At 74.5% G+C, this 56,753-nt stretch carries 51 protein-coding genes and 1 pseudogene (1 of these 52 running past the window's edge); 27 read left to right on the top strand and 25 right to left on the bottom strand.

The genetic code is table 11. From position 1 onward, the window contains the following. On the top strand, positions 1-687 hold the 3' portion of the coding sequence (locus GA0115242_RS24430) for an NAD(P)/FAD-dependent oxidoreductase (protein ID WP_093831965.1). 555 nt of this gene lie to the left of the window's left edge; the window shows 687 of its 1,242 coding nt (coding positions 556-1,242); the start codon falls outside the window, past its left edge; its stop codon occupies positions 685-687. 15 nt (positions 688-702) lie between these two features. On the opposite strand, the gene GA0115242_RS24425 is transcribed toward GA0115242_RS24430, so the two are convergent. Further along, on the bottom strand, positions 703-2,076 hold the full coding sequence (locus GA0115242_RS24425; protein ID WP_093831964.1) for a cryptochrome/photolyase family protein: 1,374 nt from the start codon (positions 2,074-2,076) through the stop codon (positions 703-705). Positions 2,077-2,197: 121 nt separating this feature from the next. After that, positions 2,198-3,727, bottom strand: a complete 1,530-nt coding sequence (locus GA0115242_RS24420; protein WP_093831962.1) for an SDR family oxidoreductase — start codon at positions 3,725-3,727, stop codon at positions 2,198-2,200. Between the two features lie 93 nt (positions 3,728-3,820). Here GA0115242_RS24420 and GA0115242_RS24415 point away from each other — a divergent pair, with 93 nt between their 5' ends. From GA0115242_RS24415 to GA0115242_RS40875, 4 genes are all read left to right on the top strand, one after another. Beyond that, a complete protein-coding gene (locus GA0115242_RS24415) occupies positions 3,821-4,351 on the top strand; it encodes a MarR family winged helix-turn-helix transcriptional regulator (RefSeq protein WP_093831960.1) in 531 nt (176 codons plus the stop codon). A gap of 131 nt (positions 4,352-4,482) precedes the next feature. After that, positions 4,483-6,645: an MMPL family transporter gene (locus GA0115242_RS24410; protein WP_093831958.1), complete on the top strand. Its 2,163-nt coding sequence runs from the start codon at positions 4,483-4,485 to the stop codon at positions 6,643-6,645. Between the two features lie 3 nt (positions 6,646-6,648). Further along, the gene (locus GA0115242_RS24405; RefSeq protein WP_093831956.1) at positions 6,649-7,437 is read left to right on the top strand and encodes a SigB/SigF/SigG family RNA polymerase sigma factor; all 789 of its coding nucleotides are present in this window, start codon (positions 6,649-6,651) and stop codon (positions 7,435-7,437) included. A 101-nt stretch (positions 7,438-7,538) separates the two neighbouring features. Beyond that, entirely contained in the window at positions 7,539-7,700 is a 162-nt protein-coding gene (locus GA0115242_RS40875) for a hypothetical protein (protein WP_176729904.1), read from the top strand. 53 nt (positions 7,701-7,753) lie between these two features. Here GA0115242_RS40875 and GA0115242_RS24400 read toward each other — a convergent pair whose 3' ends face one another. After that, positions 7,754-9,721, bottom strand: coding sequence for a hypothetical protein (locus tag GA0115242_RS24400; RefSeq protein WP_093831954.1), 1,968 nt, complete (start codon positions 9,719-9,721; stop codon positions 7,754-7,756). A gap of 75 nt (positions 9,722-9,796) precedes the next feature. Further along, entirely contained in the window at positions 9,797-10,744 is a 948-nt protein-coding gene (locus GA0115242_RS24395; protein ID WP_176729903.1) for a LysR family transcriptional regulator, read from the bottom strand. A 137-nt stretch (positions 10,745-10,881) separates the two neighbouring features. On the opposite strand from GA0115242_RS24395, the gene GA0115242_RS42540 reads away from it, so the two are divergent. From GA0115242_RS42540 to GA0115242_RS24375, 4 genes are all read left to right on the top strand, one after another. Then, positions 10,882-10,965 carry a putative leader peptide gene (locus GA0115242_RS42540; RefSeq protein ID WP_350284076.1) on the top strand — a complete coding sequence of 28 codons (84 nt, stop codon included), beginning with the start codon at positions 10,882-10,884 and terminating at the stop codon, positions 10,963-10,965. 431 nt (positions 10,966-11,396) lie between these two features. Then, the gene (gene ssuE / locus GA0115242_RS24385; protein WP_093831950.1) at positions 11,397-11,951 is read left to right on the top strand and encodes an NADPH-dependent FMN reductase; all 555 of its coding nucleotides are present in this window, start codon (positions 11,397-11,399) and stop codon (positions 11,949-11,951) included. A gap of 5 nt (positions 11,952-11,956) precedes the next feature. Next, complete coding sequence (locus GA0115242_RS24380; RefSeq protein ID WP_093831948.1) at positions 11,957-13,141, top strand: SfnB family sulfur acquisition oxidoreductase; 1,185 nt, start codon at positions 11,957-11,959, stop codon at positions 13,139-13,141. 22 nt (positions 13,142-13,163) lie between these two features. Further along, positions 13,164-14,306 carry an LLM class flavin-dependent oxidoreductase gene (locus GA0115242_RS24375; RefSeq protein ID WP_093831946.1) on the top strand — a complete coding sequence of 381 codons (1,143 nt, stop codon included), beginning with the start codon at positions 13,164-13,166 and terminating at the stop codon, positions 14,304-14,306. A gap of 165 nt (positions 14,307-14,471) precedes the next feature. Here the strand turns inward: GA0115242_RS24375 and GA0115242_RS24370 are convergent, their stop codons facing one another. Continuing rightward, positions 14,472-15,539 (bottom strand): acyl-CoA dehydrogenase family protein, encoded by a 1,068-nt coding sequence (locus GA0115242_RS24370; RefSeq protein ID WP_093831944.1) that lies wholly within the window; start codon positions 15,537-15,539, stop codon positions 14,472-14,474. Between the two features lie 99 nt (positions 15,540-15,638). Between GA0115242_RS24370 and GA0115242_RS24365 the strand changes: the two genes are divergently transcribed. Both GA0115242_RS24365 and GA0115242_RS24360 read left to right on the top strand, forming a co-directional pair. Then, entirely contained in the window at positions 15,639-15,989 is a 351-nt protein-coding gene (locus GA0115242_RS24365; protein WP_093831942.1) for a YciI family protein, read from the top strand. Between the two features lie 124 nt (positions 15,990-16,113). Continuing rightward, positions 16,114-17,580 carry an aldehyde dehydrogenase family protein gene (locus GA0115242_RS24360; protein WP_311638663.1) on the top strand — a complete coding sequence of 489 codons (1,467 nt, stop codon included), beginning with the start codon at positions 16,114-16,116 and terminating at the stop codon, positions 17,578-17,580. Between the two features lie 138 nt (positions 17,581-17,718). Here GA0115242_RS24360 and GA0115242_RS24355 read toward each other — a convergent pair whose 3' ends face one another. After that, positions 17,719-18,783, bottom strand: coding sequence for an SGNH/GDSL hydrolase family protein (locus tag GA0115242_RS24355; RefSeq protein WP_093831938.1), 1,065 nt, complete (start codon positions 18,781-18,783; stop codon positions 17,719-17,721). Positions 18,784-19,563: 780 nt separating this feature from the next. On the opposite strand from GA0115242_RS24355, the gene GA0115242_RS24350 reads away from it, so the two are divergent. The 4 genes from GA0115242_RS24350 (at position 19,564) to GA0115242_RS24335 (ending at position 23,534) form a co-directional block, all read left to right on the top strand. After that, positions 19,564-20,928, top strand: a complete 1,365-nt coding sequence (locus tag GA0115242_RS24350; protein WP_093831936.1) for an RICIN domain-containing protein — start codon at positions 19,564-19,566, stop codon at positions 20,926-20,928. 56 nt (positions 20,929-20,984) lie between these two features. Continuing rightward, entirely contained in the window at positions 20,985-21,908 is a 924-nt protein-coding gene (locus GA0115242_RS24345) for an aldo/keto reductase (protein WP_161353262.1), read from the top strand. A gap of 124 nt (positions 21,909-22,032) precedes the next feature. After that, positions 22,033-22,428, top strand: a complete 396-nt coding sequence (locus tag GA0115242_RS24340; RefSeq protein WP_093831932.1) for a VOC family protein — start codon at positions 22,033-22,035, stop codon at positions 22,426-22,428. Between the two features lie 38 nt (positions 22,429-22,466). Continuing rightward, the gene (locus GA0115242_RS24335) at positions 22,467-23,534 is read left to right on the top strand and encodes an adenosine deaminase (protein ID WP_093831930.1); all 1,068 of its coding nucleotides are present in this window, start codon (positions 22,467-22,469) and stop codon (positions 23,532-23,534) included. Here the strand turns inward: GA0115242_RS24335 and GA0115242_RS24330 are convergent. Both GA0115242_RS24330 and GA0115242_RS24325 read right to left on the bottom strand, forming a co-directional pair. Then, complete coding sequence (locus GA0115242_RS24330) at positions 23,516-24,031, bottom strand: mycothiol transferase (protein WP_093831975.1); 516 nt, start codon at positions 24,029-24,031, stop codon at positions 23,516-23,518. The genes GA0115242_RS24335 and GA0115242_RS24330 overlap by 19 nt on opposite strands. Positions 24,032-24,117: 86 nt before the next feature. Beyond that, a complete protein-coding gene (locus GA0115242_RS24325) occupies positions 24,118-25,023 on the bottom strand; it encodes a LysR substrate-binding domain-containing protein (RefSeq protein WP_093831928.1) in 906 nt (301 codons plus the stop codon). Positions 25,024-25,172: 149 nt separating this feature from the next. Between GA0115242_RS24325 and mgrA the strand changes: the two genes are divergently transcribed. Both mgrA and GA0115242_RS24315 read left to right on the top strand, forming a co-directional pair. Further along, positions 25,173-26,165, top strand: coding sequence for an L-glyceraldehyde 3-phosphate reductase (gene mgrA / locus GA0115242_RS24320; protein ID WP_093831926.1), 993 nt, complete (start codon positions 25,173-25,175; stop codon positions 26,163-26,165). Positions 26,166-26,434: 269 nt separating this feature from the next. Beyond that, positions 26,435-26,845 (top strand): hypothetical protein, encoded by a 411-nt coding sequence (locus tag GA0115242_RS24315; RefSeq protein ID WP_093831924.1) that lies wholly within the window; start codon positions 26,435-26,437, stop codon positions 26,843-26,845. A gap of 12 nt (positions 26,846-26,857) precedes the next feature. On the opposite strand, the gene GA0115242_RS24310 is transcribed toward GA0115242_RS24315, so the two are convergent. Next, entirely contained in the window at positions 26,858-28,120 is a 1,263-nt protein-coding gene (locus GA0115242_RS24310; RefSeq protein ID WP_093831922.1) for a streptophobe family protein, read from the bottom strand. A 297-nt stretch (positions 28,121-28,417) separates the two neighbouring features. Here GA0115242_RS24310 and GA0115242_RS24305 point away from each other — a divergent pair, with 297 nt between their 5' ends. Further along, positions 28,418-28,873, top strand: a complete 456-nt coding sequence (locus tag GA0115242_RS24305; RefSeq protein WP_093831920.1) for an ATP-binding protein — start codon at positions 28,418-28,420, stop codon at positions 28,871-28,873. A gap of 306 nt (positions 28,874-29,179) precedes the next feature. Here GA0115242_RS24305 and GA0115242_RS24300 read toward each other — a convergent pair whose 3' ends face one another. Next, on the bottom strand, positions 29,180-30,067 hold the full coding sequence (locus tag GA0115242_RS24300) for an RNA polymerase sigma factor SigF (protein WP_093831918.1): 888 nt from the start codon (positions 30,065-30,067) through the stop codon (positions 29,180-29,182). Between the two features lie 291 nt (positions 30,068-30,358). Here GA0115242_RS24300 and GA0115242_RS24295 point away from each other — a divergent pair, with 291 nt between their 5' ends. Then, positions 30,359-30,832, top strand: a complete 474-nt coding sequence (locus GA0115242_RS24295) for a helix-turn-helix domain-containing protein (RefSeq protein ID WP_093831916.1) — start codon at positions 30,359-30,361, stop codon at positions 30,830-30,832. A 21-nt stretch (positions 30,833-30,853) separates the two neighbouring features. Here GA0115242_RS24295 and GA0115242_RS24290 read toward each other — a convergent pair whose 3' ends face one another. The 3 genes from GA0115242_RS24290 to GA0115242_RS24280 all read right to left on the bottom strand — a co-directional run bounded on the left by GA0115242_RS24290 (position 30,854) and on the right by GA0115242_RS24280 (position 33,446). After that, on the bottom strand, positions 30,854-31,456 hold the full coding sequence (locus GA0115242_RS24290; RefSeq protein ID WP_093831915.1) for a ClpP family protease: 603 nt from the start codon (positions 31,454-31,456) through the stop codon (positions 30,854-30,856). A gap of 2 nt (positions 31,457-31,458) precedes the next feature. Next, positions 31,459-32,112 (bottom strand): ATP-dependent Clp protease proteolytic subunit, encoded by a 654-nt coding sequence (locus tag GA0115242_RS24285; protein ID WP_093831913.1) that lies wholly within the window; start codon positions 32,110-32,112, stop codon positions 31,459-31,461. A gap of 128 nt (positions 32,113-32,240) precedes the next feature. Beyond that, positions 32,241-33,446 (bottom strand): epoxide hydrolase family protein, encoded by a 1,206-nt coding sequence (locus GA0115242_RS24280; RefSeq protein WP_093831911.1) that lies wholly within the window; start codon positions 33,444-33,446, stop codon positions 32,241-32,243. Between the two features lie 445 nt (positions 33,447-33,891). On the opposite strand from GA0115242_RS24280, the gene GA0115242_RS24275 reads away from it, so the two are divergent. After that, a complete protein-coding gene (locus GA0115242_RS24275; RefSeq protein ID WP_093831909.1) occupies positions 33,892-34,374 on the top strand; it encodes a VOC family protein in 483 nt (160 codons plus the stop codon). Between the two features lie 64 nt (positions 34,375-34,438). Here the strand turns inward: GA0115242_RS24275 and GA0115242_RS24270 are convergent, their stop codons facing one another. From GA0115242_RS24270 to GA0115242_RS24255, 4 genes are all read right to left on the bottom strand, one after another. Next, the gene (locus GA0115242_RS24270; RefSeq protein WP_237549279.1) at positions 34,439-35,314 is read right to left on the bottom strand and encodes a geranyl diphosphate 2-C-methyltransferase; all 876 of its coding nucleotides are present in this window, start codon (positions 35,312-35,314) and stop codon (positions 34,439-34,441) included. 44 nt (positions 35,315-35,358) lie between these two features. Beyond that, a complete protein-coding gene (locus GA0115242_RS24265) occupies positions 35,359-36,438 on the bottom strand; it encodes a family 2 encapsulin nanocompartment cargo protein terpene cyclase (protein WP_093831973.1) in 1,080 nt (359 codons plus the stop codon). A 293-nt stretch (positions 36,439-36,731) separates the two neighbouring features. Beyond that, positions 36,732-38,171 carry a family 2B encapsulin nanocompartment shell protein gene (locus GA0115242_RS24260; RefSeq protein WP_093831905.1) on the bottom strand — a complete coding sequence of 480 codons (1,440 nt, stop codon included), beginning with the start codon at positions 38,169-38,171 and terminating at the stop codon, positions 36,732-36,734. Between the two features lie 386 nt (positions 38,172-38,557). Then, positions 38,558-39,565, bottom strand: coding sequence for a zinc-binding alcohol dehydrogenase family protein (locus tag GA0115242_RS24255; RefSeq protein ID WP_093831971.1), 1,008 nt, complete (start codon positions 39,563-39,565; stop codon positions 38,558-38,560). A gap of 153 nt (positions 39,566-39,718) precedes the next feature. On the opposite strand from GA0115242_RS24255, the gene GA0115242_RS24250 reads away from it, so the two are divergent. From GA0115242_RS24250 to GA0115242_RS24225, 6 genes are all read left to right on the top strand, one after another. Beyond that, positions 39,719-40,489, top strand: coding sequence for a VOC family protein (locus tag GA0115242_RS24250; RefSeq protein WP_311638862.1), 771 nt, complete (start codon positions 39,719-39,721; stop codon positions 40,487-40,489). A gap of 19 nt (positions 40,490-40,508) precedes the next feature. Then, entirely contained in the window at positions 40,509-41,231 is a 723-nt protein-coding gene (locus GA0115242_RS24245; protein ID WP_093831903.1) for a ribonuclease H family protein, read from the top strand. A 152-nt stretch (positions 41,232-41,383) separates the two neighbouring features. Continuing rightward, positions 41,384-42,595, top strand: a complete 1,212-nt coding sequence (locus GA0115242_RS24240) for an FAD-dependent monooxygenase (protein ID WP_176729902.1) — start codon at positions 41,384-41,386, stop codon at positions 42,593-42,595. Between the two features lie 99 nt (positions 42,596-42,694). Next, the gene (locus GA0115242_RS24235; RefSeq protein ID WP_093831899.1) at positions 42,695-44,188 is read left to right on the top strand and encodes an MFS transporter; all 1,494 of its coding nucleotides are present in this window, start codon (positions 42,695-42,697) and stop codon (positions 44,186-44,188) included. Continuing rightward, positions 44,185-44,778, top strand: coding sequence for a TetR/AcrR family transcriptional regulator (locus GA0115242_RS24230; RefSeq protein WP_093831897.1), 594 nt, complete (start codon positions 44,185-44,187; stop codon positions 44,776-44,778). Before GA0115242_RS24235 ends, GA0115242_RS24230 begins: the two co-directional genes overlap by 4 nt. 102 nt (positions 44,779-44,880) lie before the next feature. Further along, positions 44,881-45,864 (top strand): aldo/keto reductase, encoded by a 984-nt coding sequence (locus GA0115242_RS24225; protein WP_093831895.1) that lies wholly within the window; start codon positions 44,881-44,883, stop codon positions 45,862-45,864. Positions 45,865-45,930: 66 nt separating this feature from the next. Here the strand turns inward: GA0115242_RS24225 and GA0115242_RS24220 are convergent, their stop codons facing one another. Together GA0115242_RS24220 and GA0115242_RS24215 are read right to left on the bottom strand one after the other, a co-directional pair. Then, positions 45,931-46,584, bottom strand: a complete 654-nt coding sequence (locus GA0115242_RS24220) for a DUF2238 domain-containing protein (protein ID WP_093831893.1) — start codon at positions 46,582-46,584, stop codon at positions 45,931-45,933. 90 nt (positions 46,585-46,674) lie between these two features. Continuing rightward, positions 46,675-47,703 (bottom strand): hypothetical protein, encoded by a 1,029-nt coding sequence (locus GA0115242_RS24215; RefSeq protein WP_176729901.1) that lies wholly within the window; start codon positions 47,701-47,703, stop codon positions 46,675-46,677. Positions 47,704-47,823: 120 nt separating this feature from the next. On the opposite strand from GA0115242_RS24215, the gene GA0115242_RS24210 reads away from it, so the two are divergent. Further along, complete coding sequence (locus tag GA0115242_RS24210; RefSeq protein ID WP_093831891.1) at positions 47,824-49,275, top strand: serine hydrolase domain-containing protein; 1,452 nt, start codon at positions 47,824-47,826, stop codon at positions 49,273-49,275. On the opposite strand, the gene GA0115242_RS24205 is transcribed toward GA0115242_RS24210, so the two are convergent. The 6 genes and pseudogenes from GA0115242_RS24205 to GA0115242_RS24180 all read right to left on the bottom strand — a co-directional run. Further along, positions 49,267-50,922, bottom strand: coding sequence for a serine/threonine protein kinase (locus GA0115242_RS24205; protein WP_093831889.1), 1,656 nt, complete (start codon positions 50,920-50,922; stop codon positions 49,267-49,269). The two genes, GA0115242_RS24210 and GA0115242_RS24205, sit on opposite strands and share 9 nt — an antisense overlap. A gap of 90 nt (positions 50,923-51,012) precedes the next feature. Further along, positions 51,013-51,963, bottom strand: coding sequence for a threonine/serine dehydratase (locus GA0115242_RS24200; RefSeq protein ID WP_202555705.1), 951 nt, complete (start codon positions 51,961-51,963; stop codon positions 51,013-51,015). 200 nt (positions 51,964-52,163) lie between these two features. Then, positions 52,164-53,234, bottom strand: coding sequence for a tetratricopeptide repeat protein (locus GA0115242_RS24195; protein ID WP_093831885.1), 1,071 nt, complete (start codon positions 53,232-53,234; stop codon positions 52,164-52,166). 192 nt (positions 53,235-53,426) lie between these two features. After that, positions 53,427-54,104 (bottom strand): AIM24 family protein, encoded by a 678-nt coding sequence (locus GA0115242_RS24190; RefSeq protein ID WP_093831882.1) that lies wholly within the window; start codon positions 54,102-54,104, stop codon positions 53,427-53,429. Between the two features lie 90 nt (positions 54,105-54,194). Next, positions 54,195-55,554: pseudogene (locus GA0115242_RS24185) on the bottom strand (CAP domain-containing protein). 46 nt (positions 55,555-55,600) lie between these two features. Beyond that, the coding region (locus GA0115242_RS24180) for a serine hydrolase domain-containing protein (protein ID WP_107461471.1) at positions 55,601-56,753 on the bottom strand (1,153 nt) is incomplete at its 5' end.

Genomic DNA, 56,753 nt, shown 5'->3' with positions numbered 1-56,753 from the left:
CGCTTCTTCCACCTCGTCTGGCGCAGCATGCTGCGCGGCACCCTCTGCCTGCCCGCCGAGGGGATCGGCGCCGTCCCGCTGGCCCTCGCCGACGCGCTGCCCCCGGGCACCGTCCGGCTGGAGACACCGGTGGCCGCGCTGACGGAGGACGGCGCGGTCACCGAGGACGGCCGCGAGGTGGCCGCGCCGACCGTGGTGGTGGCGACCGGCTGGGGCCCGGCCGCCCGGCTGCTGCCCGGCCTGCCGGTGCCCGACGGGCGCACCGTGACGACCTACTACCACGTGGCACCGCGGCCGCCGCTGCGCGAACCGACCCTGCTCGTCGACGAGCGCCGCCGCTTCCTCAACACCTGTGTGCTCAGCGAGGTCGTCGCCGGGTTCGCGCCGCGGGGGTCGGCGCTGGTCGCCACCTCCGTCCTCGGGACGGACACCGAAGGGCGGCAGCGGACGGTCCTCGACGCCCTCGCCGAGGCGTACCACGCCGACACCGGCGGCTGGGACCTGCTGACGGTGCGCACGGTCCCGGACGCGCTGCCCGCGATGGCCCCGCCGCAACCGCTCAGCCGCACCAGCCGGTTCGGCCCCGGCCGCCATGTCTGCGGTGACCACCGGGCGACCGGCTCGGTGCAGGGCGCGCTGGCCTCCGGTGCCCGTGCCGCCCGCGAGATCCTGCGCGACCGGCGCTGAGCGCGGCCCCGCGCGTCAGTCCTTGCCGCGGGCCCGCTTGAAGCGGGCGAGCCCCTCGGAGAGGTCGACGATCGGGTCCGGGTAGCCGTCGACCGCCGCCCGGTCCAGGCCGCGCAGCTTCCACGGCTCGTGCACCGACGGCCCCTCCACGGCAGCGAGTTCGGGGATCCAGCGCCGGACGTAGGCGCCGTCCGGGTCGTAACGCTTCGCCTGGGTCACGGGGTTGAGGACCCGGTTGGGGCGGCTGTCCGTCCCGGTCCCGGCCATCCACTGCCAGTTGAGCTGGTTGTTGGCGACGTCCCCGTCGACCAGCAGGTCGAGGAAGTACCGCGCGCCGACCCGCCAGTCGACGTACAGCGTCTTGGTGAGGAAGCTCGCCGTGAGCAGCCGTCCCCTGTTGTGCATCCAGCCCTCGTGCCGGAGCTGCCGCATGGCCGCGTCGACCACCGGATAGCCGGTGCGGCCCTCCTTCCACGCCTCGATCTCCTCGCCCGCCGTCCGCTCCGAGCGCCAGCGGTCGTGCTTGGTGCGGTAGTCGGCGGTGGCCGCGTCCTGCCGGGCCGCGAGGACCTGGCGGTGGAAGTCGCGCCAGGCGAGCTGCCGCACGAACGCCTCGGCGCCCGGACCGCCCGCGCGCCGGGCCCGGTGGACGAGTTCGACCGGGGACAGGGTGCCGAAGTGCAGATGCGGCGAGAACCGCGAGGTGGCGTCGCCCGGCAGGTCGTCGTGCCGGTCCTCGTACGCCTGGACGCCCGAGCGCAGCCACGCCGTGACCCGCTTGCGCGCCACCGTCTCGCCGCCCTCGGCCAGCCCCTCCGACAGGCCCGACAGGCCGTCCCGGGACGGCAGTTCCTCGGAACCGATCCCCTCCGGGACGCGCACCGAGCGGGGTGCGCCGAACGCCTCCCGCAGCGGCTGCGCCGACCACTGCCGGAAGTACGGCGTGAAGACGGCGAAGTGGTCGGACCCGGCCGGGGTCACCCCGCCCGGCGCGACGGCGGTGGTCACCGTGTCGTGGATGTGCAGCCGCCGCCCCTCGGCCTCCAGGGCCCGCCGCAGCCGCTGTTCGCGCCGGTGCGCGTAGGCGCTGACGTCGGCCGCCATGTGGACCTCGTCGGCGTCGGCCTCGGCGACCACCTTGCACACCTCCTCGACGAGGTCGCCGGAGCGCAGCACCAGCCGCCCGCCGCGCTCGCGCAGGCCCGCGTCGAGGTCGCGCAGGCAGTCGGCGAGGAAGGCCAGCCGGTTGGGCGCGGCGAACCCGGCCGCGTCCACCCCGGTGTCCCGGACGAACAGCGGCACCACCTCGCGGGCGTCGTTCGCGGCCCGCAGCGGCGGATGGTCGTGCAGGCGCAGGTCGGAGGTGAACAGGACGACCGAGACGTTCATGGTGCGGACTCCGGTGACGAGGGGGAGCGGCCGATGGCGGGGTGGGGCACGCCGGCCGGACGGGAGTGCCGGCCGGCGTACCCCGGTGCTTCCGGCCGAGGGGCGGGGTCGGATGCGGTGGTCATCCCACGGACGCGTGTTCGTCCGCGGTCCTGGCGGGCTCCCGGGCCGCGGCGCGCGCGATGTTGCGGGCCATGCCCCCGAAGACCACGGAGTGGAAGGGCGACACGCTCCACCAGTAGGCGTGCCCGAGGAGCCCCTGCGGATGGAACAGGGCCCGCTGGCGGTAGCGCGTCCTGCCGTCGTCGTCGGTGTCCGCGCGCAGCTCGAGCCAGGCGAGGCCGGGCAGCCGCATCTCGGCGCGCAGCCGCAGCAGCCGTCCCGGCTCGATCTCCTCGACCCGCCAGAAGTCCAGCGAGTCGCCGACCCGCAGCCGTGCCGCGTCCCGCCGTCCCCGGCGCAGTCCGACCCCGCCGGCCAGCCGGTCGAGCCAGCCGCGCACCGCCCACGCCAGCGGGAAGGAGTACCAGCCGTTGTCGCCGCCGATCCCCTCGATCACCCGCCACAGCGCCTCCCGCGAGGCGGGCACGGTCAGTTCGCGGTGGTCGGTGTAGAGGCTGCCGCCCGCCCAGTCGGGGTCGGTGGGCAGCGGGTCGCTGGGCGCGCCGGGCAGCGAGGCCGATGACCAGCGGGTGGCGACGTCGGCCTGCCGGATGCGGCGCAGGGCGAGCCGTACCGCCTCGTCGAAGCCGATCGGGGAGCCGGGCGGCGCGGGCACGTACCGCTCGATGTCGTTCTCGTGGCAGACGACCTCGTGGCGCAGCGACTCGGTGAGCGGGCGGGCGAGGCCCGCGGGCACCGGGGTGACCAGGCCGACCCAGTGGCTGGACAGCCGCGGGGTGAGCATCGGCACCGACACCACGTACCGCCGGGGCAGGTCGGCGACCCGCGCGTACCGCGTCATCATCTCGCGGTAGGTGAGCACGTCGGGGCCGCCGATGTCGAAGGCGCGGTTGACGTCGGCGGGCATGTCCGCGCTGCCGACCAGCACCCGCAGCACGTCCCGCACCGCCACCGGCTGGATCCGGGTGTGCACCCAGCTCGGGGTGACCATGACCGGCAGCCGTTCGGTGAGGTAGCGCAGCATCTCGAAGGAGACCGAGCCCGAGCCGAGGACGACCGCCGCGCGCAGCACCGTGGTGGGGACCCCGGAGTCGAGCAGGATCCTGCCGACCTCGGACCGGGAGCGCAGATGCGGGGAGAGCGCGCTCTCGGGCACGTCCGAGGGGGTCAGACCGCCGAGGTAGACGATCCGGCGGACGCCGGCGGCGCGCGCGGCCTCGCCGAAGATCCGCGCCGCCTCCCGGTCCGTCGCCTCGAAGTCCTCGCCCGAGCCCAGCGCGTGCACCAGGTAGTAGGCGACGTCGACCCCGCGCATGGCGTCGGCGACCGAGGCCGCGTCCGTGACGTCGCCGCGCGCGGTCTCGACCCGGCCCGCCCACGGGTGGTCGCGCAGCTTGCCGGGGGAGCGGGCCAGACAGCGGACCCGGTGCCCGGCGTCCAGCAGCTCCGGGACCAGCCTGCCGCCGATGTATCCCGTCGCGCCGGTCACCAGGCAGAGCGTCGCGGGCCGGTCGTCGTCAGCGTTCATGGGCTCTCGGTCCTCCGTCTCGGCGTGCCCCCCTCGTGATCCCTTCCCCGGGCGCGGCCGAACCGGATGCGGACGCTTCTATAGGGTGACCGCGTGGCCACAGCAGACGACGGGGACCAGCGCGCAGTCGCGCCGCGGACGCCCCCGGCACCCGCGGGCGCGGTGCCCCCGGCGCCCACGGGCACCGACCTCTTCTCCCTCGCCGTCCAACTGCGCCGGATGAACGGCGGGATCAACCGGCTGGTGCACGGTTTCGCCGGTGAGCAGGGCCTGCACGCCACCGACGTCCAGGCGCTGGCCGCGATCCTGGACGCCGACGGGCCGATGACCCCGGGCCGGCTGCGCGAGCACCTGGGGCTCACCTCGGGCGCGGTGACCGCCTGCGTGGACCGGCTGGAGCGGGCGGGGCACATCCGCAGGGTCCGGGAGAGCGCCGACCGCCGGGTGGTCCATCTGCACTACGCGCCCGACGCCAAGGCGGTGGCCCGCTCCTACTTCCGGCCGCTCGCGCGGGCCGCCCAGGGCGCGCACGCCCGCTTCACCGAGGACGAACTCGCCGTGGTGCTGCGCTTCCTCCAGGCGATGAACGAGGAGATGGCGGCCCTGCGCCCGTCCGACGGCTGAACCCCGGGCGGGGAGTCGCGCACGACCCGTCGCGCGGGGTGGCCTACGATCGGGGCCAGTTATCTTGATGATCGAGATTGTTTGTCGTCGAGATTGTTTCCGGGTCCGCCGTCCCGATCCACTGGAGAGCCATGTCCCTCACCCCGCGCCGGGGCCGCGTCGTCGTCCCGCTGCTCCTGCTCGTCGTCTGGCTCGGCATCGGCGGGGCGCTCGGGCCGTTCGCCGGACGGCTCGGCGAGGTCGCGACCAACGACCAGGCCGCGTTCCTGCCGCGCAGCGCCGAGTCCACCGAGGTCATCACCGCCCAGAAGGCCTTCCGGCAGGACGAGACCCTGCCCGCCGTCGTCGTCTGGACCGACGACGGCGACGGCGGCGGCGCGATGAAGGACCGTCAGGCCGCCGCGACCCGCGCGCTCGCCCCGCTCACCGGCACCTCCGGCGTCGCGGGCACCGTGTCGCCCGCGCTGCTCTCCGAGGACGGCGCCGCCCTCGAAGCCGTCGTCCCGCTCCGGCCCGACCTCGGCGACCGGCTCGCCCCCACCCTGGACCGGATCAGGGCGGCCGCCGAACGCGTCCCCGGCGCCACCGTCCAGCTCGCCGGACCCGCCGCCACCCGGGCCGACCTCTCCGACGCGTTCGCCGGCATCGACGGACTGCTGCTCGCCGTCGCCCTGGTGACCGTCCTGGTGATCCTGCTGCTCGTCTACCGCAGCGTCCTGCTGCCGCTGGTGATCATCCTCGGCGCCGTCTTCGCCCTCGGCCTGGCCTGCGCCGTCGTGTACGCGCTCGCCGACCACGACCTGGTCCGCGTCGACGGACAGGTGCAGGGCATCCTCTCCATCCTCGTCATCGGCGCCGCCACCGACTACGCCCTGCTGATCACCGCCCGCTTCCGGGAGGAACTCGCCGCCAGGACCGACCGGTTCGCCGCCGCGCGGGCCGCCCTGCGCCAGTCCTGGGGCGCCGTCGTGGCCAGCGCCGCGACCGTCGCGCTCGGCCTGCTCGCGCTGCTGCTCAGCGACCTCACCAACAACCGGGCGCTCGGCCCCGTCGGCGCCGTCGGCATCGTCTGCGCCGTCCTCAGCTCGCTCACCTTCCTGCCCGCCGTCCTCGTCCTGCTGGGCCGCGCCGCGTACTGGCCCGCCACCCCGCGCCCCGCCACCGAGCAGGCCGCGGGCGGCTGGCGGCGGGTGGCCGCGCTGGTGGACCGCGCCCCGCGCACGGTCTGGGCCGTCTGCCTCGCCGGGCTCCTCGCCTGCGCCGCGTTCGCCCCCACCCTGGTCTCCCGCGGCGTCCCGCTCGACGAGACCTTCGTCGACGACGCCCCCTCCGTCGCCGCCCAGGCCACCCTCGCCCGGCACTTCCCCGGCGGCTCGGGCAACCCCACCGTCGTCATCGCCGACGCCGACCGGCTCGACCGCGTCCTGGCCACCGCCCGCGCCACCGACGGCGTCGCCTCCGCGGCCGGGGTCACCGCCTCCGGACGGCCGGGCGGCGACCCGCTGGTCGTCGACGGGCGGGTCCGCGTCGACGTCACCCTCGCCGACGCCACCGACAGCGACGCGGCCGCGGACGCCGTCGCCCGGCTGCGCACCGCCCTGCACGAGGTGCCCGGCGCGCACGCCCTGGTCGGCGGCTACACCGCGCAGCGCTACGACACCCTGCGCACCGCCGAGCGCGACCGCACCCTCATCGTCCCGGTGGTCCTCGCCATCATCCTGGCGATCCTCATGGTGCTGCTGCGCTCCCTGCTGCTGCCGGTGCTCCTGGTGGCGACCGTCGGCCTCAACCTGCTGGCCACCCTGGGCGTCTCGGCTCTTGTATTCCGACATGTGTTCGGCTTCACCGGTACCGACCCGTCCGTTCCGCTGTACGGGTTCGTGTTCCTGGTCGCCCTGGGCGTCGACTACAACATCTTCCTGATGTCCCGGGTCCGCGAGGAGTCGCTGCGCCACGGCGTCCGGGAGGGCATGCTGCGGGGCCTGGTCGGCACCGGAGGGGTCATCACCTCGGCGGGTGTCGTCCTGGCGGCCACCTTCGCCGCCCTCGGCGTGATCCCGCTCGCCTTCCTCGCGCAGATCGCGTTCATCGTCGCGTTCGGCGTCCTGCTCGACACGCTGGTCGTCAGGTCCCTGCTCGTTCCCGCCCTGGTGCGGGATCTTGGTGGGGTGACCTGGTGGCCGGGACGGCTGTGGCGCGGCGCGTCCGCGCCCGACGGCAGCGCGTCCCGGAGCGCCGGTCACCCGGAAACCGAGGTGAAGCCCCGCCCCGCCGGGGTCCCCAACGAGGAGTGAACCGTGCCCCTGCAGAACGCCGTCGTCGGCCCCGCCGACGCCCATGCCCTTTCCGAGCCGCTCTTCGCGCGGCTGCACGAGCTGGCGGAAGGCACGGCCGAGTACTCGTACGTCCGCAACACGCTCGTCGAGCTGAACATGTGGATGGTGCGGCAGGCGGCCCGCCGCTTCCAGCCCAGCCCGGAGATCCACGACGACGTCCTGCAGGTCGGCACCATCGGGCTCATCAAGGCCATCAACCGGTTCGACCCGACCCGGGGCTTCGAGTTCGAGGCGTTCGCGGCACCCACGATCGCCGGGGAGATCAAACGGTTCTTCCGTGACACCACCTGGGCGGTGCGGGTGCCGAGGCGGCTCAAGGACTGCCGTGCGCTGCTGCGCGAGGAGGCGGTCGCGTTCGAGCAGCGGGAGGGCCGCGCCCCCACCGTCTGCGAACTCGTCCGGCTGACCGGGCTGACCGAGGACGAGGTGGTCGACGGGCTGCGGGCGGCCGAGGGGTACGGCACCGTCTCCCTGGACGCGCCGACCGAACCGGGACCCGACGGCCTCAGCCTCGCCGACCGGCTCGGCGGCGACGACCCCGCGCTGGGCAGGACCGACGACCTGGTGACCGTCGCGCCCCTGGTCGCCGCCCTGCCCGAGCGGGAACGCGCGCTGCTCGCCATGCGCTTCCTGCAGGACATGACGCAGAGTCAGATCGGCGCGGAGCTGGGCATCTCCCAGATGCACGTCTCCCGGCTGCTCACCCGCACCCTCGCCACGCTCCGCGCCGGACTCGCGGAACGCACCTGACGCCCCGCCCCGTCCGGGATGACATGTCCCCGTACAACCGGGGCAGACGCAGGACACGACCCCGACGGGGCGACCGGACAGCCGAAGCAGGAGGTGCCGCCATGGGCGCGAAGGTGTTGGAGCGGTTCCCCGCGGGATCTCCTCGCGGATCGTGGCCCGCCGAGGAGTACGCCGCCCAGCGGCGCGCCGCCGGTGAACAGGCCACCGTGGTCATGGACCTGAAGTCGGACGCCTTCCTCGTCGTCCTGCGCGACGAGGACTGAGCCGGTCCGCCCCCCCCTGCCGGGGCCGGACGACGGACCGGCCGGGAGAAGGCTCAGCCGCCGCCCACCCCTTCGAGGTCCTGGCCGGTCGCCAGGCGGGCCCGCACGGAGACCCGCGGGTGCCCGGCGGCGGGGACCGCGAGGGTGCTGCCCGACCGTGACGCCCGTACGTCACCGCTGACCGCGATCCGGGTCACCGCCCGGCTCCCCGCGGCCAGCAGATAGCCCCGGCCGTCCGGCGCCCGCCACTGCGTCGCCGCCACCACGTGCCGCCCGAACCGGCTGCACAGCGCGGTCGACGGCACCCGGGCGACCACCCGGCCCGGCGCGTCCACCCGGTCCCGGCTGGTGCGCAGCGTCACCGTCACCGAACCGGGACCCCGCCAGGTGTCCGCGCGGGCGCAGCTCCACACCGCGTCACCGCCCGCCCCGGGCAGCCGCTGCCGCGCGAAGTCCCACGCGTTGACCGCCCGCACCCCCGAACCGCCCAACCGCCCCAGCGCGCACCCCTGATGAGCCCAGGCCAGCAGCGCCTCGGACCCCGTCGCCTCCCGGGGCTGCCGGGCCGGGGCCCCGCGTCCGGGCAGCGGGGTGTACGTCAGATGGACGGGGGACAGGGCGCCCACCCCGGCCAGCAGGAACGCGTGGTGCTCGGCGATCCGCTCGGAGGACCGCAGTTGCAGCACCGGCGCGCTCCCGCAGTCCCCGCCGGACGGCACCGGGGGCACCGCGGCGGTGACGCCGTCCTTCGCCACCGCGAGCGGCCGGGCCAGGGCGTCCGGCCTCAGCAGATCCCGGGTCCCCGCCTCGGCGACCCACGGCGCCAGCAGATAGCGCACCCCGCCGCCGCCCCGCCCGTCGTCCACGGCGACCGCGGCGGCCGTCGTGACGTCCGAGTCGTCGGCCCGCGCGATCGTCAGCTCGCCCGGCGCGGACCCCGACAGCGGCTCGCTGTAGCGGGCCAGCCGCTCACCGTCGTGCAGCAGCACCACCGCCCGCGCCCCCACCCCGCCCGCGAACAGCAGCCGGGGCGGTGTCACGGGGACGGCCCGCGAGGTGGCGGCGGCGGTGGTGACCCGGGTGCCGGACGACGGGTGCGCCCACGCGCCGAGCGCCCGGCCGAGCAGCGCCTCGTCCGCGGCCCGGTCGCCGCGCACCGGCCACGCCGTGAAGTCCACCCGCGCGGTGTTGTCCCACACCCCGGCCGGGGTCCGCAGCAGCGCGGCCGGACGCAGCGCCGGTCCGGCCGCCGGCGCCGGGGTGTACGCGGGGCCCGGGGAGCCGCCGGAAGTGGTCGTCACCAGCGTCACCGCCGAGATCGCCGCGACCCCGCAGACCGCGAGCCCCACCCGCACCCGCCGCCTGCGCCGCAGCAGATCGGTCGGGCTCGCCTGCAGCGCGCACGCGTCGAACTCCTGCGACGCCAGCAGCGCCGCCGCCGTCCCCTGCTCGTCCTCGCCCGCGCGCAGCGCCGCCGCCGCCCGCACCGCCTCGTCCGGGTCGGCGGCGCCCGCCGCCGTCAGCAGCGCGCGCACGTCGTCCTGCGACAGCCCGTGCACCACGCCCAGCAGGAACGCGGCCCGCGCCGCCGCCGACACCCCCGAGAGCCGCTGCGCCAGGGCCAGTTCGGCGTCCCCGCCGGAGCGCGGGAACAGCCGCAGCCCGAACACCAGCGGCAGCCGCGGCAGATGGCGCGCCACCCACGGACGGGCACCCCGGCCGTACGCGAGCGCGCCGCGCAGCACCTCCGCGGTGAGCGCCCACACCGCGGAGAACCGCGCCGGGCCCGGCGCGCGCTGCGCGGGCACGGACGGCACCGGGTGGGCCGAGCGGATCCGCGGCAGGGTCCGCTGGACCAGGGAGTGCGCCACCAGCACCCGCCGGTGCCGGCCGAGCGTCGCGGGGAGCACGAGGTGGGCCAGCCTGACCAGGTCGCCGTACTGCTCGACGAGGACGGTCTCTGCCTCCAGGACCGGCGTCCTGACACTCCCGCCGGGACGTCGGAGCGAGCGTAGGTGCATGGGAGCGTGATGCCTTCCGGACGAGTGACGCGCTGGGCGTCTTACACTCCGTCAAACGAGTGAATCATGGACAGGTCACCCCTCGGCGGGGCGCGCGTGGGAGCCCGTCGCGCCCTGGACGACTCCGCCCAGCTCACACCCCCGGCGCACGAACGCCTCGTGCAACTCCTGCGCCGCCCGCGGCACCGCGTCCGCCCGGCGCCGCCGCAGCGTCAGCCGCACCCCGGTCGCGTCCCCCGCCAGCGGCCGGTGCGTGATCGTCCCCTGCCGCTCCAGCGGATCGCCGACGACGCTGAAGTCCGGCAGCACCGTCACCCCGAGCCCTTCCGCGACCATCAGCTTCCCCATCTCCGCGCCGTCCGTGGAGTACGAGAACGACGGCAGCCGCCCGGCCAGGAGCCGGTGCACGAACCGGTGCATGACATAGCCGGTGCGCATCGCGATCAGCGGCTCGGTCAGCAGCTCGTCCACCGTGACGGCGTCCAGCGCGGCCAGCGGGGAGTCGGGCCGCAGACACACCACGGGGCGCCCGCGCAGCAGCTCCACGGAGTCGAGGCCCGCGGGCAGGTCGTCGCCGTCCAGCTCGTTGACCAGGCCCAGATCGAACGCGCCCTCCGCCAGCCCCCGGTGGATCTCCGCCTGCCGCGCCGCCACCACCTCGACCTGGGTGACCGGGTGCGCGGCCCGGAACTCCCGGACCACCGGGATCAGCAGCGGCACCGTCGCCGCGGAGACCGTGCCGACCCGCACCATCCGGCTGACCCGGTGCTGCTCGCCCGCCGCCGCCCGCAGCCGGTCCACCGCCTCCAGCACCTGCGCGATGTGCGGCAGCAGTTCCCGGCCCTCCGCGCTCATCGTCGCCCCGGAGCGCTTGCGCTCCAGCAGGTCCACCCCCAGCTCCCGTTCCAGGTTCCGCACCGTCTCGCTCAACGCGGGCTGGGAGAGCCGCAGTTCCTCGGCCGCCCGGCGCAGCGAGCCCAGCCGGGTCACGGCCGCGATGTATTCCAGCTGTTCGGTGCGCACCCCCGCAGAATGCGGCCCGTCCACACCCGCGTTCAAGGGTTTCCCTGTCACGCCTTCGTGAAATTCAATGGTCCGGGATGCGAGACCGGTCGGGTTTTCCTTGACGGTTCTCACCGGCGGCTGCCACGATCGACGGCATGAAGATGCGACTGGACCTCACGCGGCGACGCCATGTCGACCTCGCGCGCGTCTCCAGCGCCTCCTGTCGCGCCGCGGCCTGATCCCCGTCCCGATCCGCCGCACCACGCGCCGTCCCCGCGACTTCACCGGTCATCCGCGTTCCCGTATTCCACACGCGCATCGGTCACCCCTGTCCGCACGTCGCCCCAATTCCCCGCCCATGCGCGGAAAAGCGAATGCGGCGCGCCCGGAGACATTCCGCACCAGGAGTTCCGCATGTCCGCTCCCTTTTCTCCTCTCCGCAGGCGGCACGGCGTCGATCTGATTCTCCCCGGTTTCCCGGATCACCGCGAAGAGGCCGCGTCCCGCGGCGGGCGGACGCCGCCACCGGCGCGCCGGCCACAGGCACGACTCCGCGCGGACGACGCCGGGTCCACCGCCCCGCCCGCCTGAACCCGCCGTCCGCACCCACCCCGTCCCGGTTCCCGGCCGCCCCCGCCAGGGCGCCGCCCGCCTCCCCGAAAGAGGGCCCATGGCCACCGTCCTGTCCGTCTCCGGCAGTCCCTCCGCCTCCTCCCGCACCCACCGGCTGCTGCGCCACCTCGACCGGCGCCTGACCGCCCAGGGCCACGAGGTGACACCGCTCGACGTCCGCACCGTCCCCGCCGAGGCCCTGCTCGGCGCCGACTTCGCCCACCCCGCGATCGTCGAGGCCGCCGAACTCTTCGCCCGCGCCGACGGCGTGGTGATTGCCACCCCCGTCTACAAGGCCGCCTACTCCGGGGTCCTCAAGGCGCTCCTCGACCTGCTCCCGCAGTACGCCCTCACCGGCAAGACCGTGCTGCCCCTCGCCACCGGCGGCACCACCGCGCACGTCCTCGCCATCGACTACGCGCTGCGCCCGGTGCTCAACTCCATGGGCGCCGCCCACATCGTGCAGGGCTGGTTCACCCTCGACAAGGACATCACCGTCCACGAGGACGGCACCCTGTCGGTCGCGTCCCTCACCGACGAGGCCCTCACCCAGGTCGTCGACCAGTTCTCCACCGCCCTCGGCCGCACCCCGCTGCTGGCCGCGGCGAGCTGACCGCCGTGCCCGCCCACGTCATCGCCGACGACCAGGAGGCCCTCGCGGTGGCCCGCGCCCTGGCCGAGGAGTTCCGGGCCGGGGCGAGCGAACGCGACCGCGAACGGCGGCTGCCGCGAGCGGAGTTGGAGCGGCTCTCGGCGTCCGGGCTGCTCGCCGTCACCGTCCCGGCCGCGCACGGGGGAGCGGACGTCGGCGCGGGCACCCTCGCGGAGATCTTCCGGTTGCTGGCCTCGGCCGACCCGAGCCTCGCCCAGATCCCGCAGAGCCACTTCGTCTACGTGAACGTGATCCGCCGTCAGGGCACGCCCGAGCAGCGGAGGTTCTTCTTCGGCGAACTGCTCGCCGGGCGCCGACTGGGCAACGCCCAGTCCGAGGCGGGCACCCGGCACGTCCAGGACATCGGCACCCGGCTCACCCCCCGACCGGACGGCTCCCTCCTCCTGACCGGGGAGAAGCACTACTCGACCGGCGCTCTCTTCGCCGACTGGATCCCGGTGCTCGCCCGCGCCGCCGACGACGCGCTGCACGTCGCCTACGTGCCCCGGGACGCGCCAGGGCTCACCGTGGTCGACGACTGGGACGGCATGGGGCAGCGCACCACCGCGAGCGGCACCGTCCGGCTGACCGGCGTGGTGGTCCCCGCCGACCGGGTCCTGCCCCACCACCTCACCTTCCGCGGCCCGCAACTGCACGGCGCGACAGCACAGTTGCTGCACGCCGCCATCGACGTCGGGATCGCCGACGGCGCGCTCGCCGAGGCCGTCTCCTTCGTCCGCACGCGCAGCAGACCCTGGTTCGAGAGCGGCGCCGACACCGCCGCCGAGGACCCGCTGGTCATCCAGCGCTTCGGTGAACTCGGCGTCACGACACGGGCGTCCAGGGCGCTGCTGCGGGAGGCGGCGCGGGCCGTCGAGGAGGCGCGGGCCGACCTCACCGACGACACGGCGGCCGAGGCGTCCGTCGCGGTCGCCGCCGCCAAGGCGCACGCCGCCCGCACGGCCGTCGAGGTGGCCGACGCCCTCTTCGACCTGGCCGGGACCCGCTCCGCCCTCGACTCCCTGAACCTGCACCGGCACTGGCGCGACGCCCGCACCCACACCCTGCACGACCCGGCCCGCTGGAAGATCCAGCACATCGGCCGCCACCTGCTCAACGGCACCCGCCCGCCCCGCCACGGCCTGCTCTGACCCCACCCGATCGGAGACCCGCGTGTCCCTCACCTTCCACTGGTTCCTCCCCACCAACGGCGACAGCAGGCACGTCGTCGGCGGCGGCCACGGCACCCCGGCCACCGCCTCCGGACGGGACCGGCCGCCGACGGTCGGCTACCTGAGCCAGATCGCCCGCGCCGCCGAGGACCTCGGCTTCCTGGGGGCGCTCACCCCGACCGGCGCCTGGTGCGAGGACGCGTGGCTCACCACGGCCATGGTCAGCCAGCACACCGAACGCCTGAAGTTCCTGGTCGCGTTCCGCCCCGGCTTCGTCTCCCCGACGCTCGCCGCGCAGATGGCGTCCACCTTCCAGCGGCAGAGCGGCGGACGGCTGCTCCTCAACGTCGTCACCGGGGGCGAGAGCCACGAGCAGCGGGCGTACGGCGACTTCCTCGACAAGGACGAGCGCTACCGGCGTACCGGCGAATTCCTCCAGGTGGTAAGGGAGTTGTGGCAGGGCGGGACGGTCGACCTGCACGGTCGGCACCTGCGGGTGGAGGACGCGCGGCTGGCCCGGGTCCCCGACCCGGTGCCCGAGGTGTACTTCGGCGGGTCCTCCCCGATCGCCGGGGAGATCGCCGCCCGGCACGCCGACGTCTACCTCACCTGGGGCGAACCGCCCGCCCAGGTCGCCGAGAAGATCGCCCGCATCCGAACGCTGGCCGCCGCGCGGGGACGCGCCCCGCGCTTCGGCATCCGCCTGCACGTCATCACCCGGGACACCGCGGAGCAGGCGTGGGCCGAGGCCGCGCGGCTGTTGGACGGCTTCGACCCGCAGACCGTGCGGTCCGTGCAGGCCGGGCTCGCCCTCAGCGAGTCCGAGGGGCAGCGCCGGATGCTCGCCCTGCACGGCGGCGGCCGGGACGGGCTGGAGATCCACCCCAACCTCTGGGCCGGGATCGGCCTGGTGCGCGGCGGCGCGGGCACCGCCCTGGTCGGCAGCCACGACGAGGTCGTCGAACGGATCAGGGAGTACCACGCCCTGGGCATCGACGAGTTCGTGCTCTCCGGCTACCCGCACCTGGAGGAGGCGTACTGGTTCGGCGAGGGCGTCCTGCCCCGGCTCGCCGCACAGGGCCTGTGGCACCACCCGGCGGGTGCGCCGGACACGGCACCGGCCCAGGTCCCGTTCGCCGGCTGACCCGCCCGGCCGCTCGCGCCGCACCGGGCCCGGACACGGGTACGCCCCCCGTGCGCGGCTCGGGGCCGACTCCGCCGGGAGCAACCGTCCGGCGCTGCGACGGTCGGACGGGCACTGGTGCCGTGCCGGGCAGCGCGAGCCGGTGAACCTTTGCGGTCAGGACAACTAGCGGTGCCCCTCGTCCGTCCCCGGGCCGCCGAGGGCGTCCAGGTGGGCGCGGCGGGCGTCGGCCGTCTGGCCCTGGATCAGCAGGAACATCCCCTCACGGGCCAGCCGCTGGGCCGGGTCGCGCAGATCCATCGCCCGGCCGCCGCGGGCCACGACCGCCGCCGTGGTGGCCGCCCGCAGCACGTCGAACGCCCGCGTCCGGCACGCCAGCCGCTCCGGCACCCGCGCCAGCGGGTCGGGATGCCCGGCGAGCGCGTACGCCTCCGCCCGCACGGCGTCCAGCCGCGCGCCCAGCGCGCTCGCCACGTCCGGTTCCCCGTACTCCGCCACCAGTGCGACGGCGGCCCGTGCCACCCCGAACACGGCGGGCGAGGCGTTGGCGGCCCGTGCCCGGTCCGTCGCCGCGAACACCGCGTGCGGGGCGCGCAGCACCACCGACGCCTCCGGCAGCCGCAGCCCGTCCAGGCCGAGGGACACCGTCCGCGCCGCGCCGAGGGCCGCCAGCCGCATCGGGGGCGAAGGCCGCAGCGCAGGACCCTCGCGCGCGTCGGCGAACGCGAACACCACCTCGTCCTCGTCGGTCACCCCCGCCAGCAGCATCAGGTCGTTCAGACCCCAGCCGGTGAACCAGGGCACGGTGCCGTCGAACCGCCACCCCTCGCCGTCCCGTGTCGCCCGCACCGGACGCCGGGGAAAGGCCCTGACGTGCGCGTACGCGATCCCCGCGAGCAGCTCTCCGCGCGCCAGCGGCCCCAGCAGCCGCTCCCGCGCCGGGCCGGTCGAACGGGCCAGCATCCGCACCGGGGTGTGGTGCTGGGTCTGCACGAACCACGTCGAGCAGCACGCCCCCGCGAGGATCTCCGCCACCTCCCTGGCCACCGCGTCGGGCGCCCCGGCGCCGCCGTACTCCACCGGCGCGCTCACCCCGAGCAGCCCCGCGTCCCGGATCGCCGCGAGATGCCCGGCGGGCACCCCCTCCGCGTCGACCCGGGCGGCCCCCGGGGCGAGGAGAGAGGCGGCCAGGGAACGGGCGGCGCCGACGAGGGGGTGGTCTTCGATGCTCATGGGGAAGATTCTCCCGGTCGCACCGCGCGAGATGCCGGTCCGGGCCCGCGGCGTTCGTATAGGAGGGGAGGGAACACTCCGAGGCCCGAGGAGGCCGTCATGACGTACTACCTGCTGAGCGTGGTCCAGCCGACCGGTGGCGAGCCGCCCTCGCCACAGGCGCTCGCGGAGATCATGCGCGACGTCCGGGCCTTCGAGGAGGAGCTGCGCGCGGCGGGCGCCTGGGTGTTCGGCGGCGGACTCCAGGGCCCGGAGACCGCCACCGTGCTGCGCCCCTCCGACGGCGACGTCCTGGTCAGCGGCGGCCCCTGTGCCGAGGGCCGGGAGTACCTCGGCGGGCTCACCCTGATCAGGGCCGACGACGCGGACGCGGCCCTGGAGTGGGGCAGGAAGGCGGCCCTGGCCACCACCCTGCCGATCGAGGTCAGGGCGTTCGTGGACCAGGGCTGACCGGGCCGGACCGCGCGTCGACGTCCGGACCGAGCGTCGGGATCCGGGCCGCGCGTCGACGTCCGCACCTGGCGTCGGCGTCCGGGCCGCGCCTCGACGTCCGGGCCGCGCGTCCGGCAGGGCGGTGGCGGAATTTATTTTGGTGTATGAAAGGTTGCTATATGCATCTGATGGTGGGCGGTGCCGGGTGGCACCCCCGGGGCCGCCCACCGCCGGGACCGTCCATGTACCGCAAGGCCGCGAGGCCGTACAGCAGCAGCGAGGCACCGTGAACCCCACCACCCCCGAGCAGCCCGCCGACGTCGTGGCCCGGCTGCGCGCCACCTTCCGCACCGGCCGCACCAAGCCCGTCGCGTGGCGCACGGAGCAGCTCCGCGGGCTGCGCGCGATGCTCACCGAGAAGGGCTCCGAGCTGGCCGAGGCCCTCCACGCCGACCTCGGCAAGAGCGCCACCGAGGCCCGGCGCACCGAGATCGACTTCACCGTCCGCGAGATCGACCACACCCTCGACCACCTCGCCGACTGGCTGCGCCCCGAGCCCGCGCCCGTCCCGGCCCACCTCGGCTCCGACGCCACCGCCTGGACGCAGTACGACCCGCTGGGCGTCGTCCTCGTCATCGCGCCCTGGAACTACCCGGCGCAACTGCTGCTGGCCCCGCTGGTCGGCGCGCTCGCCGCCGGGAACGCGGTCGTCGTCAAGCCGAGCGAGCTGGCCCCCGCCACCTCGGCGGCGCTGGCCCGGCTGCTGCCCGGCTGCCTCGACACCGACGCGTTCGCCGTCGTCGAGGGCGGGATCCCGGAGACGACCGCGCTGCTGGCCGAGCGGTTCGACCACATCTTCTACACCGGCAACGGCGCCGTCGGCCGGATCGTGCTGCGGGCCGCCGCCGAACACCTCACCCCCGTCACCCTCGAACTCGGCGGCAAGTCACCGGCGTTCGTCGACTCCGACGCCGATGTCCAGGTCGTCGCCGACCGGTTGGCGCGCGGCAAGTTCCTGAACGCCGGGCAGACCTGCGTGGCCCCGGACTACGTGCTGACCGACCCGGAGACCGCGGCGGCCCTCGAACCGGCCCTCGCCCGCGCGGTGGAGGGCCTGTTCGGCACGGAGCCGAAGGAGTCGGGGGAGTACGGCCGGATCGTCAACGAGCGCCATTTCGACCGGCTCTCGGGGCTGCTCGGCTCCGGCCGGGTGGCCGTCGGCGGTGACACGGACCGGGCGGCGAAGTACATCGCGCCGACCGTGCTCGCCGACGTCGACCCGTCCTCGCCCGTCATGGGGGAGGAGATCTTCGGCCCGATCCTGCCCATCGTGACCGTGCCGGGGCTGGACGACGCCATCGGCTTCATCAACGACCGGGACAAGCCGCTCGCCCTGTACGTGTTCTCGGAGTCCGAGGGGACGCGGGACCGGATCGCCGCCGAGACGTCCTCGGGCGGGCTCGGACACGGGCTGCCGCTGGCCCATCTCACCGTCTCCGACCTGCCGTTCGGCGGAGTGGGGGAGAGCGGCATGGGCAACTACCACGGCCGGTACTCCCTCGAGACGTTCAGCCACCGCAAGGCGGTGCTGCGCAAGCCGCTGGGCTGAACCGCGGGGATGCTCCGGGGCGCCGGTCCGCACCCTTGACTGGTACAGACCAAAGGAGTCAGATGGACCCCGCACCCCCCACCGCGGCCGCACCCCAGCGGGGTGCGGCCGTGCTCCGTGGGGGAGTCGGGGCACCGGTCAGGAGCGGCGCACTGCCGTCGCCGTCGCCGCGCGCGGCAGCTCGAACGCGGCCCGCACCTGCCGGGCCTGGTTGTCCGCACCGGACGCGTTGGGGTGGACGAAGGTGCACGCCTCGCCGTTGCCGGGGATCGCGGCGCAGAGCGGCGACGGCGGGTCCGTCTGGTCGCCGTCCCCGGTGAGGTCGTCGCGCACCCCGTACATCCACCTCTCGCCCGCGGGCGCGCACAGCCCGTGGGCCGCGCTGGGTCCGTAGGTGTCGACGTAGGCCGCCCCGTGGCCGGTGGCCTGCCGGGCGATCAGGCCGTTCAGCCGCCGCTCCAGGCCGTCGAGCCAGGGCATGTCCCCCTTGGCGACGGTCCCCAGCTGGCGCCAGACGCCCCACGTGCAGCCGGAGGCGCTCGGCACGATCGCGGGGTAGCCGACCACCGCGACCCGTGCGTGCGGGGCGCGTTCGCGGATCGCGGCCATCATCCGCCCGAACTCCTCGTCGAGCCGCGCGAACCGCTCCTCCAGCCAGTCGCGCCCCTCGCCCGCGGTGAAGTGGTCGGTGCAGGGAGTGCCGAACCCGAGGGTGGCCAGGCCCCGTTCGAGGCACTGGGTGACGATCTCGCCGAAGCCGAGGGTGTTGCCGCCGATGCCGACGCTCACGTAGTCCGTGTCGGCGCCCAACCGCTGGATCTGCGCGGGCCGTTCGGGCCAGCCGCCCTCGGGCGGCACCGACGGCGGACCGAGGATCTTCGACGGCGGCTGCGGCCCCAGCACCCCGTCCTCGACCTCGGCCGCGCCGCAGGTGACGTCCACGAGCCGCAGCCCCGCCGCCTCGGCGACCTGGTGCGGGTAGTCCCGGTAGGAACGCCCGCACCCGTCGTCGGGGTCCCACGGGCGGACGAAGACGTCGGCGCTGTACGAGTCGCCCAGGGCGACGTACCGCGGCGGTTCCTCGGCGGGGGACGGCGCCGCCGAGGCCGGGACGAGCACCGACAGCACGGCCGTGAGCGCGGCGGCGGTGGCGAGAGCCGCGCGGGCGGCGGCGGGAACGGTGGGCACGAGGGATCTGGACATGCGATCGCCCTTCGGTTCCGTGCCGGGGAACATCCCACCGGCACGGTCACCAACGGTATTCACGCGGTGACGACGCGTGGAAGACGCCTGGTGCCGATCACCCCCCAACGGGTGCGCGCCACGCCGGAAGCGGTGAACGGGCGTACGGGCGGAGGGATTTCGTGCGGAGCGGGGTGGGGTGGGGTGGGGTGGGGGCGGGGTGGCGGTTCGGCCGGTCCTGGACGCGCCGGGCGATGGGCCCCGCTGCGGACGGGCCGAGCGGCGGTGCCGGTTCGGGACGGACGCGTCGGCGCCGGTGCCGCCCCGGAACGGGCCGGGCGCCGGACTGCCTCGCTTCGGGCGTGTCGAGCGGCGGTGCCGGTTCGGGACGCGCGGGTCGCCGGGCCGCCTTGCTCCTGACGTGTCGACCGGCGGTGCCGGTCCGCGGCGCGACGGGCGCCGGACTGCCTCGCCCCGGACGGGTCGACCAGCTGTGACGGTCAGGACGCGCGGGCTGCCTCGCCCCGGACCCGTCGACCACCCGTGCCGGTTCCGTACGCGCCGGCCCCGCCCCCGCGCGTTGGCGCCCCCGCCCCTCCCGGACGCGGCGAGCAGCGTCCCCGTCCCCGCGCACTCCCGTGCCGCCACGCCCCCAAGACGTCATCCCCGGTGAGTGATCCACCGGAGTTTCCCCCGTGCCGGTCCGAACCGCTGACGGCCGGGGGAGTGCCGTGGTGTCATGCCCCTGACTTTTCACGCGCGGGTGCCGTGACGGTGCCCGTCCGGAAGGAAGGCAGACCCATGCGCACCCCCCACGCCCTGCTCGCCACGGCCGCCGCGCTGGCGGCCACCGTCACGGCGCCCGCCGCGCAGGCCGCCGCCGCGGCACCCGCGCCCGGCGCCTACTACGTCCAGAGCGCGACCACGGGCCTCAACGCCGCCGACCGCTCGGGAGCGGTCGAGCAGCGCAGACCGAAGGGCAACGAGGACCGCCAGCAGTGGACCCTGCGGGCGAGCGGTTCCTCGTACGTCCTGGAGAGCACGGACACGGCGGGCAGTTGCCTCGGCCGCTCCGGGACGCAGGCCAGGACCGTCGGCTGCGCGAGCGCGGACGCCCTCTGGGAGATCACACCCACCGACGCCGACCGGTACACCCTCAAGGCCCCCGGGACCGACCGCTACTTGACCGTCGCGGCCAAGCCGTCCGGCGCCAACTACCCCGACCAGCTCGCCGTGGGCTCCTCCGGCGACCTCGCCGCCTGGTACCTCACCCCGGTCGGAGCGGTCACCCGCCCGATGCCGCCCGCCGACCGGCGCACCCTCGACCAGGTCACCTTCCTCACCGCCCACAACGCCTACGCCAACGGCGTCGACGGCGGCTTCGCGCCCCCCTTCGTGAACCTGTTCCCCAACCAGGCGCGCGGCATCGAGCGGCAACTCGCGGACGGGGTGCGCGGGTTCATGCTCGACATCCACCAGACCCCGGACGGCGCCATCCTCTGCCACAACAGCTGCACGCTGGTCAGCAAGCCCGTCGCCCTCTGGGTCGACCTCCAGCGCATGGTCGACTTCCTGAAGGCGCACCCCGACCAGATCGCCACCGTCTTCCTGGAGGACTACGTCGACCCCGGTGTGCTGCGCGCCGAACTCGCCCGCGTGAACGGCCTGTCCGACGTCCTGTACCGCCCCGACCGCACCGGGGTCAGGCAGAACGGCTGGCCCCGCACCGCCGACATGATCGCCGCCGGACAGCGGCTGCTGATCTTCACCGACCACAGCCGGGCGGCCGACGAGTCCGCCGGACTCACCCGCGACAGCTTCGGCGTGATGTACCAGCGGGAGTGGACGGTCGAGAACTACTGGTCGATGGGCTCGGGCGCCTCCGCCTCCGACTGGTCCTGCTACAGCCGCTGGTACGACGCGGGCACCAACATCCCGCTGACCCGCACCGAGGGCGCCTTCCGCCCGCTCTTCGTGATGAACCACTTCCGCGACACGACCGTCACCGCCACGGCCACCACGGACAACACCAAACTCGCCGACCGGGCCCGGCGGTTCTGCCAGCCCGCGGCCCGCGCGAAGCCCACCTTCCTGGCCGTCGACCGCTACGACCTCGGCGACACCGCGTCCGCCGTCAGCGACCTCAACTCCTACGTCTACCCCTGACCCGCCCCTGACCCGGCCGCCCCGACCCGCGCCCCGCCGTGTGCGAGACTCCGCCGATGACCTCGCAGACGATCACCGCGGACGCCGCGGGCCGCTGGAAACTGGCCGACCTGACCGTGAGCCGCGTCGGCCTCGGCGCGATGCGGCTCACCGGCAGCGCCGCCTTCCACCTCGGCACCCCCAGCGACCGGGACCGGTCGATCGCCGTGCTGCGCGAGGCGGTGGACCGGGGCGTCGACCACATCGACACGGCCGCCTTCTACTTCTCCCGGCTCCGCTCGGCCAACGAACTCGTCAACCGCGCCCTCGCCCCCTACCGGGACGACCTCCTCATCGCCACCAAGGTCGGCCCCTACCGCGACCAGCAGGGCGGCTGGGGCGAGGCGGCCCGCCCCGACGAACTGCGCGGGCACGTCGAGGAGAACCTGCGCCAGCTCGGCCGGGACCATCTCGACCTGGTCTATCTGCGCCGGATGCGCCAGGAGTCGATCGCCGAGCACTTCGGCGCCCTCGCCGACCTGCGCGCGGCGGGGCTCGTCCGGCACCTCGGCGTCTCCCAGATCGAGCCCCGCCACCTCGCCGAGGCCCAGGCCATCGCACCCGTGGTCGCGGTGCAGAACCGCTACGGCCTCGACCCGGCGGGCTCCGACCGGGCGGCGTCCGACGCGGACACGCTGCTGCGGCTCTGCGGCGAACAGGGCATCGCCTTCGTCCCGTACTACGCGGTCGCCGGACGGCACGGCGAGAACGCCGTCACCGCACCCGACCACGACGAGGTGCGGGCCGTCGCCCGCGCCCACGGCGCCACCCCCGCGCAGGTCCGGATCGCCTGGGTCCTGAGCCGGGGACCGCACGTCCTGGCCATCCCCGGCACCGGCGACCCCGCCCACCTGGTGGAGAACATCGCGGCGGGCGCGCTCCGCCTGACCGGTGATGACCTGCGACGCCTGGACGCGCTGCGGGCCGCTCCCGCGCACTGACGGACGCCACCGCCGGGCACCGTCGCCGGACGCCACCGCCGGAGTGAACTGGCGTGCACCGCGTTTTACGTATAACCTCACCCGTCAACCCGCACCCGCCACCCGCTCCGACCGAGAGGCCGAGATGAGCCGCATCGCCCTGGTCACCCTCGTCGTCGACGACTACGACGAGGCGATCCGCTTCTACGTCGGCGCCCTCGGCTTCCGCCTCGTCGAGGACGCGCCGCGCCCGGACGGCTCCCGCTGGGTCGTCGTCGCCCCCGGCCAGGACGCCACCGGCACCGGACTGCTCCTCGCCCGCGCCAAGGACGAGCGGCAGCGCGCCCGGATCGGTGACCAGACCGGCGGGCGGGTCGGTCTCTTCCTGCACACCGAGGACTTCGCGGGCGACCACGCCCGGATGCTCGCCGCGGGCGTGACCTTCCTGGAGGAGCCCCGGCACGAGCCCTACGGCTCGGTCGCCGTCTTCCAGGACCTGTACGGGAACCGCTGGGACCTCCTCCAGCCCGCCCGAGCCTGACCTCCCGCGCCACCCCACCGGACAGAGAAAGAACGCACATGACCGCGCCGCTCACCGACACCGCCCTGCGCCGCCTGCCCAAGGCCGTCCTGCACGACCACCTCGACGGCGGACTGCGCCCCGCCACCGTCGTCGAACTCTCGGCGGCGATCGGCCACCGGCTGCCCACCACCGACCCCGACGAGCTGGCCGCCTGGTACTTCGACGCCGCCAACTCCGGCGACCTGGTCCGCTACATAGCCACCTTCGAGCACACCCTCGCCGTCATGCAGAGCCGCGAGGGCCTGCTGCGCACCACCGAGGAGTACGTCCTCGACCTGGCCGCCGACGGCGTCGTCTACGCCGAGGTCCGGTACGCGCCCGAGCTGATGGTGAACGGCGGACTGAGCCTCGCCGAGGTCGTCGAGACCGTCCAGGAAGGACTCGCGGCCGGCATGGCGAGGGCCGCCGCCGCGGGCACCCCGGTCCGGGTCGGCACCCTGCTCTGCGGCATGCGCATGTTCGACCGGGTGCGGGAGGCCGCCGACCTCGCCGTGGCGTTCCGGGACTCCGGGGTCGTCGGCTTCGACATCGCGGGCGCCGAGGACGGCTTCCCGCCCGCCGACCACCTCGACGCCTTCGAGCACCTGCGCCGCGAGAGCGTGCCGTTCACCATCCACGCGGGCGAGGCGCACGGGCTGCCCAGCATCCACCAGGCGCTCCAGGTGTGCGGCGCCCAGCGGATCGGCCACGGCGTGCGGATCACCGAGGACATCGTCGACGGGAAGCTCGGACGGCTCGCGGGCTGGGTCCGCGACCGCCGGATCGCCCTGGAGATGTGCCCGACCTCCAACCTCCAGACCGGCGCCGCCACCTCCATCGCCGAGCACCCGATCACCGCCCTCAAGGACCTCGGCTTCCGGGTCACCCTCAACACCGACAACCGCCTGGTCTCCGGCACCACGATGACCCGCGAGATGTCCCTGCTGGTCGAGCACGCCGGATGGACCGCCCGCGACCTGCGCACGGTCACCGTCAACGCCCTCAAGAGCGCCTTCCTGCCGTACGACGAGCGCACCGCCCTCATCGAGGACGTCGTCCTGCCCGGCTACGCCGAACTGCTCTGAAGGAGCCCCCGCAGATAGGCGGCCTGTCCGATGTGCTGGAGGTCGTCGGACAGGACGCTCACCAGGCGCACCCCCACCGTGACCGGCGGGTCCCAGCGCTCGTCCACCACCCGGTCGAGGTCCGCCGCCGTCGCCTCCCGCAGCGCCCCGAGGGTCTGCTCGTGGACGGCGTCGTAGTACCCGGTCAGCAGCTTCCCCGAGTCCACGCGCACCTTGGCGACCCGGGCCGCGCTGTGCCCGTACCCGGTGTCCATGGGGGGCAGGTCGAGGCCGAACCGCTTCTGCCACCCCCCGGACGGCCACACCTGCTCCAGGCCGAAGGCACCGGCCACGTGGTCGTCCTGGACCCGGGTCAGATGCCAGACCAGCCAGGCGACGGAGTTGGCGTCGTGGTCGGGCCGGGCGTTGAGCGCGTCCGTGCCGAGGCCCTCGACGGTCGCGTGGACCTCTTCACGGATCCGGTCGAAGCCGTCGATGAGAATGTCCCGTGCGTGCATACCGTCCACCATCGCTCATGGACGGCGTTCACGCGTCCGGAACCCCGCCCCCGGGTCCGAACCGGCCGGGCCCGGGGAGCCGCGCGTCAGCCCGCCTCCGGGTGCGGCTGCTGACCGCCCTGCTCCAGGAGCGTCATCAGGGCGCGGGCCGCCGGACTGGTCGCCGTCTGCGGCGGCAGCAGCGCGACCGTCTCGTACACCACGTCGCCGGTGTCCTTCAGGGCGAGCGCGGTGAGCGCGGGCCGCTTCTCCCGGAAGTGGTTCGGCACGACCGCTATGCCGAGGTTCTCGTCGACCAGGTCGAGGAGGCTGTGCACGTCGTTCACCTCCAGGGCCACCGTGCGCGGCACACCGACCGCGGCGAACGCGGCGTCGGTGGTGCGGCGCGGCCCCCAGTCCGGGTGGAAGTCCACGAACACCTCGCCGCCCAGCTCGTGCGGCGCCAGCGGGGTGCCCACCCCGGCCAGCCGGTGCCGCGGATGGCACAGGACCGTCATCGGCTCGCCCGTCAGGGACACCGACCGCAACTGGTCCGTGTCGTCCTGCGTCCGGTAGGCGAACGCCAGATCGAGACGCCCGGCCGCGACCTCCTCGGCCAGCGCGCCCGACCCCGCCTGCCGCAGCCGGATCTCCACGTCCGGATGGCGCCGCCGGAACGACGCCAGCAGCCCCGCCACGTCCACCCCGGCGATGCACTGCTCGGTGCCCAGCGCCAGCGTCCCGCGCAGCACGCCCTGCACCGCCGCGACCGCCTCCTGCGCCGACCGCACCTGTGCGAGGATGCGCTCGGCCTCGCCCAGCAGTGCCCGCCCCGCCTCGGTCAGCGTCACCCGCCGGGTCGTCCGCACGAACAGCGGTGCCCGCAACTCCCGCTCCAGGGAACGGATCGACGCCGAGAGACCGGACTGGGACACCATCAGCCGCTCCGCGGCCCGGGTGAAATGCTGGTCCTCGGCGACCGCGACGAAGTGCTGGAGATGGCGCAGTTCCATGATTGAGAAGCCTAGCCGCTGAGTTCCATCGGATTCTCCTGTTGGACCACTGCCCCGAGGTCACGACAGAGTTGACCGCGGAAGAGACCCACGCAGAGCCGGGACGGCCGCCCGCGACCGTCCCCGTGCGCCAACCCCCTGGAGTCGCGTTGTACACCGCACACCCCGACCGCTACGCGGACATGCCCTACCGGCGCACCGGCCGCAGCGGGCTCAAGCTCCCCGCGCTCTCGCTCGGCCTGTGGCACAACTTCGGACCCGACCGCCCCGTCGACACCCAGCGGGCCATCCTGCGCCGCGCCTTCGACCTCGGTGTCACCCACTTCGACCTCGCCAACAACTACGGCCCGCCGCCCGGCGCCGCCGAGTCCGCGCTCGGCGAGGCCCTCAGGGCGGACTTCGCCGGGTACCGCGACGAGCTGGTGATCTCCACCAAGGCGGGCTACCTGATGTGGCCTGGCCCGTACGGCGAGTGGGGGTCGCGCAAGTACCTGCTGTCCTCGCTCGACCAGAGCCTGACCCGGATGGGCCTCGACCACGTCGACATCTTCTACTCGCACCGCCCCGACCCGGAGACTCCCCTGGAGGAGACGATGGGCGCCCTGCACTCCGCGGTCCAGCAGGGCAAGGCGCTCTACGTCGGCGTCTCCAACTACAGCGCCGAGCAGACCCGCGAGGCCGCCCGCATCCTGGGCGAGCTGGGCACCCCGCTCCTCATCCACCAGCCGCGCTACTCGATGCTCGACCGCCGCCCCGAGGACGAGGGCCTGCTCGACGCCCTGGACGAGCTGCAGGTCGGCTCCATCGTCTTCTCCCCGCTGGAGCAGGGCCTGCTCAGCTCCCGCTACCTCGACGGCATCCCCGAGGACTCCCGCGCGGCGAGCGACAGCCCGTTCCTGAACTCGGACGCGGTCACCGAGGACCTGGTCGGCCGGCTGCGCGCCCTGAACGAGATCGCCGCCGCCCGCGGCCAGTCCCTGGCGCAGCTCGCGCTCGCCTGGGTGCTGCGCGGCGGCCGGGTCACCTCCGCCCTCGTCGGCGCGAGCAGCGCGCGGCAGATCGAGGACAGCGTCGCCGCCACCCGCAACCTGGACTTCGACGCCGACGAACTGGCGCGCATCGACGCCGTCGTCAAGCGGTAGCGGCACCCCGGCGGACACCGGACGGCCCGGAGGCGCACCACCGCCTCCGGGCCGTCCGGCGTGCCCCGGAACCCCGGCGCCTTTCGGCCAACAAATGCGCCGAATATGCCAAGAGACTGGCCGGAAAGTCGTGGTGACACTGTTTCGGATGTGCACATACTCGACAGTCAGGGTCTTCACATCGAGCGAAGCCACGATCACGCACAGCACATGAGCCGCACCGAAAGCGAGGCCTGCCGCGAGGCGGAGGACGCAACGGGGGAGCGACCGTGCACGACGAATTCCTGTGCCACGTCACCGCGTACGGCACCTGCGCGGGACAGCGCATCGGCGTACCCCTCGGAACGTACCGGGCCCCCACCCTCGCCCTCGCCCTGTGGTGGCTGCGCGACCGCGCGAGCTGGATGGCGGACCGCCTCGACCCGCAGCCCGAGGCGGAGCACTTCCCGCCCAGCTCCCTCGTCCCGGTCGCCGGCACCGTCGCCGACGTCCCCGCCGTCCTGCGCTTCTGGTGCGGCGACGACGCCCAGCAGGAACTCGTCGCCGAGGAGCTGGCCGCCGGACGCCTGGTGCGCATCGCCACCAGCGACGACACCACCGAGTACGAACTGCTCGCCGAGTCCGTCGACGCCCTGCGCATGCAGCGCACCATCCCGGCCCTCGTCGTCTCCGTCGGCTGAGCCGGAACGGCCCTACCGCCCGCCGCCCCGCCCCCGCACGGCCCGCGCGAGCAGGGCGCCGAGGAACCCCGCCACCAGGCCCCACAGCGCGCCGAGCCCCACCGCGCCCCACACCGCCGCCCGCAGCACCACCTCGCCCGCGAGGTTCCCGCCCAGGTCGCCGACGCCCAGCACCGACAGGCCCCAGCGGGCTCCGACCCGGCCGAGCAGGCAGACCAGGCCGACCGTGAGCGCCAGCGCGCACGCCGTCCGCAGCGCGTGCCGCCACGCGGGGGTCGCCGCCGGTGACCGCAGCGCCGCCCAGGTCGCCGCCGCGAGCACCAGCACCACGTCCGCGACCACCAGCCACCACACCCGGCCGTCGTGCGCGGCGAGCGTGCGGACGTCCAGCGTGGAGAGGTCCGGAGCGCGCAGCACCTCGTCGAGGACGCGCGGCACCGGCAGCCCGAACGGGCCCGCCACCCGGCCGTGCCACACGGCGCCGAGCCCCAGCGTGAACGCGGGCCAGGCCAGATTGGGCAGCCCCAGCAGGATCACCGCGAACGTCACCGCGGCCCGCTCGCCGGTCGCCGCGTCGACCAGCGCGACCACGCCCGCCGGCACCACGCAGGCCAGGAGCAGCGCGACCATGGCGCACGCGAGGGGCCGCGCCGCCTCCCTGAACCGCGCCGGGCCGTCCGGCAGCGGCACCGTCCGCGTCACCAGCACCGCCACCAGCAGCACCCCCGCCAGCCACACCAGACCGGAGACCAGGGAGCGCGGCACGTCGGTGGTGAACCCCACCCGTGGCGTCAGCCCGAACAGGTCGCCGAGGTCGCCCAGCACGCCGTCGCCCAGGGAGAGCGTGAAGACATGACGGGCGGCGAGCCCCAGACCCGCCAGCGCGAGCAGCCACAGCACCGCGATCCGCGCCGCCCACCGGGCGAGCCCCCGGGCCCCCGCCGTCGCCCCGCGCCGCACCGGACGCAGGAAGCCCGCGGCCAGGACCAGCGCCCCGGCCAGCGCCACCGAGAGCGGGACCGCGGTCACCCCCGCCTCGGTACCGGCGACCGACCCGGCGTTCCCGGACAGCGCGACCCTGCCGCCGACCGCCGTCACCACCGTCGCCGCGACCACCCGGACGAACCCGCCGCCCGGCAGGTCCGCGGCCCCCGCGGCCCACAGCCCGAGGGCCGCTACCAGCAGCATCGTCACCATGGAGGCCACCACGGCGACCAGCGCCGGGAGCCAGCCGTGGCGGACGGCGACGCGGTCAGGGGAGGTTGTGGGGCTCACCCCAGCCACGCTAGGCAGCGCCCGGTCCCGCCGCCCGTCGGCAGACCCGTCCGCGTACCCGCCCGTTCCGGGAGCCACCCCCGGGTTCCGGCCGAACCGCTGCTTTCGGACACGAAGCCGACTGCCGGGACGACGCCGTCCGACGCGTCGTACAGTGCTCCCGAGTCGTCCGACGCAGCACGGCGCCTCCGAGTCGAACGGGACACACCGGGCCCCCAGGGGACTGCACGCCCCGGCTCGGGGTACGAGCACTGGTGCAACAGCGTCCGGCCAGTCCGGCTTCCGAGAGAGAAACGCATGACCGATCACGTGGGCGGGGCAGTGATAACCACTGGTTTCGACGTGCCCGTGGAACCGCTGCGACGAGCGGCGCACTACACCGGCGAACCAGGATGCATCGCCGAGGCACGCTCCTTCGCGGCACACTTCGTCGAGCAGCTCAGGACCGAGTGGTGCGCCGCCATCGACCCCCGCGTCCAGGGCGAGGTGCTCCTCGTCGTCAGCGAGCTGGTCACCAACGCCGACCGGCACAGCAACGGCCCCTACATCCTGGAGCTGGAGGGCACGGACGCGGCCGTCGTGGTGAGCGTCTACGACAGCAGCGAGGCCCTGCCGCGCCGGTTCCCGAAGGACCCCGAGCGGATCGGGCGGCACGGTCTGGAGATCGTGCACGCGGTGGCCGGTCGGGTCACCGTCGAGCGGATCCCGGTCGGCAAGCGCGTCGTCGCCGTGGTGCGCCTCGACGCCGTGTGAGCCCCGGCCGCCGACGCGGCCGAGCACGGAGCGGCCCGGCAGTCCCGGGCGAGGGGACGGGTGCCCGCACCACCCGTCGAGCCCGACCGGTGGTCACCGGCCGGGCCACACGTGTCGGACGTGTCGGCCGAGGCCCGGTGGACGTCGAGAAACACTCCGAACGCCGGGAAACGGTCCCGGGTCACGGGCTGTCGCAGGCATCCCGGGCATACACAGACAGCCGCATACACAGACAGCCACAGCCGGAGGGCGGGGCCCCTTCGAGGTGGCCCCGCCCTCCGGCTGTGCGTGGTGATGGTGGGTTGCTCAGGCGCAGCCCAGCTCGCCGAGCATGCCCTGGCGCAGCCGCGCGATGATCCGCTTGATCAGCCGCGACACGTGCATCTGCGAGCAGCCGAGCCGCTCACCGATCTCCGCCTGGGTGGCCTCCTCCACGAACCGCATGTGGATGATCTGCCGGTCCCGCTCGCCCAGCTCCGCCATCAGCGGCGCCAGCGAGTGGAAGTCCTCCACGAGCCGCAGCCCGTCCTCCTCCACGCCGATGAAGTCGGCGAGGACCGCCTCGCCGCCCTCCGGGCCGTCGCCGGTGAGCGCGGCGTCCAGGGACGAGGAGTTGTAGCCGTTGGACGCTATCTGCGCCTCGACCACCTCGGCGTGCGAGAGGTTCATCAGCGTGGCCAGTTCGGCGACCGACGGCTCGCGGTCCAGCCTGCTGGCCAGCTCCTCGCGGGCCTTGGCCAGCTCGACCCGCAGCTCCTGGAGCCGCCGCGGCACATGGACGGCCCAGGTGGTGTCACGGAAGAAGCGCTTTATCTCGCCGACGATGTACGGCAGCGCGAAGGACGTGAACTCGACCTCGCGGGACAGGTCGAACCGGTCGATCGCCTTGATCAGACCGATCATGCCGGTCTGGACGATGTCCTCCATGTCGTCACCGCGGTTGCGGAACCGGCCCGCGGCGAACCGCACCAGCGAGATGTTCATCTCGATGAGCGTGTTGCGCGCGTACTGGTACTCGTGGGTGCCCTCCTCCAGTTCGGAGAGGCGGTGGAAGAACTGGCGGGACAGCTCCCGCGCGTCGCGCGGCGCGACCGTCCGCGGCTGCTCGATGCCCGGCAGCGGCCCGTCGTCCGTCCTGGTCCGGGCAGCCTTCGTCATGACTCCTGCTTCCGACCGGTTCACGGCGGTGTTCATTACCTCTCCCACGAAGTCACGGTGAGACATGTCGTCTTCCTCGGGTCCTTCGGAGACTCGCGTACCCCCACTTCGCGATCCCATGCCCACTTCACAGCGGACTGAAGGAAATTGATCGGATCCGCGCGTTCCCGTACGCCTCCGGGCCCACCACAGCGGTCAGTTGGCACCCGGGCTCCCGGCCGCCCCACCGCCACCGGAGCCCGCGGACCCGGTCTCCCGCCGCGCGATTCCACCCAGGGCGGAACGCCGGCCCCTTCCCCGGGCCGCCAGGGAACCTACGCTGGGAGGGTGAGCAGCCACGCGCCGAACGAAGCCCGGGTCATCCCCCTGCGCGGACCGCGCGCCGATCCTCCCGCGGCCCCCGCGCCCCGGTCCGGCCCACGCGCCGAGCCGCTCTGGCGCGACCTCGTCGGGGACGTCCTGCGCCGCGAGCGGCTGGCCCAGGAGCGGACCCTCAAGGACGTCGCGGACGCGGCCCGGATCTCCATGCCGTACCTCTCGGAGGTGGAGCGCGGCCGCAAGGAAGCCTCGTCGGAGGTCCTCGCGGCCGCCGCCGCCGCTCTCGGGCTCACCCTCGGCGACCTGCTGGCCCTCGCCCACGGCGAACTCGCCGGGGCGCTGTCGCGGACCGAGCCGGTCAGGGGCGTGCGGGGCGGACCGCACCGGAGCACCCCGCCGGGCGCGACCTCCCACGGCTCCGCCCGCCGTCCGGCCGGAACCCCGGCCGTCCCGCCGCACGGCGGTCTGCTGCTGGTCGCCTGACGGCGATCCGGGCCGGCGCCTTCAGGCCGTCACCAGGCGCCGGCTCAACACCTCGTCGGCCAGCCCGTACGCCACCGCCTCCCGCGCGGTGAACACCTTGTCCCGGTCCATGTCCGCGCGCAGCACCGCCGGATCGTGGCCGGTGTGCCGGGACAGCACCTCCTCGACCTGCCCCCGGATGCGCACCATCTCCTGGGCGCGGAGCGCCAGATCGGACACCGTGCCCTGCTGGCCGCCGCTTGCGGGCTGCCCGAGCAGCACCCGCGCGTGCTCCAGCACGAACCGCCGTCCCGGGTCCCCGCCCGCCAGCAGCACGGCCGCCGTGCTCGCCGCCTGGCCCACGCAGAACGTGGAGATCGGCGCCCGGACGAACGTCATGGTGTCGTAGATCGCCATCAGCGAGGTGAACGAGCCGCCCGGGGAGTTCAGGTAGATCGCGATCTCGCTCTCCGGCGCCGCCGACTCCAGATGCAGGAGCTGCGCGATGACGACGTTGGCGACCCCGTCGTCGATCTCGGTGCCGAGGAAGATGATCCGCTCCGACAGCAGCCTGCTGAAGACGTCGTAGGACCGCTCGCCGCGCGAGGTCCGCTCGACGACGTTCGGAATCGTGTAGCTCCCCATGGTCACAGCCCCACCCGTCGCCGCGCGGTGGCGGGCCGCAGGTCGGCGAGCGACTCCACGACCGCGTCCACGATGCCGTACTCCTTGGCCTCCGCCGCCGTGAACCAGCGATCGCGATCGCCGTCCCGGGAGATCGTCTCGGGGCTCTGCCCGGTGTGCTCGGCGGTGATCCGCTCGATGGTCCGCTTGGTGAAGTCCAGGTTCTGCGCCTGGATCTCGATGTCGGCGGTGGTGCCGCCGATGCCCGCCGACGGCTGGTGCATCATGATCCGCGCGTTCGGCAGCGCGTACCGCTTCCCGGGCGCCCCGACGCTCAGCAGGAACTGCCCCATGCTCGCCGCGAACCCCATCGCGAGCGTCGACACGTCGTTCGGGATCAGCCGCATCGTGTCGTAGACGGCGAGCCCGGCGTGCACCGAACCGCCGGGGCTGTTGATGTACAGGCCGATGTCGGTGCGCGGGTCCTCCTCGGAGAGCAGCAGCAACTGCGCGCAGACCCGGTTGGCGGACGTCTCGTCGACCTGCGTGCCGAGGAACACGATCCGCCTGCCCAGGAGTTGGGCGGCCAACTGGTCGTCGAACCGGGTCGGCGCGGGATCGTGGTCCCCGGCCCTAGGCAGCGGGGCCGGTGCGGAACCGGCGGTGGACGGGTACATGGGCGCTCCCTTGTCGCGTGACGGGCGCGGCGGTTGCCGCCGCGCCCTCCACTCTCGGCCGCCGACCGCCCCGAGCGGGGACTTCTCGGCCGGTGGCAGATTCGCCGACGGCAGAGCGACCGCCCCCGTCAGACCCCCGGGCCCTCGCGCAACTGCCGGAAGAACGCCCGCACATCGCCGATGAGCAGGTCCGGTTCCTCCATCGCGGCGAAGTGCCCGCCCCGGTCGAACTCCGTCCACCGCAGCAGGTTCTCCGTCCGCTCCGCGCGGTGCCGCAGCGGCGTCTGGATCTCGCGCGGGAAGACCGCGAGGGCCGTCGGCGCGGTGGACGGCTCGGCGGGCCGGGCGGCCCGGCCGGTGGCGTGGGCCCGCTCGTAGTAGACGCGGGCGGCGGAACCGGCGGTGCCGGTGAGCCAGTACAGCATCACGCCGGTCAGCATCAGGTCCCGGTCCACGGCCTCCTCGGGCAGCTCGTCCGAGTCCGTCCACGCCTGGAACTTCTCGACGATCCAGGCGAGCTGGCCGACCGGCGAGTCGGTGAGCGCGTACGCCAGGGTCTGCGGCCGGGTGGACTGCTGCACCGCGTACCCGGTGCCCTCGGCGGACCAGGCGCGCCACCGCCGCCACGAGGCCAGCGTCCGCTCCCGCTCCCCGGGGCCGAGCCCGGCCAGGTCGTCCTCGGTCGGCTCCGCGGTCTGCTGGCTGCCCGGCAACAGGTTGAGGTGGACGCCGATCACCCGGTCGGGATGGGCCCGGCCCAGCTCCCGCGAGACGGCGGCGCCCCAGTCGCCGCCCTGCGCCCCGAACCGCGGGTAGCCGAGGCGGCCCATCAGGTCGGCCCACGCGTCGCTGATGCGCCCGGCCTCCCAGCCGGTGTCCGCGGGCGGCCCGGAGAACCCGAAGCCGGGCAGGCTCGGGACGACGACGTGGAAGGCGTCGGCCGGGTCGCCGCCGTGCGCGGCCGGGTCGGCGAGCGGTCCGGCGACGTCGAGGAACTCCGCGAACGAGCCGGGCCAGCCGTGCGTGAGGACCAGCGGGGTGGCGTCCGGCTCGGGGGAGCGCAGGTGCGCGAAGTGCACGGTCGAGCCGTCGATCGTGGTGGTGAACTGCGGCCACGCGTTGAGCCGCGCCTCGGCGGCCCGCCAGTCGTAGTCGTGCCGCCAGTACCGGACCAGCTCGCGCAGGTACGCCCCGGGCACCCCGTACGACCAGCCGGTGCCGGGCAGCTCGTCGGGCCAGCGCACCCGGTCGAGGCGGTCGTGGAGATCGTCCAGGTCCCGCTGCGGGACGTCGATGCGGAAGGGCCTGATGCCGTCGTCGGACGAAGAGGTCATGGCGACGGAGCGTAGTCGCGCGGAGCGCTCCTGCCACCCGGTTTCCCCGGCGCACGGGCCCAGTTCGGCGGGCGTCCCGGTGCCCCGGCGGCCGATCGGCCGTGGTGTCAGCGCTGGGACGACGACCGGAGCAGGGCGGGGCGGGGCGACGGCAGGAGACGAGAGGGACGGGACGACGGTCGCGCACGGGCGGGGCGGGTCCCCGATCGCGCACGGGCCCGGACGAGCCGTGGCCGTGTGCCCGGACGTGCCGTGACCGTGTGCCCGGACGAACCCGCGGTCGTGCGCCGGACGAGCCGCGGCCGTGTGCCCGGACGTGCCGTGGCCGTGCGCCCGGACGGGCCGTCCGCTGGTCCGGCCGGAGGACCCGGCGGCCGGAGCGATGAGTTCGGCGGGCGGACGCGGTCGACACTGCTGACGACGTTCCCCCGAGCAGGAGGTGCCCATGGCCACCGACGGATTCACCACATGTCTCTGGTTCGACGGCCGGGCCGAGGAGGCGGCCCGGTTCTACGTCTCCGTCTTCAAGAACGCGAGCATCGGCCGGACCGGCCGCTACACGGACGCGGGACCCGGGCCCGCGGGATCGGTGATGACCGTGGAGTTCACCCTCGACGGACAGCGCTTCCTGGCCCTCAACGGCGGCCCGCAGTTCCACTTCACCGAGGCGGTCTCCTTCCAGATCCCCTGCGCGGACCAGGCCGAGGTCGACCACTACTGGGAGAAGCTCACGGCCGACGGCGGCGAGCCGGGACCCTGCGGCTGGCTCAAGGACCGCTTCGGCCTGTCCTGGCAGGTGGTCCCCGAGCGGCTGATCCCCCTGCTGGCCGACCCCGACCCGGAGAAGGCGGTCCGGGCCACCCGGGCCGTGTACACGATGGGCAAGATCGACATCGCGGAGGTGGAACGCGCGTACGCCGGGGAGTGACCGGTCTCCGTGACGACGGCAACCGGCGGGATCCCGCGAAGGACCCCGCCGGTGCGCCGGTGGATCAGACCCGGTCGGCCACGATCAGCAGGTACTGGAAGCTGCCGTTGCGGTACGCGTCGAGGAACGTTTCCTCGATGCCGGTGACCAGGTGTTCCGCCTCCTGCCGCAGCTCCCAGTACGGGAGGGCCGTGGCGGTCAGGTCCTCCACGTGGACCGGCACCAGACGGTTGCGGGCCATCGCGCGGAAGTACTCCGAGCGCGGGTGGATGTCGCAGATGTAGTGCGCGTTGATCAGCGACACCTCCCGCGAGGCCCGGCCGTAGGTGTCGTTGTAGCAGCCGGTGATCACCACGTACCGGCCGCCGCGGCGCAGCAGCCGCGCGTGCTCCGCGAAGAGCAGGTCCAGCTCGACGTACATCGTCGACTCGTTGTTCCAGGACGCCGCGTACCCGCCGGTGGCGAACCCGGTGTCCAGCATGTTCCGGTGGTGGTAGCGCACCTTGTCGTCCACGCCCCGGGCCCGCGCCTGCTCGTTGGCGAACGCGGCCTGCTTCGCGGAGATCGTCACGCCGTCGGCGTGGCAGCCGTGGCGGAGGTTGGCGACGATGCTCCCGCCACCGCGCCCGCACCCGGCGTCGAAGACGCGGTCGTCCGGGGTGAGCGGCCCCAGCCGGGAGGCGAGCAGCTCGGCCTGCGCGTGCTCCAGGCGGTGCAGCTCCGCCGTGAGGCGTTCCTGCCGCCTGACCGGGTCGGGCTCGTCGAGCACGGACCGGTCGGCGTCACCGATCCCGTAGTGGTGGTGGTAGAGGTCGTCGATCTTCCCCAGTTCGAGATTGACCGGGTTCTCCTCGGCGTTCCAGTAGTCCGCGACACGGTTCTGGTACGTGGACTGGGTCGGCAGGGAGATTCCCTTTGCGCCGGCGGGGGCGATGGTCAACGGTGACTCCTCTTGATCTTCCGGATGGTTCATCTGTGCTGCCGCTACCAGTAGTGGGGCAGGTGGTAGCGGTGGGTGTTGGTCGCGTGCCACTCGTGGTTGCCGGCCACCCAGGCGGCCAGGCCGCGGGCGTACCGCTCCACCAGCGGTGAGGTCGCGGAGAGCGCGGCGGACTCCGCCTCGAACGCCTCCATGACCCGGTTGTGGATCTCGACGCTCTCCAGATAGGCCGTCTTGAGCCCGCAGCGCGCGTTCCTGGCCACGACCTGCGGCAGGTTGAGGTGCTCGGGGTCGCTGGCCAGTTCCTTGGTGAACGAGTACAGGTCGTTGACGATCGTCGTCGCGTTGCAGGCCAGGGCCGTGATCCGCTGGATCTCCGGGCGGGCGTAGAGCTGCTCGGGCAGTTCGTAGCCGTCCACCGCGTCGACGATCGACAGGCAGGGGCGGAAGTTGTTGAACTGCCGCATCACCAGGTACTCCCACACCTTGGGCAGGTGCCGGCTCTCCGCCCAGGCGGCCTCGGCGAGGTAGCCCAGGTGCAGGCGCGCGATGTCGTGCACGAAGCGGTCGGTCTGGCTCGGCGTGGCGAACGCGGCGAAGTCCCGCATGGCCCAGTGGTAGGAGCGCAGCGGGCCGTCGGCCTGCACGCCCGCCCGCCACTCGGCCTCCAGGTCCGGCGGCCCGGCGAACGGGTCGATCGCCGACTGGGCCAGCAGCAGCGGTCCGCCGAGGCCGGACCTGGAGCCGCCCCGCCCCTCGTCCTCCTCGCAGTAGCAGCTGTCGACGAGGTTCTCCGCGAGCAGCAACTGGCCCGCCACGGTGAGCCGTTCGAGGTCGAGCGCGCCGGGGTGCTGGAGCACCACGGCCCGGCCGAACTGGAACCCCGAGAAGTCCCCGCGCCAGGCGGTCGGGAACAGGTCGAGGCCGCGGGCCCAGGCTTCGACCCGCCGGTCGACCTCGGCGGCCTTCGCCGGGTCGGCGGGGACTGCGGGCCGGTACAGCAGCCCGGGGATCGCCCCGCCGCGGCGGGCGGTGAGGGAGCGGGCGAGGTTCGGCGGCCCCGGCAGGGCGCGGGGTGCGGTTCTGGGCGGCGTCCCGGGCTCGGGCGCGGAGCGGGCTTCGATCGGTGCCGGTGCCGGTGCCGGTGCCGGTGCCGGTGCCTCGGCCGACGGGGCCGGTCGTGCCTCGGGTGCCGCGGCGGCCGGGGGCGCGGGCAGTCCGGCCTCGGGGGCAACGGGCGGTACGGCGACCGGTGTCGCGGCTGCCGCGTCCGGTGTCCGGGTCGGTGCGGCGACCGGTGTCCCGGCCGCTGCCGCCTCCGGTGTCCGGGGCGCCGCGACCGCGGGTGCGGCGAAGGGTGTCGTGGGGGGCGTCCCGGGGGACGTCTCGGGGGGCGCGCTCATTCCGTGCTCCACGGTCAGTCGGCCGTCCTGCCGATCTGGACGTTCTCGAGGATTCCGGCCGCGTCGGGCACCAGGATGGCCATCGAGTAGTAGGCGGTGACGAGGTACTTGACGATCGCGGCGGTGTCGATGCCCATGAACCGCACGTTCAGGCCCGGCTGGTACTCCTCCGGGATGCCGGTCTGGTAGAGCCCGATGACGCCCTGGTCGGCCTCGCCGGTGCGCAGCGCGATGATGCTGCTGGTGTGCTGCGGGGTGACCGGGATCTTGTTGCAGGGCAGCAGGGGCACACCGCGCCAGGCCGGTACCTCATGGCCGTCCAGGGTGGCCGTGCCCGGGTACAGGCCGCGCCGGTTGCACTGCCGGAAGAAGGCCGCGATCGCCTTCGGATGGGCGAGGAACACCTTCGTCTTGCGGCGCATGGCGAGTAGTTCGTCCATGTCGTCCGGGGTCGGCGGACCGGTGAAGGTGCTGACCCGCTGGGCGTAGTCGACGTTGTGCAGCAGCCCGAACTCCCGGTTGTTGACCAGCTCCCACTCCTGGCGCTCCCGGATCTCCTCGATGGTCAGCCGGAGTTGCTGCTCGGTCTGGTCCATCGGGTGGTTGTAGAGGTCGGCGACCCTGGTGTGCACCCGCAGCACCGTCTGGGTGAGGGACAGCCCGTACTCGCGCGGCGAGAGGTCGTAGTTGACGAACCCGCCGTCCAGGGTGGGCTCGCCGACATGACCCGCCTGGAGCGGCACGTCGGCCTCGCCCTTGCGGTTCATCGGGCGGCGCTGCCGCTCCGCGTACGCCTCCAGGTGCGCGGCGAGCGACGGCACCCGGTCGGCGAACTCCTCGACGATGTCCCAGGGCAGCACCATCAGCACGCCGGACGTCTCCGCGCGCACCGAGCTGAGCCAGAGCGGGTCGGACTGGCCGATCGCCTCGTCGCCCATCTGGTCGCCGTCGCTGACGACGCCGACGATCTCCTCCTCGCCGTACTTGCCCTCGGTGAAGCGGGTGAGACGGCCGTGCACGACCAGGTACGCCTCGGTGACCGGCTGCCCGGCCTCGAACACCACCTGTCCGGCGCGCACTTCGCGGACCCGGAACCGCGCGGCCAGCTCCTTGAGGACGTCGAGGTCGGGATAGCCGCGCAGGGCCGGGAGTTCGGTCAGCGTCCGCGGGACGACCCGGATGTCGTCGCCGCCGTTCTGCACGAACTGCACCCGGCCGCGCCCGACCCGCAGCTGCAGGCGGCGGTTGACCCGGTAGGTGCCGCCCTTGACGTCCACCCACGGCAGGGACTTGAGCAGCCACCGGGAGCTGATGGCCTGCATCTGCGGTTCGGACTTGGTGGTGGTGGCGAGCTGCCGGGCCGCCTGGGTGCTGAGACTGGTGAGCTGGTCGCCGTCTGGCACGGGTTCGGGTTCGTCGGTGGCGGATCCGAGGGTGCTTTCGGGGACGGACACATTCCCTCCTGGAGGGAGTACGGGAGCGAACGGAGGAGGAAGGAGGACCGGGTGGTGGGGGTGGTACGGGTGAGTGGACAGGACGGCGCCGCATGTCCAAGGCAAACAGCCGGGCGAGGGGGGCCGGTACGGCGCGAAGGGGGCGGTTTCACGTCCCGGAGGTGTACTCGGACCCGTCGGCGCGCACCCGCCGCCGCCGGATGATCGCGCGCCGGTGACCTCGTCCCGCACATTCGGCGCACACGGCGCACCACCGCCCCCCGGCCTCAGATCGCACGCCCCCCACCACGGGTGACACGGCCCGCCGGGGGAGGGGCGCGGGTGTTCGGGCGGGGCGGATGCGGGCCGTGCGCCGCGCCGGACGGGACGGGTGGTGCCGCCGGGGGTCAGGAGGCGTCGTCGACCAGGACCGCCGCGCCGTCGAAGCGTCCCGCCGCGAGGTCCGCGAGCGCCCGGTCCGCCCGCGCCAGCGGATAGGCGTGCGTGGTGGCCCGCACCCCGTGCCCGGCCGCGAGGGCGAGGAACTCCCGTGCGTCCTCACGGGTGTTCGAGGTGACGCTGCGGATCTCCCGCTCGTAGAACAGCTCGCTCTCGTAGCGCAGTGGCGGGACGTCGCTCAGGTGGATCCCGGCGATCGCCAGGACGCCGCCGCGGTCGAGGGCGCGCAGCGCGACCGGCACCAGGTCGCCGACGGGCGCGAAGAGGATCGCGCTGTCGAGCGGCTCGGGCGGCATCGCGTACGCGTCCCGCGCCGAGGCCGCCCCCAGGTCGAGGGCCAGCCGCCGGGCCGCCGCGCCGCGGGTGAGCACGTGCACGGTGGCGCCCCGGGCGAGCGCGACCTGCGCGCACAGGTGGGCGCTGCCGCCGAACCCGTACAGGCCCAGGCGCCCGCCCGGGGGCAGGGCCGCGCGGCACAGGGCGCGGTGGCCGATGATCCCGGCGCAGAGCAGCGGCGCCGCCGCCACGTCGTCGATCCCGGGCGGGAGGCGGTGCGCGAACGCGGCCGGGACGGTCGTGTACTCGGCGTAGCCGCCGTCCGCGTCCCAGCCGGTGTACCGGGAGGCCGGGCAGAGGTTCTCGGCGCCCCGCGCGCAGTACGCGCACGTCCCGTCGGTGGAGCGCAGCCAGGCCACCCCGACCCGGTCGCCGACCGCGAACCCCGCGGCCGACGGTCCGGTCCCGGTGACCTCGCCGACCACCTCGTGCCCCGGTGTCACCCCGGCCCGCCGCACCGGCAGGTCCCCTTCCACGACGTGCAGATCGGTCCGGCACACCCCGCAGGCCCTGACCCGCACCAGCAGCTCGCCAGGGCCCGGCTGCGGCACCGGCTTGCGGCCCCAGCGCAGGGAGCCCGTCCCGACCGGACCCGGGGCGGGCACCGACCACGCGCGCATCGTCCCGGTCGTGTCCACCTCTCCAGTCTGTGCCGGACCGGGGCGTTCGGCGCGCGCGGGGACGAGGGGGTGGCTAGCGTGAGAAGAGGGGCCGTCCACCCGCGCACGATCCCGGAAGGGCCGCGTCATGGCCGTTCGACCTGAAGGAACGCCCTGCTGGGCCGACCCCTGTTCACCGATCTCGAAGGCGCCGAACGCTTCTACGCGGACGTCCTCGGCTGGACCTTCGGCCGGGAGCCGGCGGAGTTCGGCGGCTACACCCAGGCCTATGCGGACGGCCGCGCGGTCGCCGCCGTCGTCCCGCCGATGCCGGGGCAGGAGGCGCCCGCGCGGTGGTGCCTCTATCTCGCGTCGCCGGACGCGGAGGCCACCGCCGCGAGGATCACGGAGCACGGCGGCACGGTCCTGATGGAGCCGATGCGGGTCGGTGACCTCGGCACGATGTGCGTCGCGCGCGAACCGGGCGGCGCCGTCTTCGGCGTCTGGCAGGCGGGCGTCCACGAGGGGTTCGAGGCGACGGCGGTCCCGGGCGCCTACTGCTGGGCCGAACTGCTCACCCGCGACCCCGAGCGCTCCGACGCCTTCCTCAGCGCCGTCTTCCCGTACGGCGCGGGCCGGATCCAGGACGACGCCGTCGACTTCCGCGTCTTCGACCTGGGCCGGGAACCGGTCCTCGGCAGGATGCGGATGACCGGCGACGTCCCGCCCGAGGTCCCGGCGTACATCGACGTCTACTTCGCGGTGGCCGACTGCGACGTCGCCGTGGCGCGGGCCGTCGCGCTGGGCGGCACGGTGCGGTCCGGGCCCGCGGACAGCCCGTTCGGGCGGGTCGCCGCGCTCACCGACCCGCAGGGCGCCCGCTTCTCGGTGATCGACGTCACCAGGACGTCGGGGGAGCGGCCGGGGGTCACGGTCGTGGACTGAGGCCCGGCACCGCCATGGCATGATCGAGCCCATGGGTGAACGTCTGGTGGCCGCGTGCGACGGCGCTTCGAAGGGCAATCCGGGACCCGCCGCATGGGCCTGGGTCATCGCCGACGACTCGGAGGTCCTCCCGGACCGCTGGGAGGCGGGCCCGCTCGGCAGGGCCACCAACAACGTCGCCGAACTCACCGCCCTGGAACGGCTGTTGACGGCCGTCGAGCCGGACGTCCCGCTGGAGGTCCGAATGGACTCCCAATACGCGATGAAGGCCGTCACCACCTGGCTGCCCGGCTGGAAGCGCAACGGCTGGAAGACCTCGGGCGGCAAGCCTGTCGCCAACCAGGAACTGGTCGTGCGCATCGACGAACTGCTCGCCGGACGCTCCGTCGAGTTCCGCTACGTGCCCGCCCACCAGGTCGACGGCGACCCGCTGAACGACTTCGCCGACCGCGCCGCCAGCCAGGCCGCCGTCGTCCAGGAGGCCGCGGGCAGCGCGCTCGGCTCGCCGGTGCCGCCGCCCTCGCCCGACACCCCGAAGCAGGGCGGCGGAGCGCGCCGCCCGTCGTCGGCGGCGAAGGCGCGCGGCGCCGGTTCGCGCGCCGGATCCGGCTCCTCCTCGCGCACCCTCAAGGCGAAGTTCCCCGGCCGCTGCCTCTGCGGACGCTCCTACGCGGCGGGCGAGACCATCGCCAAGAACGGGCAGGGCTGGGGCCACCCGGAGTGCCGCACGGCCGCCGTCTGAGCACCCCTCCCCGGCCCGCGGGCGCCACGCCCCCGCGCGGGTGACCGACCCGCCGACCCCGCCCGGCCGGGCCCAGGGCGGGGTCGATCATGTCCGCGCACTGCTACCCTGCGTTGCCCATTGAACGCTCTGAGTCATCTCTAGGGGTGTGCGTGAAGGTCGCCTGTGTCGGCGGCGGGCCCGCCGGCCTGTATCTCTCGATCCTGTTGAAGCTGCGGGACCCGTCCCACGAGATCACCGTCCACGAACGCGATCCGGAGGGATCGACGTACGGCTGGGGCGTGACCTACTGGCGGGCGCTGCTCGACAAGCTCCACGAGCACGACCCCGAGTCGGCGCGCGCCCTCGACGCCCACTCGGTCCGCTGGAACGAGGGCACCGCCCGGGTCCGCGACCTCGTCACCCGCAAGCCGGGGGACGAGGGCTTCGGCATCGGCCGCCACCGGCTCCTGGAGATCCTCGCCGACCGGGCCCGCGCGCTCGGCGTCCGGCTGGAGTTCGAGGACGAGATCGGCCCGGACGCCCTCCCCGACGCCGACCTCGTGGTGGCCGGCGACGGTGTGCACAGCGCGCTGCGCGGCCGGTGGGCCGAGCACTTCGGCACCGAGGTCACCGCAGGCCGCAACCCCTACGTCTGGCTCGGCACCACCCGGGTCTTCGACGCGTTCACCTTCGCCTTCGTGGAGAGCGACCACGGGTGGATCTGGTGCTACGGCTACCCGTTCGACGCCGGGCGCAGCACCGTCGTCGTCGAGTGTCCGCCCGCGACCAGGGACGGGCTCGGGCTCGACACGATGTCCGAGGCCGACGGCCTGGCCGTCCTGGAGAAACTCTTCGCGGACGTCCTCGACGGGCACCCCCTGATGGGCCGCTCCGACGGCGCGGGCAGCACCTCGTGGCTCACCTTCCGCACGGTCACCAACCGCACCTGGCACCACGGCAACCTCGTCCTGCTCGGCGACGCCGCGCACACCACCCACTACTCGATCGGCGCCGGCACCACCCTCGCCCTGGAGGACGCCATCGCCCTGGCTGACGCCCTCGGCGCCCACGCCTCCCTGCCCGACGCCCTCGACCGGTACGAGCGCGAGCGCAAGGGCGCCCTGCTGACCGCGCAGAGCGCCGCCCGGCACAGCGCCCAGTGGTACGAGAACCTCACCCGGTACATCGACCTGCCCCCGGAGCGGATGTTCGCGCTCCTCGGTCAGCGGCACTCCCCGCTGCTGCCGTACGTCCCGCCGCAGCTCTACTACCGCCTCGACCGGGCGGCGGGACGGCTGGACAGCCTGCGCCGCCTGAAGCGGTGGCTCGGACCGCGCCTCGCGCGCGCCGCGCACGCGCGGGAGCTGTCCACCCGCGACTGAGCGCGGCCCCGCCCTTTCGGCGCGGTTGGGTGAATGGGTATTCACCGGCTAAGGTGAATACCCATTCACCTGTTGTCGAGCGCCGTACACGGAGTGCCGATGGAGCAGCAAGGCCCGATACCCGTCCCGACCGGGAAGCGGGCCCTGCGCGACCGGCTGACCATCCCCGTGCTGGCCTACGGCGGCATCCTCATGGCCGTCATGCAGACGGTCGTCGTGCCGCTGCTGCCCGACCTGCCCCGGCTGACCGGCTCCTCGGCGGCGGCCGTCTCCTGGACCGTCACCGCGACCCTGCTCGCCGGTGCCGTCCTCACCCCCGTCCTCGGCCGCGCGGGAGACATGTACGGCAAGCGGCGGGTGCTCGCCTCGGCGCTGACCCTGATGACGCTCGGCTCGGTGCTGTGCGCGCTCTCCTCCGACATCACCGTCCTGATCACCGCCCGCGCCCTCCAGGGCGCCGCGGCCGCCGTCGTCCCGCTGTCGATCAGCATCCTGCGCGACGAACTCCCGCCCGAGCGGCGCGGCTCCGCGGTCGCCCTGATGAGCTCGACCGTCGGCATCGGCGCCGCCCTCGGCCTGCCGCTGGCCGCGCTGGTCGTGCAGTACGCCGACTGGCACACCATGTTCTGGCTGACCGGCCTGCTGGGCGCGATCGGCGTGGCCGCCGTCTGCTGGGCCGTCAAGGAGTCGCCGGTGCGCACCCCGGGCCGGTTCGACGTCGTCGGCACCCTCGGCCTCGCCGCGGGCCTGGTCTGCCTGCTGCTCGGGGTCTCCCAGGGCGGCCAGTGGGGGTGGACCAGCCCGCCGGTGCTCGCCCTGTTCGCGGCCACCGCCGTGATCTTCACCCTCTGGCGGAGGCAGCAACTGCGCGCCGCGCGACCGCTCGTGGACCTGCGCCTGGTGGCCGAGCCGCGGGTCGGGCTCTCCCATGTGGCGGCCCTGCTCACCGGGTTCGCCTTCTACGCCAACTCCCTGGTCACCGCGCAGCTCGTGCAGGCCCCCGAGGAGACCGGGTACGGCCTCGGCCTGTCGATCGTCGCCACCGGTCTGTGCCTGCTGCCCGGCGGCGTCACCATGCTCCTCTTCTCGCCCCTGTCGGCCCGCATCTCGGCCGCCCGCGGCCCGCGCGTCACCCTCGCCCTCGGCGCCCTGGTCATCGCTTGCGGCTACGCGGTCCGCATCGCCGACAGCCGCGACCTGTGGATGATCATCCTGGGCGCGACGGTCGTGGCGACCGGCACCACCCTCGCCTACTCCGCCCTGCCCACCCTCATCCTGCGGGCCGTCCCGGCCGAGCAGACCGCCTCCGCCAACGGCGTCAACGTCCTGATGCGCACCATCGGGCAGGCCACCTCCAGCGCGGCCGTCGCCGCCGTCCTGGTCCACCACACCAGCCTGATGGGCGGCACTCCCGTGCCCACCCTGCACGGCTACCTGGTCGCCTTCGGCATGGCGGGCGCGGTCGCGCTCGTGGCCTGCGCCGCCGCCCTGACCATCCCGGGCGACCGGCCCGCCGGGTCCGGCGGGAAGCGGACCGAGCCCCGCCGCGAGCGGACCCGGGGCAGCCGGGACGGCGCGCTGGAGGGAGCATGAGCGGTGTGAGCACCTCTCCCCACCCCGCCGCGCAGGCCCCCGCCCGCCGCGACGCCGAAGCCACCAAGAGTGCCATCCTCCGGGCGGCCCGCCACCTCCTGGCCCGGCACGCGCACGCCGACATCACCCTGAAGGCCGTCGCCGAGCGCGCCGGGGTCAGCGCGCCCCTCGTCGTGAAGTACTTCGGCAACAAGGACAGCCTCTTCGCCCGCGTGATGTCCTTCGAGGCCGACGCCGACCTCCTGCTGGACGCGCCCCTGGACGGGCTCGGCCGCCACATGGTCCGGCACGTCCTGGTCAGCCAGGCCGCCGGGAGCGGCGACCCGCTGCTGCGGATCGTGTTCGCGCCGCTGCACCGCGAGGAGGGCGACACCCTGCGCGCCAACTTCCGCACCCAGGTCACCGACCGCCTCACCGCCCGGCTGACCGGCCCGGACGCCGGACTGCGCGCCGAGTTCGCGGTGGGCGCCCTGCTCGGCCTCGGCGTCATGTACGGCATCGCGCGCGGCACCGAGATCCGCGCGGCCGACCTCGACGACCTCGTGGACCGCTACGCGCCCGCCGTGCAGACCCACCTCACCCCCGGCTGACCCGCCGCGCGACGACCCCTCCCGTCCTGCCCCGCGGAGGGCCGCCCGTGCCCGGCGGCGGCCGGTGCCGTGCCGGGTTCCGGCAGGTGACAGACTGGCGCCATGGACGAGCGCACTTTCGGTAGGACGGGCCAGCGGGCATCCGTCGTCGGACTCGGCACGTGGCAGCTTGGCGCCGACTGGGGGGACGTCGACGAGAAGGACGCCCTCGCGGTGCTGGACGCGGCGGCGGAGTCGGGGGTCACCTTCTTCGACACCGCCGACGTCTACGGCGACGGACGCAGCGAGCAGACCGTCGCCGCCTTCCTGCGCGGCCGCCCCGACCTCGACATCATGGTCGCCACCAAGATGGGCCGCCGCGCCGACCAGCTCCCCGAGAACTACGTCCTCGACAACTTCCGCGCCTGGAACGACCGTTCGCGCCGCAACCTCGGCGTCGACCGCATCGACCTGGTCCAGCTCCACTGCCCGCCGACCCCCGTCTACTCCAGCGACGAGGTGTACGACGCCCTCGACACCCTGGTCGCCGAGGAGCGCGTCGCGCGGTACGGCGTCAGCGTGGAGACCTGCGCCGAGGCCCTCACCGCGATCGCCCGCCCGAACGTGGCCAGCGTCCAGATCATCCTCAACCCGTTCCGCATGAAGCCCCTCGCCGAGGTGCTCCCCGCCGCCGCCGAGGCCGGAGTCGCCGTCATCGCCCGGGTGCCCCTCGCCTCCGGCCTGCTCTCCGGGAAGTACACCAAGGAGACCGTCTTCGCCGCCGACGACCACCGCACCTACAACCGCAACGGCGAGGCGTTCGACGTCGGCGAGACCTTCTCCGGCGTCGACTACGCGACGGGCGTCGAGGCCGCCGCCGAGTTCGCCGCCCTCGCCCCCGAGGGGTACACGCCCGCCCAGCTCGCGCTGCGCTGGATCGTCGAGCAGCCCGGGGTCACCACCGTCATCCCCGGCGCCCGCAACCCGGAGCAGGCCCGCGCCAACGCGGCGGCGGCCGCGCTCCCCGCGCTCGACGCCCGCACCCTCACCGCGATCGGCGACCTCTACGAGCGCCGCATCCGGCAGCAGGTCGAGGGCCGCTGGTAGGGACGCGACGGCGGCGGTGGACGGCAACCGCCGTCCACCGCCGCCGTTCTGCGTGCGGCGCGCGGGTCACGCCGTGCGGCGCTCCGCGCCCGCGAGACCCGCCAGCGCCCGGTCGTGGACCCGGCTGAGGAGCAGCACCGACAGGGTCGCGCCGATCAGCGCGCAGAACATGTCCCACTGGGTGTCCCACACGTCGCCCTGGGTGGCGAGGAAGGCGTCCGCGGCCTGCCCGCCGACGACCGCGGCCAGCCACTCCAGCATCTCGAAGACGGCGCTGAAGGCGAGGCACGCGCAGACCGTCAGCGGCGCCAGCCAGCGGCTGCCCCGCAGCGGCGAGGTGCGGCAGAGCAGCTCCCGCACCAGCACCGCCGGTACGAAGCCCTGCATCAGGTGCCCGAACCTGTCGTACGGGTTGCGGTCGAGACCGAACGCGTCCCGCACCCAGTCACCGGCGGGGACCTCCGCGTACGTCCAGTGGCCGCCCACCATCAGCACCAGCGCGTGCGCGGCCAGCAGCCCGCACAGCAGGTTCGTCAGCGGGAAGCGCCGCCAGGTGAACACCACCAGCGGCAGGCCCACCAGCACCCACACCGTCTCCAGGAACCAGGTCGTACGGTCCTTCGGCCCCCACGCCGACACGGCGAGGGCCACCACCACGAGGGCGGCGAACAGGGCGGGCAGCCGCCGGTCCGGGACGGCGGGGTGTGCGAGCGCGGTCATGGGGGCTCCTTCTGGTGAGAGCCCCCATGCTCGTGCGCGGGCCGGACGGCGGCATGAGTACCGCTACTCAGCCCGGCGCGGAGAAGTCGCTCAGTCGCGGGAGCCGCGCAGCGCGTCCAGCGCGGTCCCGATGGCCGCCTGCAGCTCCTCCAGCCGCTCGACGATGCCGTCGTCGCCGTCGTAGAAGTCCTGCGCGTCGTCGAAGGTCAGCTCCTCGAACGCCTTCGTCGCCCGCTGGAGGCTGTTGTGGAACTTCTGCCGCCGCTCCTGGACGCGGAGTTCGGGGTCGGTCTCCACCATCTCGACGACCATCGACTTGACGGTGTCGTACGCCTCGCTGACCCACTCGCCGGTGACGTCCTCGCCGTCGCCCTCCAGCTCGTCCAGCAGCGACAGGTGCCGCTCGGCCTCCTGGCGCAGGTCCACGGGCGCGTCGACGGTCTGCCCGGCCGGGGTCTTCATCTGCCCGGACTCGGCGATCTGCCGGACGTACCCGATCCGGTCGGCGGTGCGGTTCTCGCTCGCCACCGCCTTCTTCAGGTCGTCCGTGCGCACCACGTCCCGCGCCAGCTCGGCCTGGAGCGACGGGTCCTCGCGCACCCGGTCGAGCAGCGCCTGCCGGGCGGCGCGGGCCGTCGAGGGGTCGGCGAGGATCGCGGCGCGGAGCGCGGTCGGGTTCTCCGCCACCTCCAGCGCCTTGGTCGGGCGGATGCCCTCCGCCTCGGCCGCCTCCGCGATCGCGCCGCCCCGCTCGGAGGCCGCGCTGGAGCGGGACACGTAGTAGGCCGACCAGAGGTCCGCGTCCGGGAGTTCGGTCTCCTGGCCGGGCGCCAGCGTCTCGAAGTGCGGGACGACACCGTCGTCGGCGGCCCGGTCCCACGCCTTGTAGAAGCGCATGACGCGCTCCGCGGAGCACTGCGCCAGCTCGGCGAACTCCTTGGCGGAGACCTTGGGCGTCTCGTCCGCGCCCTGGCCGCCCGGCCGCACGCTGCGCGCCACCAGCAGCGCGAAGGCCCACCCCCCGGTCCGCGCGTAGACCCCGAACTCCCGCGCGTCCCGCGCGACGAGGTCGGACAGCGGCGCGGGGGACGCCTCGGACGGAGCGATCGCTAGGGTCACGGATGACTCTCCTGTGCGGGCCGGACGGCTGGACGGGGTACCGACCGGAAGCCTAACGGCAGGTGGCGGCCGGTCCCGGCAGGGTTGGGCCGCGCCACCCCGGTCCGGCAGGATGTTCGTATGAGTGCCCGCCCGCTGCCCGTCGCAGCCCCCGCAGCCCAGGGCGTCGACGCCACCCGCGTCCTCGCCTTCCTCGACGCCGTCGAGGCGGCCCCCGGCCTCGAACCCCACAGCCTGATGATCCTGCGCCACGGGCACCTCGTCGCGTCCGGGTGGTGGGCGCCGTACACCGAGCACCGCCCGCACCTGCTGTACTCGCTCAGCAAGAGCTTCACCGCCACGGCCGCCGGGATCGCCGCCGCTGAGGGCCTGCTCGACCTCGACGACACGGTCCTGTCGTACTTCCCGGAGCTGGACGGCGACATCACCGACCCGCGCAGCCGCGCGATGCGCGTACGGCACGTCGCGGCCATGGCCACCGGCCACGAGGACGAGACCTGGGGACGGGCCCGCGACCACGACCGCGACGACGTGGTGCGCGGGTTCCTGCTGGTGCCGCCGGAGCGCGAACCCGGCACCGTCTTCGCCTACAACCAGCCCGCGACCTACACCCTCGGCGCGATCGTCCAGCGGGTCACCGGGCAGTCCCTCACCGCGTACCTGCGCCCCCGGCTCCTCGATCCGCTCGGCGTCGGCGGGACGGCCTGGCTGCGCGACCGCTCCGGCCGCGAGATCGGCTTCAGCGGCCTGTACGCCGCCACCGACGCCGTCGCCCGGCTCGGCGAGCTGTACCTGCGCGACGGCGTGTGGCAGGGCGAACGGCTGCTGCCCGAGGGCTGGGTGGCCGACGCGACCCGGCCCCACATCACCACCGACGACGCCCCGGCCGCCTGGCTCGCCGGGGACGGCCTGCACGGCTACGGCTACCAGTTCTGGCGCTCCCGCCACGGCTACCGGGGCGACGGCGCCTACGGCCAGTTCTGCCTGGTGCTGCCAGGACAGGACGCCGTGGTCGCCACGACCGCCGCCGCCGAGAACGCCCAACTCCTGCTCGACCTGGCCTGGGAGCACCTCGTCCCCGCCTTCGGACCCGCGCCGCTCACCGGCCGGGACGCCGACGACAGCGCGCTGGCCCGGCGCCTCGCCCGCCTCGAACTGCCCCCGGCCGACGGCAAGCCCGCCCCGCCGGAGCGCGAACAGGACTGGGACGGCGCCGAGTTCACCCCGCGCGACGGCACCTGCCCGGCACAGCCGGGGCTGACGTCCGTCACCGTCACCCGGGACGCGGACGGCTGGACGCTGGTCCTCACCGAGGGCGGGCACCGCACCGAGGCCCCGCTGCCGCGCGCGGGCTGGGGCGTCACGGACGGGCCGCCGCCGATCGCCGTGAGCGGCGGCTGGAGCGACCCCGGCACCCTCACCGCCGACCTGGCGTTCCTGGAGACCCCGCACCGGCTGACGCTCACCTGCTCACTGCCCGAGCGCACCTTCACCGCGCGCTGGATCACCACCCCGCTGGACGGCGCCCCGCTCCGCGCGCTGCGGGCACCCCGGCAGGAACGCTCAGCCTGACGTCACCCGGAACGTCCTGAAGAACGTCTCCAGGGCCCGCCGGTTGGTGGCGTCGTCCCAGTCGGCGGCCGGGGTGCTCCAGCGCAGCGAGAAGCCCCGGCCGCCGCCGAGCAGGAAGCCCCGCCCGAGGGTGCGCACCCGCGCGCCGTCCACCTCGGAGAGCCACTCCATGTCGGCCGCGCTGCGCCCCTGGTACGTCGTCGCCTCGATGTCCCCGAGCCGCCTGAACCCCGCGGACCGCGCCAGATCCGGCTCGACGTCGTCCCGCCAGACGGCGACGGGATCCGCGCCGACCCGCTCGCTGTACGTCACGGCGAGGGTGCGCGGGTCGCCGGGCGCCCCGAACGTCACCCGGGAGGCCAGATCGCCCGACCGCGCGGTCTCCAGCGCCCTCCAGCCCGCGGGCAGCGCGACCGAGAAGCCCTCGGGCGAGGTCAGCACCCGGAACCCGGCCGGGAGCGGGGTACCTGGGGGCGGCCCACTCCGTGAGGCGCCCGGTCTCGTCGCGGAAGGCGCCGGGAGGGACGCCGACGGGGTCGGGGACGGGGACGCGGTGGGCGCGGACGCCGACGTGCCCGCCTCCGGACCCCGGCCACCGGAGCCCTCCGTGCGGGTGCCCGACGCGGAGGGGGCTGCCGAGGGATGGGTCGCGGCGCCCGCGGGCGACTCGTCGGTGCCCGGCAGACCGTGGGTGGCGGCGAGGACGGCCACCGCGACCGTCACCGTGGCCAGCGCCGTGCCGCCGACCAGCGCACGCCTGCCCCGGCCGGGCCCCCGGTACCGGTCGCGGTCCGCGGGGCGTTCGCCCGCCCCGGGGGCCGACCCCGGGTCCTCGGCGGCCGCCTTCAGCAGCGCGTCACGGACCACCGCCCGGGTCAGCCGCTCCCGGCAGTCCTTGCGCAGCAGCCCCTGCACGGTCCGACCCAGCGGACCCGCGCGCACCGGCGCCCGCAACGGCAGCCGGTCCACGCCCCGCAGGGTGGCCTCGGGCCGGTCCCGCTCACGGTAGGGCGCCCGCCCCTCCAGCATCGTGTAGAGGATCGCGCCCAGCGCCCACAGATCGGCGGCCGGGCCGATCCGCTCGTCGCGGGCCTGCTCGGGCGAGGCGTACGAGGGCGCGGTGAGCCGGGGGGCCAGCGTCGCCCCGGCCAGCCCGAAACCGGTCACCACGACCGAGTCGTCCTCGCGCACGTACACCTGACCCGGACTCAGCTCCCCGTGCGTGATGCCCTCCCGGTGCGCCGCCGCGAGCACCGCGAGCAGTTCGAGGCCGATCCGCGCGGCCCGCGGGGGCTCCAACGGGCCGTGACGGGCCAGGAGTTCGGAGAGCACAGCGGCGTCGATCCGGTCGGTGACGGTCCACAGGGAGCCGTCCACGGGCACCGCGTCGACGACCGTCGCCACCCGGCCGGGCGCCACCATGCCCATGGTGTCGGACATCCGCCGGGCGCGGGCGGCCACCCGCGCGCCGTGCCCGCCCTCCGGGTCCTGCGGGAGCGCCACCTCCGTGAGGAGGTAGGGGCGCCGGTCCTCGACGTCGTTGCCGTACCAGCAGACCCGGTTGGTCTCGCGGTGGACCACATCGACGAGCCGGTACCTCCCGGCGACCAACTCCTGTGTGAAGACATGCGCCTTGACCATGGTCATCCCTCGCCGAACCCGTGGGTCTCACCTTTCCCAGAGGTACGCGGGGCGTGACGGGATGTGTTCAAAGGAATCCCGAACGGAGTCGGGAATTCACCTGAGCCCGAAGCGGTCGGCCCACGCCGTGACGTCGTCGACGGTCGTGTTGCCGCCGCACACCAGGAGCCCGAGCCGGGCGTCCGCGCCGACCCGCTCGACGACCAGACGGGCCGCGGCGAGCACGCAGCCGGCCGCCGGTTCGGTCCACACCTTCGCGTGGTGCGCGAGATCGAGGGTGCCGCGGACCGCGTCCCGGTCCGGCACCACCAGCACCTCGTCGACCAGCGCCGCCACGTGCTCGTGGGTGAGCGGCGAGACCGACGGCGCGCTCAGCGTCGTCACCACCGACGACAGCGGCACCCGCACCGGGCCGCCCGCCGTGAGCGCCGCCGACATCGACTCCGCGCCGCCGGTCTCCACGCCCCAGATCCGCGCGCCCGGCCGCAGCTTCCGCAGCGCCGTCGCCACGCCCGAGATCAGCCCGCCGCCGCCGACACTGACCACGAAGTCGGTCACGTCCCCGGCGTCCTCGGCGAACTCCAGGCCGACCGTGCCCTGTCCGGCGATCACCACCGGGTCGTCGAAGGGGTGCACCAGCGTCAGCCCCTCCTCCTGGAGCCGCGCCACCATGCCGAACGCCTCGTCCATGCCGTCGGTCAGCCGCAGCGACGCGCCCGCCGCCTCGACCTGCTCCAGGGCGTACCCGGAGGCCGAACGGGGCATCACCACCGTCGCCTTCACGTCGAGGGCGGCGGCCATCACCGCGACGGCGATGCCGTGGTTGCCGCCGCTGACCGCGAAGACCCCGGCGGCCCGCTCGGCGTCGGTCAGCGACAGCAGCTTCGCCGCCGCGCCGCGCGCCTTGAACGAACCGGTGCGCTGGAGCAGTTCGAGCTTGACGGTGACGGGCACGCCGAGCAGCGCGGACAGACCGGGGCTCGGGACCGTCGGCGTGCGCACCACCTGACCCGCGATCCGTTCCGCGGCGGCTTCGATCTGCGACATGTCGATCACGACGGGCACCTTTCCGGCGCGGGGGGCGAGGATCCGCGCCGCCGATCACCCTGGTCGGGAAGCCGACGCGGGTCAACTCGGCCCAAGGGGGTGGACGGTACGAGAAATACGCAATTGAGGGTATTCCGTCGCCCCGGGGAGCCCTCCCGGGGCGCGGCCCGCGGTGCCGTGCCGCGGGCCGCGCCGCGCCGCTACCTCGATCCGGCGGGCGCCCGCCGCGCCACGTCGGCCTCCGCCGCCGTCAGCCCGAACTCCTCCTGGGCCGCGGACACCATCCGGCGCGCGTGACGCAACCCGATCCGCTCCAACTCATGTGCCAGCGCGTCGAGTTCCGCGGCCGTCTCGGCGCGGTCGCGGCCGAGGCGGGCCAGCGACTTGGTGAGTCCGAGCCGGGCCAGCGCCGTGCCGCGCGCCTCGCCCATCGCCTCGAACTCCGCCAGCGCCTCGCGGTAGCGGTCCCTCGCCTCGGCGTAACGGGCCGCCCGGTACAGGACGTTGGCCCGCATCTTGTGGTTGTACGCCAGCGCGCTCGACAGGCGCATCGCGCGGCACGTCGTCTCCGCCCGGGACAGCAGCGCGAGGGCCCGCCCGGTGTCGCCGTCGCGCGCCGAGACGATGTCGGCCAGACCGCGCAGCGCCCACGCGTGACCGCGCCGGTCGTCGGCCCGCTCGGCTATCTCCGCCGCCTCCTCGAAGAGCGCGAACGCCCGGTCGAACTCACCGGCGTTGCGGTGGATCTGCGCGATCCCCTCCAGCGCCCACACCGTGTGCCGGGCCTCGCCGCGCCGCCTGGCCTCGGCCAGCAGTTGTTCGTGCAGCCTGCGCACCTCCTCGTGGTCGCCCTGGATGCGCCCGGTCTCGGCCAGCCCCGCGAGGGCGTAGTCGCGGACCAGACGATCGCCGCTGCGCTCGCCGAGGTCGGCGGCGAGACCGAGCAGACGCCTGGCCCACGCGAACGCGCCGCGCTGGCGGGCGAGGGTGCCGCCGCTCCACAGCGCCCAGGCCATCGCGCCGCCGTCCCCGGCCGCCCGCCCCGCCCGGTAGCTCGCCTTCCAGGCCCGGTCCGCGTCCTCGACCTGGCCGAGCCTGCGGTGCGCCTCGGCGACCGCGAGCCCCGAGCGGGCCGCCTCCGCGTGCGCGCCGTCGCGCTCGGCCCGCCGAAGCTCCGCGGTGCCGAGGTCGAGCACGTCGGCGAGCGAGGAGTTCACGGAGAGGTCGGTGAGGGCGCCCTGATACTCCGGGGCGACTGCCTTGCCGTACATGGAGTCCTTTCGTCCGGTGGGTGACCGTCCGCGCGTGATCGCTATACGCGCCGTCTATACACGGCGCGTATAGCGCATCGGTGAAACGCCCCGACCCGCGGGCCGGGGCGTGGTCGCGCTGCCCATGAAGACGTCGCGCGTGCGAACGGGGTTGCTCGCGGAGCGCGGATCACTCCACCGGGGACACCGGGATCAGCGCTGCTCCGCCTTGTGCGGCGTCGCCTCGCTCGGCCGCACGACGACGACCCCTTCGCCCTGGAGCATCAGCTGCACCGCCTCGCCCGAACCGCCGCGCAGCATCGAGCCGATGGACTGCGAGCGGTGCAGCGAGGTCTGGAGCCCGGCCGTCCAGCCGACCACCGCGTCGGTGTCCACGTAGACCGGGTACTGCGGCGAGACCGGGATGAGCAGCGGGTTGCCGTCGCAGACCAGGCCGAGTCTGCCCTGCCCGGTGAAGACGCTGTTGAACAGCCCGCCGCCGGTCATGCCCGCGCCCTTCACGGTGCCTATCCGGTAGGACAGCGTGGCGTCGAAGCACAGGACGTTGCGGCCGTTCACGGTGAACTCGTCACCCGGGTCCACCTCGACGATGAAACAGTTCTGCGCCTCGTGCGCGAACCAGGCCTCGCCCTGGCCGCGCACCGCCATCAACGGCAGCCCCTCCCCGGTGACCGCGCGCTTGAGCATGCCGCCCACGCCCTGGCCCTTGCGTTCGAACGAGAGGTTGCCGCGGAACGCGATCATCGCGCCCTGCCGGGCCAGCATCTCGCCGTTCACCGCGTACTTGACGCACTTCGCGTTCTCGATGGTCATGCCCGGCGCGGTGGCAGGCTGGACCATGTGCTCACTGGAAAACAGGTCACCCTTCATGCCGGGCATCCTGTCCCGGAGGAACACCTTCCGCCAACCTCCCGGCCCGGGACGCCGCCCGGCCAACAGGAGCCGACCGGCCGGCGGCCCTCACGCCCCGAACAACTGGGTCCAGTAGGTGCCCGCCGCGCCGCCGCCCTCGAAACCGACGCCGATGTGGGTGAAGTCCGCCGTGAGGATGTTCGCGCGGTGGCCGGGACTGTTCATCCAGCCCTCCACGACCTCGGCGGCGGAGCGCTGACCGCACGCGATGTTCTCGCCGATCGAACGGCGCGCGGCGCCCGCCGCGGCCGCGCGGTCCCAGGGCCGGCCGCCCTCGGGGGACGTGTGCGAGTAGAACGCCCGCGCCACCATGTCCGCGCTGTGCGCCTGGGCGGCGACCCGCAGCAGCGGATCGACGGCGAGCGGACGCAGACCGGCCCGCGCGCGCTCCGCGTTGGTGAGGTCGACGACCTCCGCCGCCGTCCTGGCCAGGCCCTCGGGGGTGAGGGGGCTCGCCCACACCGCGGTCCAGAACGTGTCCCCGGTGCGGCCGTCACGGAGGTGTCCGAACCCCGCGTGCGTGAACGCCCGCTCCAGCAGGGTCCGCCGGGGCCGCTCCTCGCCGAGGCAGTAGGCGACGAAGTCGGCCGGGGTGCGCGGACCGGAGACCAGGTGCTCACCGACGGCCAGGTACGCGTACCCGGCGCCGGTGACGCGCTGGTGCACGGAGACGCCGTCCGGGCTCTGCGTGCCGAGGCTGCCCGCCGCGGCCATCGCGGCGGCGTGGCCGCGGGCGGCCGCCGTCAGCCGGGCGTCGAGCGCGACGGGCGGCGCCCCCGGCGGCGGCGCGGGCGGGGTTCACCAGGGCGAGGAAGCCGTCCGGGTCGGCCGAGGGCGGGGCGGAAGCCGGGAGGGAGACGAGGGTCGGTGTCCGCAGGGAGACCAGGGTCGGCGGATGCGTGTCGTCGGCGGGCTCGGCCCCGGCGGGTTCCTCGGTGACGTCCACGCCGAAGTCCCTGGCTATCCCGGCGAGTCCGTCGGCGTACCCCTGGCCGAGGGCCCGCAGCTTCCAGGCGCCGTCGCGCCGGTATATCTCGGCCAGCAGCAGCACCGTCTCCTGCCGGGGGCGCGGCGGCGCGAACCGGGCCAGCGGACGGCCGCCCGGCGCGTCGACGTGCAGGGTGGGGGAGGGGAGGCCGCCCAGCGGGGTACCGGGATCGGCGGGGCTGACGACGACCGTGATCCTGGTCGCCCCGGGGCGCAGCCGGTGCGGTTCGAGGGTGAGGGTGTCGCCGCCGAGGCGGGCGCCCGGGGCGGTCGGCTGGTTGTAGAAGACGAAGTCGGCGTCGCCGCCCACCTTTCCGCCGTCGTCCGTGATGAGCGCCGACACGTCGAACGGGCCGGGGACCCGGACGGTCACCGCTCCGTCCGGGAGCGGCATGTTGCCCCCGGGTACCAACTCGCTCATACCGCCGCCCGCCGCCCCGCCGTCTCGTCCGTGCCGCGCGCCCCGGTCAGGGCGCGCTCGGACGGACAACGTCCGGCGGGGCGGACGGTGTTCCCGGCCCGCCGGGGCGGCGCGCCGGTACGCCGCAGAACGCCGCGTCCAGGGTGCGGCCCAGGGTGTCGAGGACCGGTCCGTTGTTGGAGGCGTTGGCGAACGCCGTGAGGCTGCGGCGGCCGTCCGCGGTGGCGAACGCGACCGTGTAGTAGCCCTGGACGGCTCCCGTGTGGCCGTACACCGACACCCCGCAGGGCAGATCGCGGCGGCGCAGCCCGAGCCCGTACGCCTGGGTGGCGGTGACCCGGACCGCGCGGCGCATCTCCCGCAGCCGCGCGGGCGAGGTGAGCCGTCCGGAGAGCAGCGCGGTCAGGAACGTGTCCACGTCCCGGGTGCTGGAGATGATCGCGCCCGCGCTCTGCGCCCAGGAGACCGTCTGCTCGGTGGCGTCGACGAGCGGGTCGCCCGCCCGGTCCGGGGTGAGGTAGCCCCGGGCGTGACGGCCGGGGACGGCCGTGCCCGGGTGGACGTAGAAGGTGTCGCGCAGCCGCAGCGGCCTGAAGATCCGGTCGCGGAACTCGGCGGCCACCGGACGCCCGGTCAGCCGCTCGGCGAGCATCCCGGCGATCACGAAGTTGGTGTTCGCGTAGGCGTACGCGGCGCCCGGCCGGTTCAGGCGCGGGTGCCGCAGCGAGAGGTCCACCAGTTCGCGAGGGGCGAAGACCCGGGTGCGGACGGCCTCGAAGCCGGGGACCGACCGGGCGAACAGGTCGTCGGCGTAGTCGTACAGGCCGCTGCGGTGGCCGAGGACCTGACGGACGGTGACGGTGTCGCCGGGGAGCAGGCCGGGGAGGTAGCGGGTCACCGGGGCGTCGAGGTCGAGCCGCCCCTCGTCCGCCAGTTGCAGCAGCACCACCGCCGTGAAGACCTTGGTGACGCTGCCGATCCGGAACCGCTCGCGGCCGTCCATCACCCGCCCGGTGCGGCGGTCGGCGAGCCCCACCGACACCGCGTGGACCGTGCCCCGGTCGTCGATCCGGGCCGCCGCGCCGGGGGCACCCCGGTCGACCGCCGCGCTCAGCGCCGCGCGCAGCCCGACCTGGTCGGGCCGGGGGAGCGGGTCGGCGTTCGTCCGGGGAGCCGCGTGGGCGGGCGGCGCGGCGGCA

This window comes from Streptomyces sp. SolWspMP-5a-2, from assembly GCF_900091845.1.
In the GTDB taxonomy this organism is placed as follows: domain Bacteria; phylum Actinomycetota; class Actinomycetes; order Streptomycetales; family Streptomycetaceae; genus Streptomyces; species Streptomyces doudnae.
Note: the sequence above shows the minus strand (reverse complement) of the source record. Positions and strands in the feature narration are given on the sequence as shown.

Excerpts from the sequence above, each read along its gene's own strand:
- GA0115242_RS24425 (WP_093831964.1), bottom strand. The coding sequence starts at position 2,076 with ATGAACGTCTCGGTCGTCCTGTTCACCTCCGACCTGCGCCTGCACGAC.
- GA0115242_RS24420 (WP_093831962.1), bottom strand. The coding sequence starts at position 3,727 with ATGAACGCTGACGACGACCGGCCCGCGACGCTCTGCCTGGTGACCGGC.
- GA0115242_RS24410 (WP_093831958.1), top strand. The coding sequence starts at position 4,483 with ATGTCCCTCACCCCGCGCCGGGGCCGCGTCGTCGTCCCGCTGCTCCTG.
- GA0115242_RS40875 (WP_176729904.1), top strand. The coding sequence starts at position 7,539 with ATGGGCGCGAAGGTGTTGGAGCGGTTCCCCGCGGGATCTCCTCGCGGA.
- GA0115242_RS24400 (WP_093831954.1), bottom strand. The coding sequence starts at position 9,721 with ATGCACCTACGCTCGCTCCGACGTCCCGGCGGGAGTGTCAGGACGCCG.
- GA0115242_RS42540 (WP_350284076.1), top strand. The coding sequence starts at position 10,882 with ATGAAGATGCGACTGGACCTCACGCGGCGACGCCATGTCGACCTCGCG.
- ssuE (WP_093831950.1), top strand. The coding sequence starts at position 11,397 with ATGGCCACCGTCCTGTCCGTCTCCGGCAGTCCCTCCGCCTCCTCCCGC.
- GA0115242_RS24370 (WP_093831944.1), bottom strand. The coding sequence starts at position 15,539 with ATGAGCATCGAAGACCACCCCCTCGTCGGCGCCGCCCGTTCCCTGGCC.
- GA0115242_RS24365 (WP_093831942.1), top strand. The coding sequence starts at position 15,639 with ATGACGTACTACCTGCTGAGCGTGGTCCAGCCGACCGGTGGCGAGCCG.
- GA0115242_RS24355 (WP_093831938.1), bottom strand. The coding sequence starts at position 18,783 with ATGTCCAGATCCCTCGTGCCCACCGTTCCCGCCGCCGCCCGCGCGGCT.
- GA0115242_RS24350 (WP_093831936.1), top strand. The coding sequence starts at position 19,564 with ATGCGCACCCCCCACGCCCTGCTCGCCACGGCCGCCGCGCTGGCGGCC.
- GA0115242_RS24345 (WP_161353262.1), top strand. The coding sequence starts at position 20,985 with ATGACCTCGCAGACGATCACCGCGGACGCCGCGGGCCGCTGGAAACTG.
- GA0115242_RS24340 (WP_093831932.1), top strand. The coding sequence starts at position 22,033 with ATGAGCCGCATCGCCCTGGTCACCCTCGTCGTCGACGACTACGACGAG.
- GA0115242_RS24335 (WP_093831930.1), top strand. The coding sequence starts at position 22,467 with ATGACCGCGCCGCTCACCGACACCGCCCTGCGCCGCCTGCCCAAGGCC.
- GA0115242_RS24330 (WP_093831975.1), bottom strand. The coding sequence starts at position 24,031 with ATGCACGCACGGGACATTCTCATCGACGGCTTCGACCGGATCCGTGAA.
- GA0115242_RS24325 (WP_093831928.1), bottom strand. The coding sequence starts at position 25,023 with ATGGAACTGCGCCATCTCCAGCACTTCGTCGCGGTCGCCGAGGACCAG.
- GA0115242_RS24305 (WP_093831920.1), top strand. The coding sequence starts at position 28,418 with ATGACCGATCACGTGGGCGGGGCAGTGATAACCACTGGTTTCGACGTG.
- GA0115242_RS24300 (WP_093831918.1), bottom strand. The coding sequence starts at position 30,067 with ATGAACACCGCCGTGAACCGGTCGGAAGCAGGAGTCATGACGAAGGCT.
- GA0115242_RS24290 (WP_093831915.1), bottom strand. The coding sequence starts at position 31,456 with ATGGGGAGCTACACGATTCCGAACGTCGTCGAGCGGACCTCGCGCGGC.
- GA0115242_RS24285 (WP_093831913.1), bottom strand. The coding sequence starts at position 32,112 with ATGTACCCGTCCACCGCCGGTTCCGCACCGGCCCCGCTGCCTAGGGCC.
- GA0115242_RS24280 (WP_093831911.1), bottom strand. The coding sequence starts at position 33,446 with ATGACCTCTTCGTCCGACGACGGCATCAGGCCCTTCCGCATCGACGTC.
- GA0115242_RS24275 (WP_093831909.1), top strand. The coding sequence starts at position 33,892 with ATGGCCACCGACGGATTCACCACATGTCTCTGGTTCGACGGCCGGGCC.
- GA0115242_RS24255 (WP_093831971.1), bottom strand. The coding sequence starts at position 39,565 with ATGCGCGCGTGGTCGGTGCCCGCCCCGGGTCCGGTCGGGACGGGCTCC.
- GA0115242_RS24245 (WP_093831903.1), top strand. The coding sequence starts at position 40,509 with ATGATCGAGCCCATGGGTGAACGTCTGGTGGCCGCGTGCGACGGCGCT.
- GA0115242_RS24235 (WP_093831899.1), top strand. The coding sequence starts at position 42,695 with ATGGAGCAGCAAGGCCCGATACCCGTCCCGACCGGGAAGCGGGCCCTG.
- GA0115242_RS24230 (WP_093831897.1), top strand. The coding sequence starts at position 44,185 with ATGAGCGGTGTGAGCACCTCTCCCCACCCCGCCGCGCAGGCCCCCGCC.
- GA0115242_RS24225 (WP_093831895.1), top strand. The coding sequence starts at position 44,881 with ATGGACGAGCGCACTTTCGGTAGGACGGGCCAGCGGGCATCCGTCGTC.
- GA0115242_RS24220 (WP_093831893.1), bottom strand. The coding sequence starts at position 46,584 with ATGACCGCGCTCGCACACCCCGCCGTCCCGGACCGGCGGCTGCCCGCC.
- GA0115242_RS24210 (WP_093831891.1), top strand. The coding sequence starts at position 47,824 with ATGAGTGCCCGCCCGCTGCCCGTCGCAGCCCCCGCAGCCCAGGGCGTC.
- GA0115242_RS24205 (WP_093831889.1), bottom strand. The coding sequence starts at position 50,922 with ATGACCATGGTCAAGGCGCATGTCTTCACACAGGAGTTGGTCGCCGGG.
- GA0115242_RS24200 (WP_202555705.1), bottom strand. The coding sequence starts at position 51,963 with ATGTCGCAGATCGAAGCCGCCGCGGAACGGATCGCGGGTCAGGTGGTG.
- GA0115242_RS24195 (WP_093831885.1), bottom strand. The coding sequence starts at position 53,234 with ATGTACGGCAAGGCAGTCGCCCCGGAGTATCAGGGCGCCCTCACCGAC.
- GA0115242_RS24190 (WP_093831882.1), bottom strand. The coding sequence starts at position 54,104 with ATGAAGGGTGACCTGTTTTCCAGTGAGCACATGGTCCAGCCTGCCACC.